This is a genomic window from Snodgrassella sp. W8132 (assembly GCF_016100865.1).
In the GTDB taxonomy this organism is placed as follows: domain Bacteria; phylum Pseudomonadota; class Gammaproteobacteria; order Burkholderiales; family Neisseriaceae; genus Snodgrassella; species Snodgrassella alvi.
In genome coordinates this window covers 1,638,484-1,685,768 of record NZ_JACFRQ010000001.1, presented here as the reverse complement: position 1 = coordinate 1,685,768, position 47,285 = coordinate 1,638,484, and the positions used below count along the sequence as shown (strand labels likewise).

The following is a 47,285-nucleotide window of genomic DNA, read 5'->3' as shown; positions in this document are numbered from 1 at the left end:
CCCATCCCGAACAGGACCGTGAAACGACCTAGCGCCGATGATAGTATGGATTGCCCATGTGAAAGTAGGACACCGCCAGACTCCCTATAGAAGAACCCGGTTGATTAGTCAGCCGGGTTTCTTACTTTAAGTACTGAGAAATACCACAGAAGAAAAACAATACCGCAGCAGCCTGATGGCTGCTGTTGCTGTATCTAGGTCAGAGAGGGGAAGGACTGCTGACGCAGTGCTTCGTAAAGGACGATAGCGGCGGCGTTGGACAGGTTCAGTGAGCGGATGTGCTCTGACTGCGGAATTCGCAGACACTGCTCTGCGCGTGCCTGTGCGAATGCTTGGGGCAGTCCGGTGGTTTCGCGACCGAAGAGAAAGTAGATTTGCTGATTGGGGTCACTGTAGTCGAACTGAGTGTAGTTGCGTGTGCCGTAGGTTTCTATCAGGTAGACTCGTGCATTAGTTTGAGTTTCAGTCATGCTGATGAATGGCCTCCTGATAGTTGTCTATTGATGACAGCCTACCATCTAGGTAAAATTAGTGCTTTATTTAATCGATATACTGGGGAAAAATAGTGACAGAATCAAGTCTTCCGCTAGTTGTGGATTTAGATGGAACATTAATTCTGACTGATTCATTACATGAAACCCTGATCAGTATGCTTAAATTATATCCGTTTAAGTTTTTCAAATTAATAAAAATATATTTCCAAGGTAAGGCAGAATTTAAAAAATTTGTCTATGAACATAGTAATTTTAATGCTGATAAAATACCTTATCGTCATGAATTAGTTAACTACATACAAAAGCAACGACAACAAGGAAGAAAAGTCATACTTGCTACTGCTGCCTATAAAGATATTGCATATAAAGTAGCGGATTTTTTGAATTGCTTTGATGATGTTATTGCTACGGATTCACAAAAAAATTTAAAAGGAATAAATAAACTTAATGCGATAGAACAGAAAATCGGACGAAAATTTATATATGCAGGGGATGATAGTGCTGATTTGCCGATTTGGAAAGAGGCTAGCGGAGCTATTGTTACAGGAAATAAAACTGATAAACTTATAAAAATAATAAAGCAAAGCGGAACGCCGGTATTAAAACAGTTCAGCAATGAAGATAAAAAAATGATGACATGGCTGAAAGCCATACGTTTACATCAATGTTTGAAAAATCTGCTTCTCTTTGTTCCACTCCTTACTTCTTTTCAGTTTTATGATTTTCAAAAATTTTTAATAGTATCTACTGCATTTATCGCTTTTTCTTTAGGTGCATCAGCAACATATATTTTAAATGATTTATGGGATCTGGAAAATGACCGTCAGCATTTGAATAAAAGACATCGACCGTTTGCTTCCGGAAATTTATCGATTGCTCAGGGTCTCAGGGTAAGTTTATTGCTTTTAACGAGTGCAGGATTAATTTCTATTTTGATATCAAGATATTTTTTTGGTATATTTTTATTATATTTATTAATAACAACATTATATAGTTTAAGGTTAAAACAGATTATATTATTAGATATAATAGTTTTATCCGTTTTATATACCGTCAGAATATTAGCAGGTGGAGTAGTTGCTAATATAGAATTAAGTTACTCTTTACTGGCATTTTCTGTCTTAATATTCTTAAGTTTGGCTACTGTAAAACGGTGTGCTGAGTTAGTTTCAAAGTCCGATGAGAATAATTCGATTGTTGGTAGAGGGTATATAAAAGCTGATTTAGATATTCTCTGGCCATTAGGTATAAGTACATATATTGGTGCCATTATTGTTTTTGGTCTTTATATTAATGCTCCGGAAACCATTGTTTATTATAGAACTCCTGCTTTATTATGGTTGGCACAATTATTGATGGTCTATCTGATTGGTAATTTATGGATGATGACTAAAAGAGGTTTAATGCACGATGACCCGATCGTATTTTTTATTCAAGATAAAAAAAGTCTGATTTTACTGGCTTTAATAATATATATCATATTGTTAGCCAGATATATTTAGTTTTCTGATTTGGAAGAGTTAGAGTGAATTTATTAACATTTATGCTTGCAGTTATCAGCGTTACACTAAATGCTCTGGCGCAAATTGCATTACGCAAAACTATGCAGACTATTGGGACATTTCCCCAAAGTGTTTCAGATTATTTTTACTTTGGATATCAGCTAATATTGAATGCATGGTTTATTACTGGTATGTGCCTTTATGCAATTAGTATTGGCTTATGGATGGCTGTATTGGGCAAAACTGAAGTGAGTCTGGCTTATCCGCTTTTATCGATTGGTTATATCATTACTGCTTTTATCGGGTATTTCTTTTTACATGAAAATGTTAATCTACTTCGTATTATAGGTTTGGTTACTATTTGTATAGGAATCATAATTATTTCCAGGAGTGCATAAATTGCGTCATATTATTACCGGGGGTAGTGGGTTCACAGGGCAGATTCTCACAAGAAAATTATTGCAGAATGGTAATGAAGTAGTTAATTTTGACATAAAAAACTATACTGATTGCACTCTGGAAAAACAAAGTCAGTTTGTTTATGGTGATATACGTTCAGCTCAGGATATAAGAAAATTAGATCTTCAACCGGATGATATTGTTTATCATTTGGCTGCACGACAGTTTGCTGATAATGTACCCAGATCAAATCGTCAGGCTTGGTTTTTTGAGGTGAATGTTGCTGGTACGCAAAATATTTTGCATGCAATGTCTGCAGCAGGTACAACCAGAATGGTATTTTTTTCTACTGATATGACCTATGGTTTAGTGAATTCATGTCCGGTATCAGAGGAGCATCCCCAAAATCCTTTGGGACCATATGGAAGCAGTAAAGTTGAAGCAGAAAAATTAATTCGAAGTTATGAAAAATTAAATGCTACTATTTTTCGTCCGAGACTGATTACCGGAGCTGGGCGTTTAGGTATATTAGGTAAATTATTCAGGTTGATATCATTAAATTTACCTGTGCCGATGATAGGAAATGGTACTAATCGTTATCAGATGGTAAGTGTTGATGATTGTGTTACTGCTGCTTTGCAGGCCTGTAAAAATAACTTTCCCAGAGAAAATTTTAATTTGGGTTCATTAAATCCTCCGACAACCAGAGAGCTGTTAGAGGCAATCATCAAACATGCTAATTCAAAATCTTTTTTAATACCGGCTCCTGCAAGATTGATTAAACCGGTACTGTCCGGACTGGATAAAATAGGTATGACATTATTATATCCTGAGCAGTATGCCATTGCTGATCAGAATACTTTGCTTGATATTACAAAAGTTAATCAGTTGCTAGACTGGTCACCTTCATGTTCAGACATTACTGCTATGTGTGCTGCATATGATAATTATATTAATACAAAGAAAACCCAATAATGAGTAATGAAAACGTAAATGTTAAAGAGGCATTGTTATTCTCAATATTTTATGCAATTTCAATAATTATTATATGTAGTCTGTTTCAGAGTGATTTTTTTTGTATTGATGATGCTTCTTATGAATTGCTTGGTTTTTTCAGACAGATTGGCCATATTTGGTCAGAAGGGAGAATACCTTTTATAGTTGACTCTATGTATATCGGTGGTAATGAGATGATTGATTTAGGTAAAGGTATATTTTTACCTCAGAATATTCTGGTTTCTCTTATCACTTCTCGTTTTCATCATATTCTGTTATCTGGCTGGATACTGGCTTTTATAAATATCGTATTGGTTTCGCTATCTTCTTTGGTTATTGCCAGATTATTCAGATTATATAAATGTTATGCTTATACACTGGCCGCATTTACAGTTATTCAGCCTGTCTTTCTTTATCAGTATCTGGGTGCCTGGTGGAATGCGGCAAACGGACAGGCTTGGGCAATGATGTCTATTGCCACATTTTTATTACTTAAAAAAAATTACTCTAAAACCAATATTATTCTGAACTTTATATCAGTTATTTTTTTGCTTTCTGCCGGCTGGCCACATGGAGTAATAGGTTATGCTGTGTATGTCGGAATAACTCTGGTTTTTGAATTTAAACAATCAGGTAAGTTGAATAAGGTTGTTTATTTGAGTATTCCGGCTATTCTAGCACTTATTTTTTCTTTCCCAATTTATTCCGAATATATTTTTTCGTATGATTTAACTAATCGTGTAAGTGGATTTGATAGTTCACTCAGAGCATTTACTCCTTCATGGTCTGCTATTACTCTAGGTTTTTTTCCTACTTTTTATGATTATATGACTTATTTCAGCTATAAGCTGGTGTTAGTACCTTTTGGTTTTTCGACTGTATTTTTGCCTATGGTATTTTTTTACCGCAATATCAAAGAACTTTGGCATCGAAATGATAATCTGAAATGTTTTTCTACATTAATTATAGTTTTTTTTCTTTTATCGCAAATGCCTGCTCAATTCGGTCCTTTGCGCTGGCCATTTCGATTTTTACCCTTTATTTCTTTTTTTATTTGTCTGGCTGTATTCTATATTTTGCAGTATGCACATGCTATCCGAGGTAAAAAGCTAATATTAAATAAAAAAATTTATATTTCTTTATATATTATCTTAGGTGGATTTTTTTTATTTTTACCAGTTTATGCTGGCTTTGATACATTAACATTGATTCTGAGTTTAGTGTTGATGCTGTTTTTACTTGAACATGATTTATTTAATTTTAAAAAAAGTATATTAGCTAATTTTAATAAAAAATATTTTTTAGTGATTTTATTTGCATCGTGTCTGGTTTTTTTTAATTCCTGGAATCTTCATCCGTTTTATGTTGTATTGCAAATTTTTTCTGTCTGGCTGCTTATATTGAGCCCGATAATTATAGAGAGAAAAAGTTCATTCAGGATGATAGGTTTAACTTTATTAATTTTATTATTGTTACTTAACGGATTGCCTACTTTGGGCGGTTATTATCTGCGTCAGACCGAATTAACTGAACGTATTCAGTTACCAGATAATGTTAATTTACAAGGTTACGTTTTGTCTCTTCCATTAAATATTTATTTAAAACAAACCCGGCAATTAAATGATATTGCTTCAGCTCAGTTCGGGTTTTATGATATTAAATCAATAAATGGTTATTCTCCTGTAGGTAGTAAAAGACTCGAGAAAATATTACCGGTTAATCAGTCTGCACATGGTATTTTTGCATCTAAACCGACATTGGAGAATATTTTACAGAGTGCAAAAGGATTCAATGTTTGTCAGGCAGTGTTGATGCGGATTAGCACTATTATCGTTAATAAGGATGATTATGCTGCTTTTAGTCATCAGTTTAAGCAGTGCGGATATAGTGAAGTTCAGTCAGCAGATAGCCGTAGTGATTTGTATGTATCGTTACCATTTACTCTGACAAAAGGGTGGGAAAATAACTCTCCCTTTGTATATCCTGATATAGCTGGTGTCAGAATTGTGAAACACGAAAATAATACAGATTGGGTTCAGATTCCAGAGCATAAAGATAATATTACGCTGATATTCCCGCGTTTATGGTGGTATGGCTATTCTGCTAAGATTGATGATCATTTATTATCTGTTACTGCAGATAGTTCCGGTTCATTGGTACAGGTTTCTGTACCGCCTGATTTTAATGGAGTGTTACGTCTGAGTTATTTTCCGGTAACTTGGCGATATTTATGGTTTTTGCCTATACTGGCAATAATAGGATTGATAACTTTATTGTTTTTTAATGTAAAAATTAAAGAATGATTAAAGCTTGAGTAAAAATATTTTAAATCACGGTTTAATTAAATATCTTTTCTAAATATAAAAATGCACTTTAAATTTCAAAAAGTGCATTTTTTGTTCTGTCATCAGACGGGTGTTTAAATTTTTTAATGTAAAAGAGACAAAACAGATTAATATCGAAAACTATTCTTTTGGGTTATATAAATAACTGGTTTTTATTATTCATATTTTGTTTTAAATATACTTAAAAAATTAATCTTATAAGACAATGTATTAAATTATTTTGTTTTGTCAATAATAATTTTGTTTGTTAAGCTATAGTCTTCTTAATTCATTAAAAATGTAAAGGTATGTTTATGAAAGAGATTCATGAGCTGATTGAAGCTGAGTTAAGTACTTTTGTTCAGCTGCGTCATGATATTCATCAACACCCTGAATTGGCTTTTGCAGAAAATCGAACCAGCGATAAAGTTGCCGGTTTGCTGGAGCAGTGGGGATATAAAGTTGAACGGGGTATTGGTGGTACTGGTCTGGTAGCGCAACTTCAAGCTGGAAATGGTGACAGACGGATTGGTATCCGGGCTGATATGGATGCATTGCCGATTACTGAAGAAAGCGGTGTTGCGCATACAAGCCAGCATACAGGCAAAATGCATGCATGTGGTCATGATGGACATACTGTAATGCTACTGGCTGCGGCTAAGGTATTAGCTGGCAGAAAATCGTTTAATGGTACATTGAATCTGATTTTTCAGCCGGCGGAGGAATATGGCAAATCTGGTAGTGGTGCTATGCGGATGATTGCTGATGGTCTGTTTGAAAAATATCCGTGTGATGCCGTATATGGTATGCATAATATGCCGGGTTATCCGCAGGGACAGTTACATTTTTATGATGGCTGGATGATGGCTTCATCTGATGTGGCCACTATTACAGTAAAAGGTGTGGGCGGGCATGGCGCAAAACCGCACAATACGCATGATCCGATTGTGGCTGCTTCTTCTATCGTAATGGCTTTACAGACAATTGTGTCACGTAATGTCAGTCCGCTGGATTCGGCTGTGGTTACAGTGGGTATGTTTCATGCCGGTGTGGCGAATAATGTAATTCCTGAACAGGCTGAACTAAAGCTGACTGTGCGTTGCTTCAAGCCTGAAGTACGTAAGCTGTTACAGCAACGTATTGTGGCCATCGCTCAGGCTCAGGCACAAAGCTTTAATGTTGTGGCTGAAGTGGATTATCAGCATGGATATGCTCCTGTATTTAATACCAGTAAAGAAACTCAGTTTGCGCGTCAGGTAGCACGTGAAGTGGTAGCGGAAGAAAATATTGTCGATCAGACTGAACCAATGGCCGGAAGTGAAGATTTTGCATTTATGCTGGAAAAATGTCCGGGAAGTTATTTGTTTATTGGTAATGGTCTGAAAGAAGTTGATGCTGCTTCCGGTTTTGATTTGCATAATCCTTATTATGATTTCAATGATAAAAATATAGCTATTGGTGCGACATACTGGGTAGCACTGGCTGAGCGCTTTTTAAAATAAATCAGATTTGAATATTTTATAAAATAATTGGAGTAACGATATGAATACAGGACAAGTAGCTATAGAGCATAATAAGCCACCGGCGAAAGCGATTGCGGCGGCGGTGGCAGGGAATGCACTGGAATTTTATGATTTTATTATTTATTCATTTTTTGCAGTGTATATTGCGCAATCATTTTTTCCCTCAACCAATAATGATAAATACACCAGTTTGCTTGCTGCAGTAGCTGTATATGGTGTCGGTTTTTTTACGCGACCGTTGGGTGGTTTACTTATTGGTGCCTATGCAGACAAGAAAGGTCGTCGGGCAGCGATGATGCTGACTGTGGCATTAATCACGCTGGGAACACTGGGGCTGGCTGTTACACCCAGCTATGAGGTGATCGGGATTGCAGCTCCTATTATTGTGGTTATTGCACGTATGGTTCAGGGGCTGGCTTTAGGTGGAGAAGTAGGTCCGGCTTCAGCAATGCTGATTGAATCTGCTCCGCCAGATAAACGTGCTTTTTATGCCAGCTGGCAAATGGCCAGTCAGGGAATTGCGGTAGTGGTTGGTGGTTTGGTTGGTTTTACTGTTTCCAGTATTCTGACTCTGGAACAGTTGAATGCATGGGGCTGGCGCATCCCTTTTCTGATAAGTCTGGTATTAATTCCGATTGCTCTGTATATTCGCCGAGCCTTACCGGAAACACTGGAAGAACCGACTCATCACAGTGGTACTCAGATGATAAAAATCATATTTTCCCGTTATAGGAACGAGGTGATACTGGGAGTTATGGTGCTGATGTCGACGGCTATTACCGCTCAGGTAGGTAATTATATGACTACTTTTGCTATCGATACGTTTAAACTTAAGCCAAATATTGCGCAAATCTGCACTACTTCGGGTGGGTTAATGATGTTTGTGTTTTCATTACTGGCAGGTATGCTGGCTGATAAATATGGTCGTAAAAGTATTATATTATGGCCACGGGTGGCTTTAATGTTGCTGATTGTGCCGATGTTTTATCTGTTGGTAAAAACTGAAAGTGTGGCGATGCTGTTGCTGGTAACAATGATGGTAACGTTGTTAACAGGGATGAGCGGCGCCAGTAGTTTAGTGGCTATTCCGGAAATGATACCGTTTAAACTACGCGCAACCGCTGTATCACTAATTTATGCTATTAGTATAACTTTGTTTGGTGGTACGGCACAATTTGTGATTACCTGGCTGATTAAGCATTTTGGTGCAGTATCGCCGGCTTATTATGTAGCAGGTACCAGTTTATTATCTGTAATAGCTATTCTGATGATGCCGGAAACACGTCATATAAATGTCAAAGATTAAATCTATCATAATGATATAAAAAATGCCGGCAAACAATGCCGGCGTTTTTTATATGCTCATTTAAATGATATTTTTCACTACTTCAACAACCTGTTCGATAGTGAAACCAAATTCCTGAAAGAGTTTCTCAGCTGGTGCGGATTCACCAAAACGATTAATACCAATAATGGCACCATTCGTACCCACGTATTTATACCATGAATCACTGACACCGGCTTCAATGGCAATACGAGGCAGATGAGCAGGTAAGACGCTGTTACGGTAGGCCTGATCCTGCTGATCAAAGATATGGGTATTAGGCATAGATACAACTGTTGTGGCAATACCTTGTTCAGCTAATTTGCTCTGAGCATTGACAGCCAGCTCCACTTCAGATCCTGTGGCAATAAGTACCGCCTGCGCAGCCTTTGTATCGGGTGCTTTCAGTACATAACCGCCACGACGGATATTGGCTAGTTGCTGCTTATCCCGTGGCATAAATGGTAACCCCTGACGGCTGAATATCAGGCAACTGGGATGACTGGTTGCAGCGGCGGCATCTGCCCACGCTATCAGTGATTCGGCGCTGTCACACGGTCGCCATACACTCATGTTAGGAATCAGACGCAGGGTGGCAATTTGTTCAACCGGCTGGTGTGTCGGGCCATCTTCTCCCAAGCCGATTGAATCGTGTGTGAATACAAATATCGGGTTGATTTTCATTAGTGCAGCCATGCGCAAAGCATTACGGGCGTATTCACTGAACATCAGGAAAGTAGCTCCGAATGGTTTGATACCACCGTGCAGGCTCAAACCATTCATAATGGCTGCCATACCAAATTCTCGCACGCCATAATGGATGTAATTGCCGCCACTGGTGGCTGTCACGGCAGTACTGCCAGACCAGTCGGTCAGGTTTGAGGGGGTAAGATCTGCAGATCCGCCTACAAATTCAGGCAGAATTTGTGCCAGAATTTCGATGCTGTTCTGACTGGCTTTGCGGGTGGCTACTTTTTCAGCTTTGCTGCATACTTCATTTAATGCATTTTGAACGTGTTCTTCAAAATTTTCCGGCAGTTTACCGTCCATACGGCGGATAAACTCAGCTGCTTCAGCAGGGTATTGTTGCTGATAACGGTTAAACAGATTTTGCCACTGCTGTTCCAGTTGAGTACCGGCTTTAAGCGCACTCCAGTCGTCATAGATTTCCTGCGGAATGGTAAATGGTTCATGTGTCCAGTTCAAGGCAGCGCGGGTAGCGGCAATTTCTTCGGCACCTAATGGTGCGCCATGGGTTTTATGGCTGCCTTCTTTGTTAGCGGCACCTTTGCCGATTCTGGTTTTACAGCAGATAATCGATGGTTTCTCGGTTTCGGCTTTTGCTGCGGTAATGGCTGCACGGATAGCAGCTTCATCATGGCCGTCTACATTGGCAACTGTGTGCCAGCCGTAAGAGGTAAAGCGTTCAGGAATGTTTTCGCTGAACCAATTGTCTACTTTGCCATCAATTGAGATGTTGTTGTCATCGTACAGAACAATGAGTTTGCCGAGTTTAAGCGTGCCGGCCAGTGAACATACTTCATGGGATATTCCTTCCATCAGACAGCCATCGCCGACAAATACGTAAGTATGGTGATCAACAATATTCAAGCCCGGTTTATTAAATCGGGCAGCCAGAATTTTCTCTGCTAGTGCCATACCAACGGCATTACCAATTCCTTGTCCTAATGGTCCGGTTGTGGTTTCTACACCATCAGTGTAGCCGTATTCCGGATGTCCCGGGGTTTTGCTGTGCAGCTGGCGAAAATTTTTCAGATCTTCAATACTGAGATTGTAACCGCTCAGATGCAGCAGACTATACAGCAGCATGGACGCGTGTCCGTTCGAAAGGATGAAACGGTCGCGGTTGTAAAACTTAGGATTAGCTGGATTGTGTTGCAGGAATTCGCGCCACACTACAGTAGCCATTTCGGCCATGCCCATTGGTGCGCCCGGATGCCCTGAGTTAGCCTGTTCAATTGCGTCCATTGCCAGGAAGCGAATAGCATTAGCGAGATGTGAAGCCATGAAGTTGCCTTTTGATGAGGGAATTGCTGGTTGCGATAGCGATGTGAGTTAATGGACTGTACTCCGCCGCAAGAGACAAAGGTTATCCAGTACGAATTATCCTGAATCTGCACAAACCTTTCAAGGTAAGACTGTTTTTTGTCTGATTCTGATGGTTTGAAACGGTTGATTAATTAAGCTGAGGTATATGCTGGAAATGATTAAAAATATCGTATTTTCAGTAAATAAAATAATGATTGCATAAATTAATCTTATATTTTATGCTATTGTCAATTCATAGGTATGATTTGATCAGGTAACTTTATCAATCAAAGGAGAATACAGAGTGCAAAAGATTGGTATGATTTTGGTACTGTTGTTTGCTATGGCTTCGGTGTGGGCTGCTGTTAATATTAATACTGCTTCTTCACAGCAGTTGCAATCATTACCGCATATTGGTGCAGTTAAAGCACAGGCAATAATTGATTATCGCAATGCACACGGTCCTTTTCGTTCTACAAAAGACATTATGCGTGTTAAAGGTATTGGTAAAGCGACTTATGAGAAATTGCAAAATGATATTAGTGTCAGCGGTGTAACGGTTAGTTCAAATATACCGGATGCAAAATACCGTCGAGCCGTACCCGCTACTGCTGTATCCAGATAATATTAGTTAAGGTTACATATAATTAATCACTGAATATATTGGCTTTAATATGATGATAAAAATTTTCGGCCTGCGGTGACAGTTTGCGTTCTTTATGCTTGATCAGATAAATGGAACGTTCCAGATTCATGTCTCTGACCTCTCTGACTACAAGATTTTTATGTTCAAATTGAAATAATGTTAATCTTGGTACTATGCCAATGCCGTAATTAGCCGCTACCAGTCCCATCATGGTGGTGAGCTGGCTAACTTCTACTACATAATTTATTCCGAATAAATCTACAATTTTATCAACAAAATGGCGAATGCTGGTGCCTTTAGTAAATCCAATCATGCCATATTCTAGTAAATCTTTTAATTCAATATCTGCTTTGCTGGCCAGTGGATGATTGATATGACATATGAGATGGAACTTATCAGAAAAAAGGAACTCAGCAGAAATTTCAGTTAAAGAGGGAGATTTTGCGGTTAATGCCAGTTCTGCATGTCCTTGTAACAGGGCTTGCAGGCACAAATCCCATTGTGTATCGAGTAATTCAACTTGGACATTGGCATGCTGATGATGAAAAATAGCCAGTAGCTGTGAAACCCATTGTACGACGATAGACGGCATAACTGCCAGTACCAGTTTTTCCTTATGATTATTGGCATGTGAGCGGATTTCTTTGGTAGTGCGCTCATAGGCAAACATAAGTTCACGTGCCAGTTTGATGAAGTGGATTCCGTCTTCATTAAGCTGAACTTTACGGGTATCCCTGTCAAACAGGCGGTAGCCGATTTCCTGTTCCAGATTGGCAATCAGGCTACTGAATGCAGGCTGAGACAAATGGATCTTCTGGGCTGCACGAGTGAAGTTATCTTCTTCTACCAGCGCCAGAAAGGCTTTTATCTGCTTAATTGATATATTCATATAGCATTATTTGCCGTATTTAAATCCATATTGCTATCTACAATAGCATATTTAGCGTCAATACATATTGAGTTTTATCAAATTTTTCATATGCTGCCGGATTTATCGAATTTGTTTATTAATCGATTTTTATTATCGATTAGACAGGGTGTGTTGTTATGGCGAGAATGCAGAGGCTTTCTTAAATATTTATTCATTTATTCTTTTTAATAATAACCCAAAAAGGGGATTCTTATGCTGGCTTTAGTAGGCATATTAACTATTGCAACTTTGCTATTTTGCATTATGAGCAAGCGGTTATCGCCGATAGTCGCTTTGATTATTATTCCTATTCTAGGGGCTGTAATCGCACTATATATCGTACCGTTGTTTCAGGGTAGTCTGGATGTAGTACCTCATTACACCGTTATACCAAAAATGGTGGTGACAGGAATATCCAAACTGGCACCTATGGCAGCGATGTTTGTGTTTGCCATTATTTTCTTCGGTGTGGTAAGTGATGCCGGGATGTTTGATCCGATTATCGCCAAGATTCTGAAGGTGGTAGGTACTAATCCTAAGAGAATTATTATTGGTACTGGTGTTCTGGCATTGATTGCGCATCTGGATGGTAATGGAGCTGTGACATTTCTGATTACAGTACCGGCCATGCTGCCTTTATATAACAAACTTGGTATTGATAAGCGAATTCTTGCCGGGATTACAGCACTGAGTGCCGGTGTAAATTTCCTGCCATGGACTGGACCGATGATTCGTGCTTCCGCAGCACTGGAGGTATCTACACATGATCTGTTTACACCACTGATTCCGGCGCAGATTTGTGGGCTGGCCTTTATGGTGTTTATGGGCTGGTACTGGGGGCGTAAAGAAGAAAAACGTTTAGGTTTGGCCGGAGCCGGTGCTGGTGCAGTAATCGGTGGTGAAAATGAAGAAACAGCAACACATTTTGCGCCAAAAGAATTAACCGAAGAAGAGCAAAAGCTGCGTCGGCCGCATTTATTCTGGGCGAATATTACTCTGGTGATTCTGGTAATTACGGGTATGGTAGCCACAAAAATATCACCAGTGGTTATTTTTATGGTGGCCTGCTGTATTGCGCTGACATTAAATTACCGCAAGCCTGCTGAACAATCTGCACGGATTAATGCTCATGCTAAGGGCGCGCTGATGATGGCATCTATTTTGTTTGCTGCCGGTGTGTTCACAGGCATTATGGGTGAATCCGGTATGCTCAAAGCTATGGCAAATTCAGCCGGTCATTTTGTACCTGACAGTTTGTCTTCTCATATTCCGTTTATTGTCAGTCTGGTAGCAATGCCGCTGAGTCTGGTATTTGACCCTGATTCCTATTATTTCGGCATTATGCCGGTGGTGGCCAATATTGGTGGTTTCCCGCCTATTCAGGTGGCTCAGGCTTCTTTACTTGGACAGATGACTACTGGTTTCCCGGTTAGTCCGCTGACTCCGGCTACCTTCCTGTTGTGCAGTCTGTCTGGCGTTGATTTGGCTGACCATCAGAAATTCTCTATTCCGATACTTTGGCTGGCTTCTATCGTGATGGCTGTAGGTGCGATGTTATTCGGAGTATTCCCGATATAAACAGGTTGTTTTTAAGTTGTTGAATGTAAAAAGGGTATGATATATGAAAAAAATCAGAATTGGTTGTGGTGCCGGATATGGCGGTGACCGGATTGAACCGGCTGTAGAGCTGGCGGAAAAAGGGGATATTCAGTATCTGGTATTTGAATGTCTGGCTGAACGCACGATTGCTATCGGTCAGCGCCAGAAAAAGCATAATCCGGAAACCGGTTTTAATGAATTACTGGCAGCGCGTATGCAGGCAGTATTACCGGCCTGTCTGGAAAAGGGAATCAAGATTGTTACTAATATGGGTTCTGCCAATCCGCGTGCAGCAGCCAAAGTAACTGCCGAAATCGCACGTTCTCTGGGCGCAAAAAATCTGAAAATTGCCATTATTGAAGGCGATGATGTTTACGAACAGGTTATGCAGCAGGATCTGCCACTGGATGAGCTGCAAAAACCGGTTTCACAATGCGGTAAGAAAATTGTTTCAGCCAATGCTTATATCGGCGCTGAACCAATGGTACAGGCGTTGGACAATGGTGCTGATATTGTTATTGCCGGCCGTGTTTCTGACCCGTCTCTGTTTCTGTCAATCATGATGCATGAGTTTAAATGGGGTGCAGAAGATTGGGAGCATCTGGGTAAGGGCACTATTCTGGGACACTTGCTTGAGTGTGCCGGCCAGATCACTGGTGGTTATTTTGCTGATCCGGATTACCGCGATGTACCTGATCTGGCACGTCTGGGCTTTCCGATTGCCGAAATCAGTGCCGATGGTGATGCAGTAATTACTAAAGTTGAAGGCTCTGGCGGCATGGTTACTCCTGATACCTGTAAGGAACAGATGCTGTATGAAATTCATCGCCCGGATGAATATAAAACACCGGATGTCACCGCAGATTTCACGCAGGTAACCTTTACACAAGTAGGTAAAGACCGTGTTGCTGTTACTGGCGGTACAGGTCGTGCCCGTCCTGAGACGCTGAAGGTATCTGTAGGTTATGAAGATGGTTTTATTGGTGAAGGTGAGATGAGCTATGCCGGTCCGGGAGCGGTAGAACGCGGTCGTCTGGCACTGGCCATCGTAAAAGAGCGGTTTGAAATTGCACATGTAGAACCACAAGAGGTGCGTTTTGATCTGATTGGTATCGATTCTCTGCACGGTGCAACTTTGTCACAGAACAGCCAGCCGTATGAAGTTCGTGTGCGTGTAGCCGGACGTTTCGCAACTAAAGCTGCGGCAGCAGTTGTGGGTAATGAAGTTGAAGCTTTATATACCAATGGTCCGGCCGGCGGTGGCGGTGCTATGAAATCTGTAAAAGAAATTGTGGCTATGGATTCAACATTTATTCCCCGTAATCTGGTGACAACCAGTATTGACTATCTGGAGGTTTGATAATGAAGTTACGTGAAATTGCACACTCTCGTACTGGTGATAAAGGTAATACTTCAAATATTTCGGTAATTGCTTATCGACCTGAAGATTATGAACGTATTAAAGCAGCAGTGACTGCGGAAAAGGTTAAAGCGTTTTTTGCAGACATCGTGACTGGTGATGTTGTGCGCTATGAATTACCGAATATTGGTGCACTGAATTTTGTTATGTATGGTGCTTTGGGTGGCGGTGTTACCCGTACGCTGGCACATGATATGCATGGTAAAGGTTTGAGTGCAGCAATTCTGGATATGGACATTGAGTAATTAATCACTTGCCGGCGGTGCTTTTCAGGGTATCGCCGGCAAATCAAATATTGTCATAGATCTATAACAAAATCAGTTGTTATGTATTTGTCCGGTCTTTGGTTTATCTCAGGTTAGAAGAGTATGAAAACAAAACAGCTCAGTTTAGCGGATGTAAAAAATCATCTGTGGGATGGAATGACCATTATGTTTGGCGGTTTTATGGGAATCGGTACGCCCGCCAGACTGGTACAGGCTATTCTGGATTCAGGGGTTAAGGATTTAACTATTATTGGAAATGATACTGCGTTTGTAGAAACCGGTGTCGGCCCGCTGATTACGAATAATCGTGTCAAAAAAGTTATTACTTCGCATATCGGTACTAATCCGGAAACCGGTAAGAAAATGATTGCCGGTGAGATTGAAGTTGAACTGGTACCGCAAGGTACGCTGGCAGAGCGGATTCGTGCTGCCGGCGCAGGTTTGGGTGGTGTGCTGACACCTACCGGATTGGGAACAATTGTCGAAGAAGGCAAACAGAAAATCGCGGTAAACGGACAGGAATACCTGCTTGAATTGCCTTTACAGGCTGATCTGGCCATTGTGGAAGCAAAAACGACAGATAAGCTGGGTAATCTGGTGTATGAACTGTCTGCTCAGAATTTTAATCCGCTGGTTGCTCTGGCTGCGAAAAAGGTAATTGTTGAAGCAGGCAATGTGGTTGAAGTGGGTGAAATTTCACCTGATGCGGCGACTACACCGGCAGCGCTGGTTGATTATATTGTTTATCCGGAATAAAGGAAGAGTCACCATGAATGCAAAAGAATTAATTGCACGCAGAATTGCATTGGAATTCAATGATGGGGATGTGGTGAATCTGGGTATTGGTCTGCCAACTCAGGTAGCCAATTATGTACCGGAAGATATTCATATTACTTTGCAGTCTGAAAATGGTTTTCTCGGTCTGGCTGCACTGGACCCTGAAAAAGCCAATCCTAATCTGGTGAATGCAGGTGGTCAGCCATGTGGTATTGCTGCCGGCGGTTGTACTTTTGACAGTGCATTTTCATTTGCACTGATTCGCGGCGGTCATGTTGATGCTTGTGTACTGGGTGGTCTAGAAGTCGATCAGCAGGCAAATCTGGCAAACTGGATGGTGCCGGGCAAAATGGTACCGGGCATGGGTGGTGCAATGGATCTGGTAACCGGTTCGCGCCGGGTTATTATTGGTATGGAGCATTGTACTAAAAATGGTGAATCCAAAATTCTGAAAGAATGTACTTTACCGCTAACAGCAAAAAACAAAGTTAATCTGATTGTTACTGAATTGGCTGTGTTTGGTTTTAAAGACGGACAACTGGTTTTACTGGAACATGCACCAGGCGTTGATCTGGAAACAATTAAGGCTAAAACTCAGGCTGAATTTACTGTGGCTGAAGATTTCCGTGAAATGGCAATCAGCCAGCGTGGTTTATAGGCTGGTAACAGTCAGATTTAGGAGTTAAATATGGAAAATGCAGTTATTGTCAGTGCAGCGCGTACACCTGTAGGCAGCTTTAATGGTTCCCTAGCCAGTGTAGGCACAGTAGATTTGGGTAAGCTGGTTATTGCTGAAACTTTAAGCCGTGCCGGTGTTGAAAGCGGACTGGTTGATGAAGTAGTGATGGGTAATGTGCTGCAGGCCGGGCTGGGACAGAATCCGGCACGACAGGCAGCCCTGGCAGCCGGATTGGCTGATAGTGTACCGGCGTATACTGTTAATAAAGTATGCGGTTCGGGATTAAAAACGGTAGCACTGGCCGCTCAGTCTATTGCCGCACAGAATGCAGAGGTAGTAATAGCCGGCGGTATGGAAAATATGACGCGGGCACCATATCTGCTGGATAGCCGTGCACGCTGGGGCTATCGTATGGGTAATCAGCAGGTGATTGATACTATGGTACACGACGGGCTGACCTGTGCTACCAATCATTATCATATGGGGATTACTGCTGAAAATATTGCACAGAAATATCAGATCAGCCGGCAGGAACAGGATGAGCTGGCTTTACGTTCTCAGCAGCTGGCTGCGCAGGCGGTTGCAGCCGGTGTATTTGATGCAGAAATTGTGCCCGTAACAATTAAGTCACGTAAAGGTGATACTGTATTTGCGCGTGATGAATATCCGCGGGCAGAGGCAACTGCTGAAGCACTGGCTAAATTGAAAACGGCATTCAGTGCCGATGGAACGGTGACTGCCGGCAACTCATCAGGAATTAATGATGGTGCTGCTGCTGTGTTGGTGATGGCGGAAAGCAAAGCAAAAGAACTCGGATTACAGCCTCTGGCACGTATTCGCAGTTATGCCAGTGCTGGTGTAAGCCCTGCACTGATGGGGCTGGGACCTGTACCCGCGACACAGAAAGCTTTGCAGAAGGCAGGTCTGGCACTGACAGATATTGATTTGGTTGAGGCAAATGAAGCTTTTGCTGCACAATTCCTCGGAGTAGGTCGCGAATTGCATTTTGATATGGATAAGACCAATATCCATGGTGGTGCGATTGCGATTGGTCATCCGATTGGAGCCAGTGGTACACGCATTCTGGTAAGTCTGTTATATGGTATGCAGGCAAAAGATGTTCAGTTCGGGCTGGCTACGCTGTGTATCGGTGGCGGTCAGGGTATTGCAATGATTGTTGAGCGTATGTAATACAGTTTAATTTCACTGAATATCCAATTGAAAACAGACTATATATTAAACATATATAGTCTGTTTTTGCTTGAACGAAGAAAGCGCCGTTAAGGCGCTTATAAGTTATCGGATCAATCATTAAAACATCGTATTATTATTTTCTGCCTGCTCTGGTACATTTTGAATCACATCCCAATGCTCAACTATTTTTCCATCTTTAACTCGGAATATATCAACTACTGCTTTACCAAGATCATTTTTATTGATTTTAGAATGGACATGTAACCATACAATATCGCCCTCCACAGATGAACGAATTATGATGGCACTTGATTGCGGATTTTGTTTAAAGAAATCTTCGAAATAATTAATCGCAGGTGTTCTACCATTAGCGACATAAGGATTATGTTGTTTATAATCTTCAGCCAGTGTTTTTGTTGCCTCAGCAAGTTGATGTTTATTAAAAAAGTTATTATAAAAATTGATAACTAGTGTACGATTTTCTTCTTCTTGAGCGATATTTCTTTGCTTTAGATCTTTTGCTGCGACAACACCTGTGAAACTCAACAAACAAATACCAATTAAAAAGCTTTTTTTAATTACATTCATACCAACTCCAATTCCTATTTTTATTTAGATAAACTCTATCTATAATGCGTTATTAATCTATAATGCATACCGCTTGAATGGTCGCAATTAAACTAAATAAAACAATATAGCTATTTATTCGGATAAGAACTGTTGGATAGACTAATCCGGCCGCGATTATTTCTGCTGCTCTGCTATCATTTGCTGAATATCAGCCTCGGTCAGGTTATGTGTCTGATTGGCGAAAGAATAGCATTCCGGTTTGTTATCAATATAAACCTGAAGATTGAAATCCAGGGCGTCAGGCTGGTTAAGTGTCCATGCGGCTATGTAGTATTGGTCGCTATTTTTTAAGTGATAATACAGATGAGTACCGCATTCTGAGCAAAATCCGCGTTCCGCCCATTCTGATGAATTGTAATTTTTGATGAATTCTGTATTTTCAAACTGAATCTTACCATTATGCATAATTGTCATCAGCGGACCTGCACTCCATTTACGGCAGGTACTGCAATGGCAGGCACTCAGTGAGTGGTTATCTGTTTCCAGAGAAAATTTAACTTTGCCGCAAAGACATGAACCTGATTGTTTGCTCATAAACTACCCCTTTATGCAGATTGAATTATCAATATTACTTGCCAGTATTGTATTCAGATTGCAGCTATGTAAAGCGCAATGATACAGATAACGCCCACTCCCCAGATACATGAACGGGCAAAAGATTTATCTTTAATGTAACAATAAAAATAACCAAGGCGACTGAGAATAAACAATACGCTCCAAAAGTTAATGGTGAACTGGGCAGCGTTATCAGTTGCATGGGCAATAATGACCGCAGCAGCGAAAGGTGCAAATATTTCATAACCATTTTGCTGTGCAGCATTAGCACGTGCAGCTTTACCCTGTACTTTAGCCATGAATTCACGGGGCTGATGATTATCATCAGCTTTAAAACCACCATTTTTTTTAGCATAAGATGCTGCAATCCATGGCAGAAGCATGGCTATTAAAACACACCAGTAAGCAAGAGTCATAATGTTGTACCTCGGTAGTATGTGTGTACTGCAATTAAATAAATTATGTGATGAGGCTGGTTAAGTACGGGCAGTTTTATCCTGTCTGTGACTTTACCCTATGGGTAAATTATAAGATAATTCAAAGTTTTTCAAGCTTTTTGTGATTTATAACTATTTTATCTATTTGTGATGCGCTGATGTTGTCATTCTTTGGGAGGTACGGAGTGATATAACAAATTTATCAGCGTTTTTTATTGCGGGAACTCAACCATGTTGTTTAAAAAGTTAGCTGATCAGGATGTGTCTGGCAAGACCGTTGTGATTCGAGTAGACATGAATGTGCCTATTAAAGATGGTGTTATTGTTGATGATACGCGTATTCGTGCTTCTTTAGCTTCGATTCGTTTTTGTTTGCAGCAGGGTGCAGCTGTTGTGGTGCTGACACATCTGGGACGACCGAAAGCCGGCGCTCCAAAACCGGAAGATAGTGTTGCTCCGGTGGCGCAGCGATTAGGAGAATTATTAGGTCAGAATGTCAGTGTGGCAGAAGACTGGCGTGAACACAAACCACAGTTGCAGGCCGGACATGTAATCATGCTGCCTAATGTTCGTCTGAATATCGGCGAGAAGGAAAATGACCAAGCTCTGGCTGCAGCTTATGCTGCGCTTGGTGATATCTATGTTAATGATGCTTTTGGTACTGCACATCGTGCAGAAGCATCTACAGCCGCAGTGGCAGAATTTGCACCGCTGGCCTGTGCCGGTATGCTGCTGACAGCTGAACTGGAAGCGTTAACTCATGCAGTACAGAATCCGCAGGCTCCGGTAGTGGCTATTGTGGGCGGAAGTAAAGTATCAACTAAACTGACGATTCTGGAAAGTCTGGCCGATAAGGTGGATCATTTAATTGTAGGTGGCGGAATTGCCAATACATTTTTACTGGCAAAGGGACTGCCTGTAGGGCAATCGCTGGCTGAAGCTGATCTGGTTGATAGTGCACGGCAGATTATGGCTAAGATAGCTGCTAAGGGCGGTGATATTCCTTTGCCTGTTGATGTGGTGGTAGCCAAACGTTTTGCTGCTGATGCAGCAGCTGAAATTAAAAACGTAGCCGATGTGGCCGAAGACGATATGATTCTGGATATTGGTCCGCAATCAGCACAGAGACTGGCTGAGATGATGAAAGAGGCAAAAACGATTGTCTGGAATGGTCCTGTAGGTGTATTCGAATTTGCTGCATTTGCTCATGGTACTAAGGTGCTGGCAAAGGCAATTGCCGATAGTAATGCTTATTCAATTGCCGGTGGCGGTGATACGCTGGCTGCAATTGCTCAGTTTGGTATTACTGATGATATCAGTTATATCAGTACCGGTGGCGGGGCATTTCTGGAGTTTCTGGAAGGTAAGACTTTACCGGCCGTTGCCGCGCTGACTGCACGAGCCTGATTGCTAATTTTATTTATCGGCATCGTTACGGATGCTTTTTTAGGCGAAATTGCTTAATACCGCAATTTCGCTTTTTTCATGTCTGTTGTTTTTATGATGATTCAATGACATAAAAAGTTACCTCCTTTCCGGCAGAAACATATTTTGTTGTATGTGAATAAAACTCGGATTGTGCTGAGATAAGTACATTATTCGGACATCCATCCTGTATTAAAAAACCGAATGTTAATTTTTTGACAATGGATTATTTAAAAGTTAATAATTTAATTTCTTCGTAAACTTTAATATATTTATGTTTATTTAAGGTATTTTTTTTGTATTTGTTAATTTATAAATAACTAATTTTAAATAATTTAAAAGTATTGCTGCCTGATAAGTAAAGCTTTATGTACTTTGCATGTTGGTTGGCAATATTTATTCACACATTCAGGTTAGGAGTAGTTGATGTCTGGTTCTTCAGGAAGTTGCTGGCGTAATCTGCCACGCTGGCTGCTTGTATTGATATTGCTGGCTGGCGGTCTGGCGCTAGGCTATGGTGGAATTAAGCTATTGATACTGGGTGGTTCGGGCTATTATTTACTGGCTGGTATTGCTTATCTGGTACTTGCGATAATGGTTGGTTTGCGTAAGTCTTATACTGCCTTGTTTTCGCTGGCAGTGTTTGTGGCAACGCTAATCTGGGCATTAACAGATGCAACGGAGTTAACTTATTGGGCTCTGATGCCGCGTCTGGTTATACCTGCACTGTTTCTTATGATGACTTTGTGGTCGGGCAGTGGCTATCAGGGTGTTTCAGCTTCCGGCCGCCGTTTTTATAATTTTAGCGGTGTTGTTATATTTCTGGCTTTACTGGCCACGCTGATTGCGTCGTTTTATCCGCATGGTCAGATTCGTAATCAGGTTAATATCAGTGAGAATGCTGATGCGGCACATGAAAATGCTCAAAATCCGTCTGACTGGGCATTTTTTGGCAGAAATCAGCGCGGTACCCGCTTTGCGCCGTATACCCAGATAAATCCGGATAATGTGCGTAATCTGCAGGTAGCATGGACATTTCATACTGGTCGCCGTACTTCCGGTAAAGCAATCGGTGTAGACGAAAATACACCATTGCAGATTGGTGACAAGCTGTATTCATGCACACCGGAAAATTTGGTATCTGCAATTGATGCGGATACTGGTAAGCTAATCTGGCGCTTTGATCCTAAAGCACGTACTGCGGAGCATGTAACCTGCCGCGGGGTAGGCTATTATGATATGGATAAGGATGATAGCCTGACCAATGCTGAAAAAGCCGCTTATACTCAGTCTTTATGCCGGCGCAGAATTGTTGTATCTACAGTGGATGCACGTCTGTTTACCCTGGATGCAGATAAAGGGACGTTATGTCCGGGTTTTGGTGACAATGGTTATGTGAATCTCAAGGCTTATATGGGGCCGACTGAAAACAGTAAGCGCTATCATCCGACTTCTCTGCCGGTAATGATGGGACATTTAACTGTTGTAGGCGGCTGGGTTCGCGATATTGTTCATGGTGAACCATCTGGTGCGGTACGGGCATTTGATGTACGTGACGGTAAGCTGGTGTGGACATGGGATATTGGTAAACCTGAGGGGCTGGCTAAGCCTGGTCAGAATTACACACTTGAAACACCTAATGTCTGGACTATTCCTACTTATGATAAAGAACTGAATCTGGTTTATTTACCAACCGGCAATGGACCGCCGGATTACTGGGGTGGTGACCGCAATCATATTAAGGAAAAATTCGGGGCAGCAGTGGTTGCTCTGGATGCCAGCACCGGTAAATTACGCTGGGTACGTCAGCTGGTTCACCATGATGTATGGGATTATGATTTGCCTTCTCAACCTGTACTGTATGATGTTACCAATGATAAAGGCCAGAAAATTCCTGCTCTGATTCAAACTACTAAAACCGGGCAGATTTTTGTAATTGACCGGCGAAACGGTGAATTTGTCACTAAAGTTGTGGAAAGCCCTGTACCTACAGCTCCGGCAGCCGAAGGTGAACATTTGTCTGCTACGCAGCCTGATTCTGTAGGTATGCCCAATATTGGTAATGAGCCTCTGACTGAACGCAGTATGTGGGGTATCACACCGTTTGACCAGTTATATTGCCGTATTCTGTTTAAGAATTCTGTATACAAAGGCCGGTTTACGCCACCGGGTGCACAGCCGTATATTGAATGGCCAAGTCTGCTTGGCGGCATGAACTGGGGTGGTATCTCAATTGATGAATCACGGAATCTGATGTTTGTGAACGATATGCGCATGGCACTGCGTATGCAGTTGGTTACCCGTGAGGAGGCAAAACAGTTCAAGGTTTCTACTGATGAAGTACCGGGATTTATGGGTACGATTCGGCCGCAGGTTGCCGGTATTTATGGCGGTGTGAAAATCGACATTCTGCAATCTCCGCTCGGTGTACCATGTCAGCAGCCGCCATTTGGTACGCTGAGTGCCATTGATTTGAACACCAAGCGGCTAGTATGGCAGGTGCCAATGGGCACAGTTCAGGATACCGGACCTCTGAATATTAAGACAAAACAGCCAATGCCGATTGGTATGCCTACGCTGGGCGGTCCGACAGCCACTGCCTCCGGTCTGGTATTTTTTGCCGGTACGCAGGATTATTATCTGCGTGCAATAGATGCCAAAACCGGTAAGGAAGTTTGGAAAGCACGCCTGCCAGTGGGTTCGGTTGCTGCTCCGCTGATTTATGTCTCTCCGAAAACCGGTAAGGAGTATGTGGTTATTTCAGCCGGTGGTACCAGCCATTCAAATGATGTTGGTGACTATGTAATTGCTTATGCGTTGCCGGATAAAAAGTAAATCTGACCGGCACTAAAAAACAGCACCTGGGACGGGTGCTGTTTTTTAAAGAATTAATAAAATTGTTTACTAATTAATTTCAATTATATTCATGATTTTACATACTACTATGAAATACTGTTTGTTAAATATGAATGTATTCTCAATTCAAATAACAAGGAGTTGTGTTATGAAAACTTTTATCCGTGTAGTAACGCTTGCTGCTTTGTCTTCAATGAGTATGGGTGCTTTTGCTGCTGCTGGAACAGAACAGCCGCCGACAGCAGTAGTCACTGAAACGGAAACAGTGGTTGTGCATGAGCAGAAACCGGTTTTGGGTCCGGTAAATCCACATTCAATTTTGCCTCAGTTGAATTTAAGTAATCAGCAAAGGGCACTGGTACAGAAAATTGATCATCAGTATGCCAGCCAGCGTCCGCTTATGAGCAATGAAAATCGTCAGATTCTGGCTAATTTGCAACAGGAGCGTAAAAATCTGGTATTAAATAAGCAATTTGATGATGTTAAAGCTAAAAATATGATTGCACAGGAACAGCGTCTTTGGGCTGAACAGCAACAGGCACGTGCTGATTATGATTTTTTACAGTTAAAACGCGAACATGATATCTATCAGATTCTGACTCCGAAACAGCAACAGCAATATTGGCGTTTGCGTCAGCAACAGAAGTTGCTGCACTCCAAAGCGCGATAATTTATTGTTACTGTAGTTCGGTTTTGTGATTTAAAACCCCGCATTGCGGGGTTTTTATTTTTCTTTGGTAAGAAATATTTATCAGAATTTAATCTGTGCCCGTGCCCACAGTGTGCGTCCTAGCTCGTTAACTCGGTATTGTTGTACGGAATAGGTATCAAAATCATAAGCAGATTTATTTACTGCTTCGGCATAGGTTTTGTTAAAGACATTGTCGATTCCGATTTGTACCAGCATATTTTTACCGGGTTTCCAGCCGGCATTTAATGCCAGTGTCCCAAAGCCGCTGCTCTGACCTAAGTCCATGCCAACAATGTTGCCCTGATTTTTGGCATAGCGGTGCTGACTAGTAACAACACGCCACAAGGCACCGGCGCTGAAATGCTCGTTTTCCCAGTTGAGGTAAGTACGCCATTCCAGTGGCGGGGTTTGTGCCAGTGGTCGTTTATCACTGCGGTTACTGGCATAGGTATAGGCGAGGCTGCCGCCAAGATTCCAGTGTGGTGCGAACTGCCAGTTGGTTCTGGCTTCGAAGCCATAGCGGCGCGCATCTATCTGACGGGCTGAATTTTTGCTGTTAATGCTTTCAATCAGAATAAAATCATTGATTTGTCCTGCAAAAATATCAATTGAACTGCTGATGCTGTTACCTTGATAACTTAAACCGGCATCGATTTCATGGTTGGTTTCTTTACGCAATTTTTCGCCGTTGGCTTTACTGCGTTCCCAGTAATCAGGAGCACGCTCGGCAATACCATAGCCGAGATAGCTGGTTAGTTTATTGTTGTGGTGTTCCAGACGGATAAAACCGGCATTCAGTCCCTGATGCTGGCGCAAATACTTTGAGGCAATGGCATTTTTCTGCGGGTTAAACAGGGTACTGGTCCAGTCATGACGAAAACCGCCAAAGAGGCTGTTATTATCATCTATATTCCATTCACTCTGAATATAGGCACCGTGACGTTTATAAGTCTGGTTCCAGATAAAGGGCAGTTTGTAATAATTTTCTGCCTGCTGTTTATTGGTACTCATTACCATAGGTCGGGTGCTGACTTCATCATTCTGCCAGTCTGCACCGATTTCACTGTGTGTATTTCCCAGCTCTATCTGTGCTGACAATTTAGCTGATTTTATTTCACGCGAAGGATTCATTACTGAATACATGCGGCGTACCGGCATGGTGGTATGCATACCATTCATATTGGGCATATCCGATGCCATTTTGCTCATACCGGAAACCATTTTCATCGGTGCAGGAGTACGCAGACTGAAATTATCCATCACATGGTCGATTTTACTGCGGCCATATTCAAACTGTAGCTGACTCAGCCAGTTGGTGATATTTTGCTGGCGCAATTTCATTGACCAGCCATGACGGTCGAACTGGGTACCATCCATACTGCGGTCGGCATAGCGGGCATGGCCGGTGCTGTGTTCATATTGTACAGCCAGCAGGGTGTCAGTAAATGGGGTAAGAGCTGCCTGAGCCATCTGATTATTGCGTTTGAATGCAGAATGAATGGTGTCTCCATTACCGTCTTTGTAATCTTTAGACTCATTGTGACTGGCATTGAGCCGAAGCCAGCCGTACTGATTACCCAGTGTACCGTCGATATAAGCATCACTGCGCCCGAATGATCCTTTTGTAAAGGCACTGTCTAATTTGGCAGTGGGCTGAGATAGTGGTTTTTCATCACGGATAAAACGTACAGAACCGCTAATCATTCCCGGCCCCTGATTAACCGCTTGTGGTCCCTTGGTAATAATGACTCTGTCGTAGCTGGCCGGAAACAGATAGGAGGTGGGCGGGTCCATACGTCCGGGACAGCTGCCCAGTACAAACTGGTCGTCAGCACTGATCAGCAGGCGCGAACCGCCCAGACCGCGTAGCAGGGGATCACCGGAGCTACCGCCTTTACGCGTGACACTCATTCCTGCAACTGATTTAAGTAAATCAGCACCGTCCTGTGCCGGTAAAGGCTGAAGGGCTGTTTTGGGGTTGATTACTTCAACTCCCGAGGTACTTTGTTTGGAAGCGACCACCACTACCGGACTTAATTCTGCTGTATGCGGTTCTGTATTTTCTGATTGTGGCTGGGCACGAACTGTAGAAATAAGACAGGACAGGGCTAAAAAGAAAAGAGATTTGTCACGATAATGCATGGGAGTGCCTGAATGGCTGAAATAATTTAATTTATTATATCTTAAAAAATATAAATGAATCTTTGAATAAATTTAATTTTTTAACTCAATGTAATTTTATGTATGTTCAGGCGGCTATCCATTGAGATGCAATATAAATAAGCAGACCGATGCAACCGCCAACAAGCGTGCCATTGATACGAATGAACTGTAAATCACGCCCGACACTCAATTCGAGTTTATCAACCATTTGTTTACTGTCCCAGCTTTTGACTTTATCGGCAATGAACTGACTGACGCGATTTTTATACTGGCGAGTGATGAGTTTTGCACACAATGTAATTCGGGTATCCAGACGCTGCATAAATCGCGGGTTTTGCATGGCTTGCTGCTGTATATGGGTAGATAACCGGCCAAGCTGCTGCTGCCACCATGAATTACTCTGGCTGGTGTCGTGTTCACTCCATGCCACAAAACTATCCCATAAATCCATTATGCTTTGTTGCAATGCTGTAGAGCGCAGCAGTTGCTGCCGTCCGGCCGCAAGCCATCTGTGCCAGCTCCGGCTGCGACGTAATTTGCGTTCGGTAACGAGAAACTGTTTTCGGCAGGCGCGCCAGAAAGAGTGCTTTGGGTTCGCCAATACCGCATCTATATAGGAGTCTGCCCAATCGAGTGCTTTGCCGGCGACCCAGTCATCAATACGTGCAGTCAGTGTCGTTTTCAGCGAAGCCTTAAATTTATCCCAAGTACTGGGATCGCTTTTTTCAATTTTACTTACCCAAGATAACAGACTTTTTTCAAGTTGTGCCCGTGTCTGTTCGTTTTGCAGCCATTGGCGTATTTGTTGCAGTAAAGATCGTATCAGCAGTGTATCAATACCTTGTTTATGGATTAAATGAAGAAAGTTTGCCAGTGTTTTGCCCAGACGGGCACCGCTGTACTGGGTGTTTAGCAGCTGACTGCAAAATCCGGCTACTTCACGGGCACTGGCGGTATTTAACAGCAGCGGAATCTGGCTGGTCAGAACAGGCAGCCATTTTTGCTGATTTTGCGGAGCACATAGCCATTGCAGGGTTCTTCTGGCCGGATGCATACGATAGATGCGTCCGGCAATTGCTTTATCCTGTAAAAAATTATTTTCAATAAAATGTCCGAATTCATTGGCAATTCTTTCCTGTTTCTGAGGCAGAATTGCGGTATGAGGAATAGGCAGACCAAGGGGATGGCGAAACAGGGCAGTAACTGCGAACCAGTCTGCCAGTGCACCTACCATGGCGGCTTCGGTAAATGCTTTAAGATAGACCAGAGCCGGATATTGTTTTTGCAGCAGGCAGCTTAAAACAAATAAAACACAGGCAATAATCAGCAAACTGGTAGCCAGTATTCGCATGCGTCGCAGACGCTGGCGCTGTATCAGACTGGTAATAGTGGCTGTGTTCATAATATCGGTGTGTTTCAGATATCCGAATAAAATTTTTCAGTATATAAGCTTACTGGTTAATTGGTCTTGTTGCCGGTGTGATTTCCTGAATTTACTCAACTGAATAAAAGTATCAATCTTAATAAGGGAGAAATAGCCGGTAGTTAAAGGTTGGTATCGTTAGCTGGATTTGATTGTATAATAAATTTTTTACTCGAACCCTATATTAAATAATACATATTATTTAATATTCCATGAATATTTCATTGATATAACATTGTGCTTTTTAGCTGGTATAAATCATTACTGGAAACTGATTATTCGGGTAATGGTTTTTGGAATGCTTTTACCGACAAAATAATGAGTACGCCAATATAATTTAAAATTATATAGAGCGAATAGTTAATCAGCCATATATTTTCGAATTGCTCTTCGGCTATTGCGCCAGATAATTCGCCTGTTAGTGGATATAAAATAGTGAGTGCCAGTAAATAATAGACCGAGCTGTAAGTTAAATAATTGAATAAATCAGACCATGCAACTTGATTTTTTGGGGTAACACTATCTTTGATAGCGAGAGCAAAGGCCAGTAATATATCAATCCAGTAAAGTATAAAGCACAGAAACATTACTACAGAGAGGATATTAAGTATGTCACCTTCAAAGTAAGGAATCATTAATCCTCTGCCAATTAAGCTGTTACTGCAAGTCAGCACAAATAAATAAACTGCTGCAAAAATGAGCAACTTTTTAATACTGAATTTACCCGTACTGGCTTTTTGGTCAGTGTTAGTTTTTTTGATGGCTAATGAATTATCGGAAGCAGAAACTGTTCTACGACGTTTAAATGATAAAACCTGACAGATAAGTTTAAATATTAAAATAATAAAAGCACCAATGCTGTTAACAAAGGTATAAATAAAAACAAGGAAATTATTGAAATAAATGAAAACTTGATATGTGATTGATTGTAAATAAATAAAGAAAACACAAATCAGAAAATTACTGATTGAATAACACAATAGTGTAACGGTTGATGGTGTCTTATTCGGACTGTGTTTATCATTAAAGTATGCAGAAAAAATCTGTTTTATTGTTAACCCGAATATCCATATTAATAAAAGACCAAAGAGATATAAGCAGCCATAAATTAAGAGAAATTCAATGTCAGTGTTAAAATAGGGATACCAGAAAGGTGGTCGCAAAAGCGTCCCGAAAAGATAAAGGATAGTTAAATAAATTAACGAAAGCTTCAGGGAGTTTTGTGGGTTAAAAAATTCAATAAATCGATTTTTTTTCAATTTATTCAGCCCCTAGCGATAATCTTAATTTGATTACCTATAATCTCATTAATCCGAATTTTTGTATTAATTGTATTTTTAACAATATGTATCAGACTATCTCAGTAAACTGCAACCTCAAGCCGTTACTTGTGGTTTACGGCGTTTATGTTGCCACCACTTGAATCCGTAACCGGCAATGACCGGAATCAGCGCATAAATAATCAGAGCTGTCCAGCTGCCGTACCAGTGTACCAGTGTGGAGGTACTGTTATCATTGTTAAGAATAATCTCGGTAGATGAGTAACAAATAGCGCGCCACCAGCACATAACCAGAAGCCCCAGAAAAACCGGCCAGATTTTGCATGTACGCCCGCGCTGCCATAACAGGAAAAATACCAGCGCCCATATCAATGTCAGGGTAGTAACTAATAAACCCGTATCAGTTGGCAGATGCAGATAGCGACAGATAATAAAGGTGATAACGACCCATATGCCGGCAAGTATGGCCATGATAAATTCTTCGGGCTTGTTGAGCATGTTGTTGCTTCCTTAGCGAAAAATACGGCTGGAATGGTTAATATACCGCAGCTGCTATACTTTGTCATGTTCTACTAGCCATGGTCTGAGACTGGCTGTGTCTATATCCCATTTCCATATGCCATTCTGGTTGTGCGGATTAAGTCCGCGCAGGAAGAGATAACGTACGCTGATACTGGGCGGAAGCTGCCGGCGACTGTGCAGAAATCGTGCACAGGCAATGCTGTAAATGAGTGCCTGAAGGTAGTAATGATGTCTGGCAATAGCCTCGTCCATGTTTTCCCGAGTATAGTCTGACAGACGATTTCCCAAATGGTTGGATTTGTAATCAATAACATATACCTGACCATGCCGGTCTTCGCCTAGAAGATCGATAGCCCCGTTGATAAATCCGTTTACCGTAGCAAAATCCAGCTCCTGTGCTGCCTGAACACAACATTGCGGTAATCCGGATGTGTGGGTAAACCACTGTTGTAAATCTGCGATACTGAAATCGGCAACCCGCAGCATGAAATTCATTTCAGCCACTCGTTGTGCTTTAGGTATGTTTGCAATAATGGTTTGTGGTGACAGCTGGCATTGGCGTACGGTATCAGTAAGCGTCTGCATGGTGGTGCTGTGCCGGCTGTCGAAACCATAACGCGCCAGACAGTCGAGAATATGCTCCTGTTCCGTTGCAGTAGCCGGCAGGCTGAATTCGGTCTGTTCCAGTATGGCATGCAGACAAAGTCCGGCGTTGATACCGCGCTCGAATGCGAGCACAGGTGTTTCCGCTTCTGTATCGGGGCTCAGCGGCTGAATCTGTACTTCAGCCTGATCCAGCGCAGGTGCTATTTTTTCTTCTTCCGGAGCAGATTCGCGGTGACTGTAATCATGCCGGCTCAGACTGGTGAAGCTGGTATAGCGTATGGATTGAAAAGTCCTTACTGTCGGTGTTAGTGCACGATAAGGTTGTTCGGGTTTTTTACTGATATCAATACAGGCAGGGTCTACATTACCTTCACACCATTGAAACAGCTCAGGGTTGCCGGCAGCCAGACATTGATGCCATGCAGCACGTAAAGTACTGGGCAGATTGGGCTTATGGGTTTCCTGCCAGAATTGGCGTGATTCTTTCAGGGTATTGTCCGGCTGTCCGTCCAGTAGCCATGCCATGGGGTTACTGGCGGTATTGTTGCAGGCGGCAGTGTACAGTATCAGTTGTTCGCGTGCCCGGGTAAAGGCTACATAATACAGACGCAAACGTTCGGCCATACTTTCGCATTCCAGCTCATCCCGGTCGCTGTCACTGAGCAAACTATTGGCAATCAATTCCACTTTATCCTGCTGATGCAGACGTTGCCAGTGTTCCTGATTATTAATGGTCTCTTTACCATCCCATGCAAACGGACAGAATACCACCGGATATTCCAGCCCTTTGGAAGCATGCATGGTCACAATTTTAACCAGTGCTTCATCACTTTCCAGTCGCAGCAGACTGCTTTCACCTGCTGACCGTTCGTTGCTGATGGCACTGGTCAGCCAGTTCAGCAGGGCGTTGGCCGTCGGCAGGGTTTGTTCAGCAGCAGCCAGTAATTCGGCCAGTTGCCACAGATTGGTCAGGCTGCGCTCATTGCGCTGTGTAAGCAATCTGATTTCCATGCCGGTCTGGCCGGCAAACCACTGTATGGCAGGATAAATACCATACTGCTGCCATTGTTCGCGGGTTTGCAGTGCCAGCTGTATCCATTCGCTCAGTGTATTTTCATTCCGGTTCAGTTCTGCCAGCTGTGCTGCTGTCCAGCCGAACAATACACCGCCAAGGATAAAGCGTAATGTTTCAGTGCGCTGCGGTTGCAGCCAGAAACGTAACAGAGCCTCGACAGCCTGTGCCTCAGTGCTGGAAAAAACTGAATGGTTTCCAAGAGAGACGCTCATGATGCCGCAGCGTTTCAATGCGCCGGCAATCATGCGGCCTTCATTATGTGAATGCACCAATACGGCAATATCGCCAGCCTGTAACGGACGGTTACTCAGTAGCAGTTCTCCGCGCATACCCTGATTAATCATGCCGGCAATTTCATAGGCACAATATTCGGCCGCACGTGTCCGCAGACTGTCTTTATTCGGGATAATTTCCGCTCCCTTATCGCTGACATCTATTTTTTCATGCAGCCAGCGCACCACTACCGCCGGTATAACAGTATTGTCGTGACTGTAATGCAGACGGTTATTTTCTGCCTGTGCCTGAACCTGAGGATAGCTGATACCCTCAAGAATAAAAGGCAGCTTTTTGCCGCTGAACAGGAGGCCAATGGCCTGTACCAGTGCCTGATGGCTGCGGTAATTAGTAGTTAGGGTATAGCGCTGCTGTGGCGGGGTATCGGCAGCGGCACGCAGATAGGCGTGAATATCAGCACCACGGAAACGGTAAATAGCCTGTTTCGGGTCACCCACCATAATAAGCGGGCGGTTTTGTTCGGCAAACGCGGTTTTGAAAATTCGGTACTGCAACGGATCAGTATCCTGACATTCGTCTACTAGTGCAATCTGCCATGTTTGCGCCAGTGCTGCGGCCAGTGTTTCAGACATGGGATTATCCGCAGACAGTGCCAGACCCAGATCTGCCAGTAAATCGTCAAAGCTGCGCTGGTGGCTGTTGCGCCGGTGCTGATTCAGACACTGGCGCACGTAGTTAAAACAGTCCAGCTGTAATTGCAGTGATATGCTGTCTTCTGCAATCAGCATGGCAGCAACAGCTTCTGCCAGTTCGACCAGTGGGGCAATGTTAGCTATCAGCTCATTATTGAGTGTTTGATTTTTTTTGGTGTTTTCCTGTAGCTGGGATGAAGCCAGTTTGGCACATTTTTCCAGTACAGAAGAAGAAAAAGAATGGCAGTTTACTTCGCTTTCCATTACCTGCTGCAGGTCGGTGAAAAGCTGCTGATAACTTTTCTGGCGGTAAATATTGCCATTTAGTTGCTGATGTAACTGCCAGAATGAATCCTGAATAAGGCTGAAATGTGTACATACGCTCTGCCATGCCTGTTGCCAGCAGTTATTTATGCCGGCTATATCCGCAACCGGCGGCTGGCGTACCTGTAAATCTACCATGCCGCAGTGCCGTCCCATTTCCTGCATAAGCCGGGCAGGGGTAAGTTTGTAAGTGACAGCCAGCGTGGCCATACTGCTGTTATTGCTTACTTGCTGCCGCCAGAAGTCTTCGGCAAACCGGCACAGCATTTCCGGATCAGTTTCAATAGTTTCCGTATCAAATGGGGTCTGGCATAAAAAGGCATAATCAGTGAGTACGCGCTGGCAGAATCCGTGAATGGTGTAAACGGCTGCACGGTCAAACTGGGTAATGGCTGCCTGCAGACGTAGAATCAGGCTGGCATCATCATCCTGACTGCGGGCACAGTCAATCAGCTGTTGCAGTATCGGGTCATTCTGTTCCGCAGGCAGATTATTTTGTAACAGAGTCAGAGCCTGATTAAGGCGGGTACGCAGACGGGTTTTCAGCTCCGCTGTAGCTGCTTTGGTAAAAGTGACCACCAGAATAGCGTCAACCGGCATGCGTTCCAGTAACACCAGCCGTGCAAACAGGGCGGCAATGTTAAAGGTTTTCCCGGTACCGGCAGAAGCTTCAATCAGGCTGCTGCCGTTTAAGGGCATGGTAATCGGATTTAATGCTTGGCTCATTATAATTTATCAGCGGTTTCCAACGCTGCTGTCATGGGCAGCAGTAATTCTTCAATCAGTTGCCAGAACAGAGGGGTGTCAATCGGCAGTTCTTCATCGCGGCCAAATACCTGAGCTACTTCAGGATAGTCGGCCTGCGGTTTTCCGTTATGGCTGTCTGCATAGACTTTAAACGCGGTACTGCGTTCTTCGGCACCATATTCAGGTGCACGGTTTTTCTTTTGCCGGTTACGATACCACTTAAGGGCAGTGGTAAGGCTGGTTTTCGGAAAAAAGGGCAGTGGCCGGCTTTGTCCTAGCCGGTAATACTCAAGCCATAAAGCCAGTTGTGCTTGCGCATCAATCAGGCTCATTGCTGCCAGCATGCGCGGTTTGGCCGGATAAAGCTCATATGTGTCCTGTGCACCTTCGCTTTCAGTAGCGCAGAGGAGTAAATGGCGCAGATATAACTCAATATTATCCGGTGCTGTCGGGGCGTGATTCCGTTCAATCAGCTGCCCGCACTGATGTAAACGGCTGATGTTGCCACTTAGCTGTAACTGTTCGTGTTCAAAAATAAAGGCAATATCGGCGACAGCGGGACTGAACAGTATGCTGCTGTCCAGAGCCAGTGTCTGATTGCGTAAAACCTGGCTGACAATCACGCCCAGCTCGCCTTCAGGCACCAGTCCGCTTACTGCCAGTGCTGCATCTACCTCAGCAAAATCCAGATGCTGCCGGCGTGCACGGGTATAGGCAGTATAAATCGATGCACTGTTTTCAATTGCAAACGGTTCTGCTGCACTGATTGGTGTTTCCTGATAGGGTGCCTGCCATTGTAACTGCTGCTGAAGCCAGTGACGTACCGGATTACGCCAGAACCGGATAAAGGATTCAATATCAACTTCCTGATTTTGTTTTTCCGGTTCAGTTATTTTTGCATAAAATGGCGCAGGCTTATCTGTATTCTGATTCAGTGCCGTGGCGTAATCACTGCGGCAGCTGACTAAATCGCCGTTAAAATAGCGATAGGAAAAGGGTTGTAATGGGTGTCTGATGATATGCTGCTGATTAAATACCAGCGGATTACAGCCGGTCATGGCGGCCAGAACATCGGTCAGCTCATAAAGCAGAGCAGAGGGGGCCAGTTCTTCGTTTTTACGAATATCTTTACCGATATACGACAAATACAGTTTTTCGCGCGCACTTAAAATAGATTCAAGAAACAGATAACGGTCATCGTTGCGACGGGCACGATCGCCACGGCGCGGGTGCTGTGCAATCAGGTCGAAAGCAGCAGATTTTGTAGTACGGGGAAATTCGCCGTCATTCAGACCGAGCAGACAGATACAGCGAAAGGGCAGGCTGCGCATCGGTACCATACTGCAAAAGGTAATCCCGCCGCGCAGAAATCCGGCCTGACGGGTAGTGGATAAATAATTCTGCAAATGCTCGATTGCAATGGCCGGTTCAATAGTCAGATTAAATTGTGCCAGTGCTGCCTGCGCCTGCCATTCAGCCAGACTGGTTTCCAGTTGCTGCATGGCATGTCCGGACAGAGAATCAGTATCGGCTAAATCCCGCAGAAGTTGTCGTGTACGCGCAATCCATTCGGGAATGGTAGCTGCTTTTTGCCAGCAGCTATGATGTTTAATCAGACAATCTATTAACTGTTGTGCGCGTGCCAGAATTTCAGTCTGGCCGATATCACCGAACCACGGAAGTTGTTGCTGCCACAGTGCCGTATATTTATTTTCCGGCAGCAGCCAGCCGAGTACCGTACGTTCACGCGCCTGCTGCCAGGTAAAGTGCTTACCCTGTCCGCCATATTCATGACGCATATCTGCATCCACACCCCAGCGTACCCCTTGTTCGCTCCAGACACGGTGAATCAGTTCTGCGTCGCTGTCGTTTAAATCAAAACGTGCGCGCAGAGCAGATTCATCCAGCAAAGGTAGCACAGTTTCTATATCAAACCGGCTCTGCATCAGTTGCAGCAGTTTTTCGAATAATTGCAGTAGGGGTTCATGCAGGCTGATTTTAACGTCGGCAATATTGTAAGGCAGAGCAGGCGTGTTGCCCTGCGTTTGTCCGAATACTGCGTGGATAAAAGGCAGATAAGGCCCAATATGAGGGGTAAGTACCGCAATATCCTGCGGCTGCCAGTGCGGATGTGCGGCCAGATCCTGAATCAGCTGCTCTTTGAGAATTTGCAGTTCACGCAGGCAGGAATGCGCCGCCACAATCTGAATGGAATTATCATATTCCTGCAGCCGGTAGGGTGGTTCAGACTGTTTCGGATGCTGCAAGCACTGAATATCGTTTTGCAGACGGTGTAACAGAGTATCTGCCACTTCATCACACTGAGCATAGACAGAAGGCATATACACTACTTCACCCAGATCATTGAGTGCATCAAAAAAATCCCGCCCCTGTTTGCCCAGACTGGCCAGTAAAGGATGACCAACCACACTCAGGTCTGTTTCCTGACTATTGAGCAGCATATCTGCTGAGAGCACATTGCCCCAGTACTCAGCACACGGGTTTACCGCAAATATATGCACATCAGTATATTGTGCTATTACCTGTAGTGCATGCAGATAAACCGGTGCCAGTGTGGCAATACCGAATACGAATATCCGCTCAGGTAAATGTTCAGAATCAAGTTTGCTCAGAAATTTCTGCATTAAGCCGGCGCGGTGTGGTAAATCTGATTCATTGTTCAGCCAGCGCCATAGCTCTGCCTGCCATTGCTCATCTTCACCCAGATTCGCAGATTTATTTTCCTGCCAATTATTTATCCAATCATTGCGATAGATTAAATATTGGTCAAACATATCAGCAAGTTTTCCAGCTAGATGGTAAGGTGCCTGAGTACTGCTATCAAGATAAGAATGTAGTGCGGTAGCAGTTTGGCATAATTGGGGTTGTCTGAACGCCGGGCTATGAAACAATCCCAGTAAGCGCCAGCGCAATACTTCTGACTGAAACGGGTTAAGCGCTGGTGTTTGCGGTAATACCTGATGGGTTAATTGCCAGATGTAGCTGGCCGGCAGACTGAAATGCAGATTGGCGGCAATACCGTGCTCCTGAGCCAGATAGTGATTCAGATAGCGGCGCATACCCTGACTCTGTACCACGATTTCTGTTGCAGCCCATGCTGACTGTGGTGAGGTATGCTGATATACGCTGGCAAATAAAGCAGCTAAATCAGATAATTGATTGGATTGATAAACATACAGCATAACAGCATCCGGCACCAGTTAAGGTTGTTATTATAGCTGTACCGGAGCTGCCTGAGCGATTAGTCAAAATGATTTTGTGCCTTTAGCTGTTTTTATTGCGTTGACATAAAAGTATATTTACAGAATTTAAACTAAAAAATTTTAATAAAAATTAGTTAATACTGGTCAAAAGCTGGAAAAAATTGGAAAATAGGTAATTAAATACTCTGCCATATTAAAATACTGGCAATATAAAGAAGGATATCACAGTGAGATTTGATGGCGTCATTGGTGAGTTAGCGGCAACTAAAGGTGTCATGGCGTGTGCTGTCGTGGATTATGAAAGCGGAATGTTTATAGACGGGGTTAGTCCGTCAGGTATGGATCTTGACATTCTGTCCGCCGGCAATACCGAAATTGTACGTTCAGAAATAAAAGCTATTGAGCGCCTTTATGGTCAGGACAACAATGAAGATGCTATAGACGATATTCTTATCAGCCTGCATAAACAATATTATTTATTACGGCCGATGAAGAATGTTCAAGGTGTGTTTATGTTTATGGTACTCGACCGCAAAACAGCCAATCTGGCACTGGCACGGCGCGCTTTGAAAGTGGCTGATCGTCATTATCAGGATTGAAACACACTCAAACAGAAAAAGTATGCACTGTTAATTCTCTGTGCAACAGCCTCTTTGCAAGCAAAGAGGCTGTGAATTTATTGTGCTTTCTGTACTTGTTTGTCATACCAGCTTAACAATTCTGATGCCGGTACATAGCCAATCAGTGGCTGGCTGCGATAGCCGTTTCTGTGTACAACAAATAATCCCGGAGGTCCGTACAGACCATAGCGTTGCATCATTCTGCGTTGTGCCGGCGTATTATTGGTTACATCAATCTGCAAAAAACGCTTTTCTTCAATTACCCGTCTGACTGAAGCTTTACTTAAAGTAAATGCGGTCATTTCCTTGCAGGATATACACCAGTCTGCATAAAAATCTACCAGTACCGGCTTATTCGGATCTTCATCAAACAACTCTTGCATAGCCTGACGCAATTGTTCCGGCTTATCGAAATAACGACCAAAATGCTGACCGTTTGGCGGTGTTAAAGTAAGAAAACGATGTAAAGGCGTCACACAGTTCATTATGCTGGCAGAAACAAAACCAATCCCGCAAGCCAGAAACAGTATACCGATAATCGCATTAAACCAGCGCTGACGTGCTGATGAATGATACCACTGCCAGCCTAAATAGATTGCCGGTATCAGCATCAGCAAAGTATAAATAGTGACTACCAGATAGTAATTCAGAAACGGAGTGGCAATATAGGTAGCGGCACCCAGCAGCATCAGACCGAACAGATATTTGACACCAATCATCCACTTACCGGCACGGGGCAGAATATGCACACCGAATACAGAAATCAGAATCAGCGGAATGCCCGTACCCAGCGCCATAACATACAGAGCCATGCCGCCCAGAGCAGCATCCCCGCTCTGCGCAATATAACCCAGTGCAAAAGCCAGAGGTGGTGCGACACAGGGACCGACAATCAGCGCTGACAATGCCCCCATTATCAGCACAGAGAGCAAATGTCCGCCATGAAAGCGGCCGCTGACCCGCTGAAAAAACGTCTGCCAGCGTGCCGGCAACTGAATACTGTATAAATCAAACATTGATAAAGCCAGTATCACCAGTATGGCTGCGGCAGCCAGCACTACCGCAGGCTGTTGCAGCCATCCGGTCAGAAACGCACCGGTACGGGCAGTAACAATACCAACAATAGTATAGGTAAAAGCGAGCCCCTGTACATAAACAAATGATAGGATAAATGCCCGCAATTTAGTGGTTTTCCGGCGGGTACCCATGACGATGGCTGATACTATCGGCAGCAGCGGATACATGCATGCTGTCAGACTCAATCCCATACCGGCAATAAAAAATGTCATTAAATTGGTAATCAGTGTTGCGCGGGAAAGCTGAAACAGACTGTCCCCGCCTGAGCTGCCTGACCACTCTGGTGGCGGAGCTTTAACCGGAGGATCAGTAAAAGTATCCGGCGGGACTGGCTGAATATGCGTTGATTGTGGCGTAATACGATATTTGCCGGTACGGCTGATGGTAAATGTATTTTCTACCGGCGGATAACAGATTCCTGCATCTGCACAGCCCTGATAAGATAAAGTTAACTGATACGGAACAGTCTGTGCATCTGATCTATAGTGCCAGACTGCGTCTGCATAATTATAGTAAACCTGCTGGGTGCCAAAAAACTCATCGTGCTTTTGCTGTCCCTGCCGGATAAATTGTCCTTCACCAAAGATATCTGCCGGTTCAGTAGTAATCTGAATTTTATTCCGGTACAGGTAATAGCCGTCGGCAATAACAAAATGTACACGAATATCCTGATTATGAACAATCAGTTCCGGTACAAAAGCCTGTTCCGGCGGTAATAATTTTTTATTGTCCGCAGCCAGCACTGCACTATTCAGCCCCAGCAGCAATACCAGCAGCATAAACATCAGTTTTAACAGGGAAGTCATACAGACACGAGAACGGGTAGGATTGTGATACATAAAAAATGGTCACTGTAACCAGTGTAATTTCAACCTGAACAATCAACAAAGAAAATGACTACCGGCAGAACCGAAGGGTAGTCATTATCTCCCCTTAAGTGCTTTCTGATTTCGTTTACCAGATAAAGCTAAGTCTGCAAACAATCAGTTTACGGGTATTGTATCAGTGCATAGGCAGAATGGTTATGAATAGATTCAAAATTTTCACTTTCTACAGTAAAAGACTGAATACGTGTATCAGTTTTTAGCGCGGTAGCAACATCACGAACCATATCTTCAACAAATTTGGGGTTATCATAAGCATATTCAGTAACATACTTTTCATCCGGCCGTTTCAGCAAACCGTATAACTGACATGAACCCTGTTGTTCTACCAGATCAATAATTTCTTCAACAGCAATTGATTCAGTGCATACCAGCGTAACAGTGACATGTGAACGCTGATTATGCGCCCCGTAAGCAGAAATTTCCTTACTGCACGGACACAGGCTGGTAACCGGAATAATAACCTGTAATGTTTGCTGATAAATACCAGCCTGAATTTCGCCACTGAGTACCACTTCATAATCCAGCAGGCTGGAAATACCGCTTACCGGAGCCTGCTTTTGCCGGAAAAAAGGAAAGCGCATACTGATTTTACCTGCTGTTGCCTGAAGTTTTTCTAACATGGCGGTAGTCAGCTGCCGCAGTACAGCAAAATCAATACTTTCATGCTGTGTCTGCATTAACTCAATAAAGCGTGACATATGTGTGCCTTTCTGTTCGGCCGGCAGTGACACAGTCATGGTTAAATCAGCAACAGTATGTTGTTTACCTGCAGCACAAATAATACTCAGCGGCAGGCGTAAGCCTTTCACACCAACCTGATTGATTGGCATATTGCGTTTATCAACACTGCTTTGCACGTCGGCAATAGTGTCCATTCTGATAATTTTCCTTGCAAAACAAATCTGAATCCAGCCGGCGCAGTATAGTTAAACCACAGAAAACGCCGGCATATAAGGCGTAAAATTATACTGTATGCCTTAATTCCGAGCAAATCAGTCGGGATTAGTGTAAAAGAAACAGCATGCTGCCTGATAACCAGAGTGCGTGCTAAACTAGCAGCCTCAGTACTAATGCCGTTACCCGTATAAACAGCTGTCTGAACAGCAAAACCAGTAATCAAACGGAGAAAATATGAAATTTGCCACACAGACCATCCATTCCAGTTATCAGCCGGAAGAACATAACCGTGCCCTAATGCCGCCTATTTATCAGAACAGCATGTTCGCCATGAATGAAATCGGCGAAAATATTCCGTTCCGTTATGCGCGTATTTCCAATCCGACACGGCAAGTACTTGAAGACACAGTCGCCGAGCTGGAAAATGGCTGTGCCGGTTTTGCCTATGGCAGTGGTATGGCCGGAATCGATGCTGTGTGGCGTACTTTTCTGCGGCCGGGTGATACCATTGTTGCGGTAGCCGATATTTATGGCGGAGCTTATGATTTATTAACCGAAGTATATGCCCAGTGGGGTGTTAACGTTATTTTTGCCGATCTTACCAATCCGGATAATCTGGACCGGATACTGGCACAGACCAAAGTAAAAATGGTATGGCTGGAAACCCCGAGTAATCCGCTGCTGCGTCTGGTAGACATCGCCGAACTGTCTGCTAAAGCCAAAGCTGCCGGTGCCATTGTCGGTATGGATAATACTTTTGCGACACCCTACGTACAGAATCCGCTGAATCTGGGTGTGGATATCGTCTTTCATTCCGCAACCAAATACCTGTGCGGACATTCAGATGTGCTGATGGGTATTGTTGTGGTAAAAGATCCTGCACATGCAAAATTATTACGTGCCTTAAGTATTAATACCGGCGGCGTGGCCGGTCCGATGGACTGTGCACTGGTATTACGCGGTATCAAAACACTGGTTGTACGTATGGACCGGCATTTATCCAATGCGGCTGAGCTGGCCAGACGCTTGCAGCAGCACCCTGCGGTAGAAAAAGTATTTTATCCGGGTCTGGCGGAACATGAACACCATGATATCGCCTGTAAACAGATGCAGCATGGTTTTGGCGGAGTGGTCTCCATTTATTTACGTCAGAACAGTCGCGAAGCAGCCAATAGTGTGATAAAAAATCTGCGCATGATTCGGATGGCGGCCAGCCTTGGCGGCGTCGAAAGCCTGATTAATCACAGTGCCAGCCAGTCGCATAGCGGCATGAGTAAAGAAGTTAAAGAATCACTGGGCATCCGTGAAGGCCTGCTGCGTATTTCAGCCGGTATCGAAGATATTGAAGATATCTGGGATGATATCAATCATGCACTCAATACCTTGATTTAACCTGTGTAAGTGAAAAATCCGTGCACAATTATTATGAAGTATTAAATGTTGCTCAAGGGGCATCCGACGAAGTCATTCGTGCGGCCTATCGGGCTTTGTCACAAAAATACCATCCTGACCGCAATCCGCATAATCCGCAGGCACATCAGCGTATGGCTGAGATTAATAAAGCATATGCAGTATTGTCTGATCCGGAGCAGCGCCATCATCATGATGTGTGGATTGCGCGGCAAAGCCTGCAGGCAAGGTTGTCACCGGCATTGCTGGCGCGCCGGCAGACACCATTTGCGCCTCCGGTTTTATTGCCTAACCATCAGGATAAAGTTGTCGACCTGCACGAACGCGGTCACGGCTGGTTATGGATTGTGGGGATTGCCGTACTGATTGCTATGGGCGGAGTGTGGTGGAGGCTGGCATATCCGCCGGCTAATAACGTTAATGAGCAGAGCAGCATGCCAGTTACCGCGGCACCCAATGGACAGCTTTTCCCGCTTAAAGCTGCTTATGTATCCGGCTATCCGGTTTTGCGTGAGCGCGGCAATAACAATATTGTCGTACATGCCACCTCCTTGCAATCGCCGGTATTTGCCCAATTATACGAATTGCACGCCGGTAAATTTACAGCTATACGCACCTTTTATATTCCGGCGGGCGAAACCTTTACCCTGCATAAAATCGGTGATGGCAGTTTCAGCCTGCAATACCAGCGTATTAATGATGGAAAATGGGCAGTAAGTGATGGTATTGAAATCAGTCATACCGAAGCCAGCCGAAAATATCAGGATATCGATATCAGACTGTAATCATACTGTCACCGCTCAGGCGGTGGTACACACACAGGAATAACTGCATGCAGGCTGCCGCAGAAGCCAAATTTACTGAAGAAACCGTACTCTGGGTTAAACAGCATACCCCTAAACTGCTGACTTTTGCCATCACACGGCCTGAAGCCTATCGCTTCAGTGCCGGTCAGTTTTCGCGTCTGGGCTTTCGTGACGGCGCAGGTTTTATCTGGCGCGCCTATTCTGTTGTATCTGCCGAATATGCAGATACACTCGAATACTTTGTAGTATTGATTGAAGGCGGACCGATGAGCGCCCGGCTGGCACAATTGCAGGCAGGCGATTCTATACTGCTGGATAAAACCGCTTTTGGCTTTTTTCTGCCGGGGCGATTTACTGATGGCGAGCAGCTGATCATGCTCAGTACCGGCAGCGGCATTGCGCCGTTTCTGTCTATGCTGCAACAGCCTGCTGTCTGGGAACGTTTCCGGCATATCGGGCTGGTACATTCTGTTTCACATGCCAATGAACTGATTTTCAGCCAGCATATAAACGAGTTAATCCATCACCCTCTGATTGGCGAATATACAGATCAACTGACTTACCAGCCGGTGGTTACCCGTGAACCGACTGCCGGAGCACTCGGTCAGCGTTTGCCGCAATTATTGCAGAATGGTACGCTGGCAGAAGGTCTGGGTTTGAGTTTCATCCCTGAACAAACCCGTTTTATGCTGTGTGGTAATCCGGCTATGGTTACCGATACTTTTCAGACCTTACTGGATATGGGCTATAGCATGCACCGTAACAGAGTACCGGGACAGATTATTATGGAGAACGGCTTTTAATCACCGGATAAAATCAGCTTCTGATATAACAAGTGTAAACTTAGCTATAACTTTCAAATCAAACCAAATATTCTGATGTCACCGGCAAATTAAGTTAGTATGGCAGTATGAACCTGAATCAATTCGGCAAAAAAAACGCCCAGCTTAATCAATTATTGCAGCAATCCGCACACTGGCAGCGTCTGAGTAACTGCCTGAAACAGGAGTTGCCGGCAAGTATGCGAACTCAGTTTAATGTCGCCTGTGTACGCACCGGCTGTCTGGTGGTGATTGCGCAAAATAGTATGGCTGCTTCGCGTTTACGTATGGTGTTGCCGGCATTATTGCCGCAACTGCGGCAGATTGATGATTCAATTGAAACTGTAAAGGTTAAAGTTCAGCCGGCAGAATCAAAACCGGAAGCAGTAAAGCATGCCAGTTTAAGCCCTGTGGCGCGCGATACGCTGGCACGTTCGGCAGAAGCTTTAACACATCATCCGGAACTGGCAGCAGCACTGCGCCGTTTAAGTGAAAAAAACAATTGAGCTATTTCAGTCTGTGTATTTGTCTGATGCTTTAAGCAATGAGAAATCAATTTAATCAGTATGACAAAATTAAATAAATATAAATAATATTTATTCTGTCCTGATTGTGAATCGTTATTCTTATACTGGTGTGCAATCAACTATTTTTAAAATAAAATTCAGTTGCCGGAACAGTAATAATCGGTATTACATATAAATTTTTTCATCTTCACATAGCAGCGTTAAAGACATGAACAGCTTCTATAGTGTCAGACAGTGCTTGGAAAAAAGGGTTTTACCATTATATTAAGCACCATAAACAGCAATCAGTAACTTCTGAACAGCTTCAGATTGCACATAATTGACACAGGCATGCAAACAGCCGCACTGCAGCGTAGGCGCTTGTGTTAAAATCTCCTATTTCAAGCTTACTATTTATTGCGCCAGCAGGTGCCGGACTGTTGATTTATGTTGAAAAACTTAGCTAAAAAAATTCTCGGAAGCCGCAACGACCGGCTTTTGAAACAATATCGTAAAGAAGTATCCAGAATCAATGCGCTCGAACCACAACTTCAAGCTTTAAGCGATACTGAACTACAGGCTAAAACTACTGAATTCAAACAACGTCTGGCTGATGGGGAAAAACTCGATAGCCTGCTGGTAGAAGCTTTTGCCGTATGCCGTGAAGCCAGTAAGCGTGTACTCGGTATGCGGCATTTTGATGTGCAGCTTATCGGCGGTATGGTACTGCATTATGGCAAAATTGCCGAAATGCGTACCGGTGAAGGGAAAACTCTGGTTGCCACGACAGCCGTCTATCTGAATGCTCTGACCGGTAAAGGCGTACATGTAGTTACCGTGAATGATTATCTGGCTGCACGTGATGCCGGAATCATGCGTCCGCTGTATGAATTTCTGGGCATGTCTGTCGGCATCATTATCAGCAACATGGATCATGCCGATAAAAAAGCCGCTTATCTGGCTGATATTACCTACGGTACCAACAATGAATACGGCTTCGATTATTTACGCGACAACATGGTAAGTGATCAAAGCGAAAAAGTGCAGCGTGAGCTCTCATTTGCGGTAGTTGATGAAGTAGACTCTATTCTGATTGACGAAGCCCGTACACCGTTGATTATTTCCGGTCAGGCTGACGATAACGTCACCCTTTATCAGGTAATGAATCAGATTCCGCCACAGCTGATTGCCCAGAAAAGCGAAGACGGTGAGGGCGATTACTGGGTAGACGAAAAAGCACGGCAGGTAGTGCTCAGTGATCAGGGGCATGAGCATGCCGAGCAGATTCTCACCAAAATGGGTTTGCTGCAGGAAGGGGATTCCCTGTATTCCACTACCAATATCATGCTGATGCATCATCTGATGGCTGCGCTGCGGGCTTATACACTCTACCAGCGCGACCAGCATTATGTGGTACAGGATGGCGAAGTAATTATTGTTGACGAATTTACCGGCCGCCTGATGGCCGGACGGCGCTGGTCTGATGGTCTGCATCAGGCTGTTGAAGCCAAAGAAGGCGTGGAAATCAACAAAGAAAACCAGACACTGGCTTCCATTACTTTCCAGAATTTCTTCCGTCTGTATGACAAACTGGCCGGCATGACCGGTACTGCCGACACGGAAGCCTTCGAATTTCAGAATATTTACGGTCTGGAAACCGTTATCATCCCGCCAAACCGCCCGATGATACGTAAAGATCTGAACGACCAGATATATCGTTCTATCGAAGAAAAATACGAAGCTGTGGTTGCCGATATCAAAGAGCGCCATGCCAAAGGTCAGCCAATCCTTGTTGGTACCACCAGTATTGAAAATTCCGAACTGGTATCCGCCTTACTGGATAAAGAGCACCTCAGGCACAATGTTCTCAACGCCAAAGAACATGCGCGTGAAGCGGATATTATTGCTCAGGCAGGCCGCCCCGGCATGATTACCGTAGCCACCAATATGGCCGGTCGTGGTACGGATATTGTGCTCGGCGGCAATATCAAACCGCAAATAGATGACATTAATGCCGACGACAGCCTCACCGAAGAAGCGAAAAAGAGCGAAATCGACAAATTACAGCAGCAATGGCAGATTGACCACGATGCCGTGATTGCAGCTGGCGGTTTACACATTATCGGTACCGAACGCCATGAAAGCCGCCGTATTGATAATCAGCTGCGCGGCCGTGCCGGTCGTCAGGGTGATGCCGGTTCCAGCCGCTTTTACCTGTCGTTTGAAGATCCGCTGTTGCGCCTGTTTGCACTTGACCGTGCAACAGCCATTCTTAACCGTCTGGCTCCTGAACGCGGCGTAGCCATAGAAGCCGGAATGCTCAATCGCCAGATTGAAGGAGCACAGCGCAAAGTCGAAAACCGTAACTTCGACATGCGCAAACAAGTACTTGAATACGACGATGTAGCCAACGACCAGCGTAAGGTTATTTATCATCAGCGTGCCGATATTCTGGCCAGCAACGATATTGACGGTCTGATGCAGGAAATACGCCATGATGCAATTGTTGATACTGTAGACAGCTTTATTCCGCCGGATAGCATGGAGGAGCAGTGGGATATTTCCGGTCTGGAAAACAAACTGGCTGCTGATTACAACATTGAAGTTTCCATCAATGACTGGCTTAAAGAAGACAACAGCCTCGACAACGAAAGCATTTCTGAACGTCTGCTGGATATAGTAGAAAAAGATTATGCTCATAAAGTCGAACTGGTTGGCATCGACACCATGCGCAAATTTGAACGCGACATTATGCTGCAAATCATTGACAGCCGCTGGCGTGAACATCTGGCCGATATGGATTACCTGCGTCAGGGTATTCATCTGCGCGGTTATGCCCAGAAAAATCCGAAACAGGAATACAAACGCGAAGCATTTGAAATGTTTCAGGCCATGTGGAGCAATATTCGCCATACCGTTGCTTCATTGCTGATTTCAGTGCGTTTTCAACCGGCCTCTGAAGAAGAGCAGCAAGAAGTATTCGCTGCTGATAATGTAGCAGAAGATGAAGATTTCAGCCCCGAAGCTCTGGAAGCACGCGGTATTGTTATTCGTCGTAACGATCCGTGCCCGTGTGGCAGCGGTTTGAAATACAAACTGTGCCATGGCCGTCTGTAACTGCGGATAAACCAGCTTAACATCAACAGGTTGCTATATTTATGGCAACCTGTTGATATATTTACTGCTGTTTAGATAAAACTGCCTGAAACAGAGTACTTTTATTAAAGTGAATACTCTAAAACCCATTGAACAGCACATCAAATTGTCTTAAAATT

The 47,285-nt window shown here is 43.6% G+C and carries 36 protein-coding genes; 22 read left to right on the top strand and 14 right to left on the bottom strand.

The window, feature by feature from the left end:
- Positions 1 to 194: 194 nt before the first annotated feature.
- Positions 195 to 470 carry a tRNA (cytidine(34)-2'-O)-methyltransferase gene (locus H3U82_RS07625; protein WP_084552777.1) on the bottom strand — a complete coding sequence of 92 codons (276 nt, stop codon included), beginning with the start codon at positions 468 to 470 and terminating at the stop codon, positions 195 to 197.
- A gap of 95 nt (positions 471 to 565) precedes the next feature.
- On the opposite strand from H3U82_RS07625, the gene H3U82_RS07620 reads away from it, so the two are divergent.
- The 6 genes from H3U82_RS07620 (at position 566) to H3U82_RS07595 (ending at position 8,544) form a co-directional block, all read left to right on the top strand.
- Positions 566 to 1,996: a UbiA family prenyltransferase gene (locus H3U82_RS07620; protein WP_198209930.1), complete on the top strand. Its 1,431-nt coding sequence runs from the start codon at positions 566 to 568 to the stop codon at positions 1,994 to 1,996.
- Positions 1,997 to 2,019: 23 nt separating this feature from the next.
- Complete coding sequence (locus H3U82_RS10935) at positions 2,020 to 2,394, top strand: EamA family transporter (RefSeq protein ID WP_084554900.1); 375 nt, start codon at positions 2,020 to 2,022, stop codon at positions 2,392 to 2,394.
- A 1-nt stretch (position 2,395) separates the two neighbouring features.
- On the top strand, positions 2,396 to 3,370 hold the full coding sequence (locus H3U82_RS07610; protein WP_198209928.1) for an NAD(P)-dependent oxidoreductase: 975 nt from the start codon (positions 2,396 to 2,398) through the stop codon (positions 3,368 to 3,370).
- Positions 3,370 to 5,694 (top strand): hypothetical protein, encoded by a 2,325-nt coding sequence (locus H3U82_RS07605; RefSeq protein WP_198209926.1) that lies wholly within the window; start codon positions 3,370 to 3,372, stop codon positions 5,692 to 5,694. The genes H3U82_RS07610 and H3U82_RS07605 overlap by 1 nt, the downstream gene beginning before the upstream one ends.
- A gap of 335 nt (positions 5,695 to 6,029) precedes the next feature.
- Positions 6,030 to 7,217 (top strand): M20 aminoacylase family protein, encoded by a 1,188-nt coding sequence (locus H3U82_RS07600; RefSeq protein WP_198209924.1) that lies wholly within the window; start codon positions 6,030 to 6,032, stop codon positions 7,215 to 7,217.
- A gap of 40 nt (positions 7,218 to 7,257) precedes the next feature.
- Positions 7,258 to 8,544 (top strand): MFS transporter, encoded by a 1,287-nt coding sequence (locus tag H3U82_RS07595; protein ID WP_025329968.1) that lies wholly within the window; start codon positions 7,258 to 7,260, stop codon positions 8,542 to 8,544.
- 60 nt (positions 8,545 to 8,604) lie between these two features.
- Here the strand turns inward: H3U82_RS07595 and tkt are convergent, their stop codons facing one another.
- Positions 8,605 to 10,590, bottom strand: coding sequence for a transketolase (gene tkt, locus H3U82_RS07590; RefSeq protein WP_198209922.1), 1,986 nt, complete (start codon positions 10,588 to 10,590; stop codon positions 8,605 to 8,607).
- Between the two features lie 325 nt (positions 10,591 to 10,915).
- On the opposite strand from tkt, the gene H3U82_RS07585 reads away from it, so the two are divergent.
- A complete protein-coding gene (locus tag H3U82_RS07585; RefSeq protein ID WP_244895671.1) occupies positions 10,916 to 11,236 on the top strand; it encodes a ComEA family DNA-binding protein in 321 nt (106 codons plus the stop codon).
- Between the two features lie 22 nt (positions 11,237 to 11,258).
- Here H3U82_RS07585 and H3U82_RS07580 read toward each other — a convergent pair whose 3' ends face one another.
- Entirely contained in the window at positions 11,259 to 12,146 is an 888-nt protein-coding gene (locus H3U82_RS07580) for a LysR family transcriptional regulator (RefSeq protein WP_198209920.1), read from the bottom strand.
- A 234-nt stretch (positions 12,147 to 12,380) separates the two neighbouring features.
- On the opposite strand from H3U82_RS07580, the gene H3U82_RS07575 reads away from it, so the two are divergent.
- The 6 genes from H3U82_RS07575 to H3U82_RS07550 all read left to right on the top strand — a co-directional run bounded on the left by H3U82_RS07575 (position 12,381) and on the right by H3U82_RS07550 (position 18,099).
- The gene (locus H3U82_RS07575) at positions 12,381 to 13,745 is read left to right on the top strand and encodes a CitMHS family transporter (RefSeq protein WP_025329972.1); all 1,365 of its coding nucleotides are present in this window, start codon (positions 12,381 to 12,383) and stop codon (positions 13,743 to 13,745) included.
- A 43-nt stretch (positions 13,746 to 13,788) separates the two neighbouring features.
- Positions 13,789 to 15,126 (top strand): acyclic terpene utilization AtuA family protein, encoded by a 1,338-nt coding sequence (locus tag H3U82_RS07570; protein ID WP_198209918.1) that lies wholly within the window; start codon positions 13,789 to 13,791, stop codon positions 15,124 to 15,126.
- A 2-nt stretch (positions 15,127 to 15,128) separates the two neighbouring features.
- Positions 15,129 to 15,431, top strand: a complete 303-nt coding sequence (locus H3U82_RS07565) for a hypothetical protein (RefSeq protein ID WP_025329974.1) — start codon at positions 15,129 to 15,131, stop codon at positions 15,429 to 15,431.
- 123 nt (positions 15,432 to 15,554) lie between these two features.
- Positions 15,555 to 16,208, top strand: a complete 654-nt coding sequence (gene atoD / locus H3U82_RS07560; protein ID WP_084564632.1) for an acetate CoA-transferase subunit alpha — start codon at positions 15,555 to 15,557, stop codon at positions 16,206 to 16,208.
- Between the two features lie 13 nt (positions 16,209 to 16,221).
- The gene (locus H3U82_RS07555; protein WP_037392084.1) at positions 16,222 to 16,887 is read left to right on the top strand and encodes a 3-oxoacid CoA-transferase subunit B; all 666 of its coding nucleotides are present in this window, start codon (positions 16,222 to 16,224) and stop codon (positions 16,885 to 16,887) included.
- A gap of 30 nt (positions 16,888 to 16,917) precedes the next feature.
- Positions 16,918 to 18,099, top strand: coding sequence for an acetyl-CoA C-acetyltransferase (locus tag H3U82_RS07550; RefSeq protein WP_198209916.1), 1,182 nt, complete (start codon positions 16,918 to 16,920; stop codon positions 18,097 to 18,099).
- 120 nt (positions 18,100 to 18,219) lie between these two features.
- Here the strand turns inward: H3U82_RS07550 and H3U82_RS07545 are convergent, their stop codons facing one another.
- The 3 genes from H3U82_RS07545 to H3U82_RS07535 form a co-directional block, all read right to left on the bottom strand.
- The gene (locus tag H3U82_RS07545) at positions 18,220 to 18,690 is read right to left on the bottom strand and encodes an ester cyclase (RefSeq protein ID WP_198209914.1); all 471 of its coding nucleotides are present in this window, start codon (positions 18,688 to 18,690) and stop codon (positions 18,220 to 18,222) included.
- 156 nt (positions 18,691 to 18,846) lie between these two features.
- A complete protein-coding gene (locus H3U82_RS07540; RefSeq protein WP_037391632.1) occupies positions 18,847 to 19,266 on the bottom strand; it encodes a GFA family protein in 420 nt (139 codons plus the stop codon).
- 53 nt (positions 19,267 to 19,319) lie between these two features.
- Positions 19,320 to 19,703 (bottom strand): MAPEG family protein, encoded by a 384-nt coding sequence (locus tag H3U82_RS07535; protein WP_084552789.1) that lies wholly within the window; start codon positions 19,701 to 19,703, stop codon positions 19,320 to 19,322.
- A gap of 252 nt (positions 19,704 to 19,955) precedes the next feature.
- Here H3U82_RS07535 and H3U82_RS07530 point away from each other — a divergent pair, with 252 nt between their 5' ends.
- From H3U82_RS07530 to H3U82_RS07520, 3 genes are all read left to right on the top strand, one after another.
- Positions 19,956 to 21,131, top strand: a complete 1,176-nt coding sequence (locus H3U82_RS07530; protein ID WP_198209912.1) for a phosphoglycerate kinase — start codon at positions 19,956 to 19,958, stop codon at positions 21,129 to 21,131.
- Between the two features lie 444 nt (positions 21,132 to 21,575).
- The gene (locus tag H3U82_RS07525) at positions 21,576 to 23,984 is read left to right on the top strand and encodes a membrane-bound PQQ-dependent dehydrogenase, glucose/quinate/shikimate family (RefSeq protein ID WP_198209910.1); all 2,409 of its coding nucleotides are present in this window, start codon (positions 21,576 to 21,578) and stop codon (positions 23,982 to 23,984) included.
- A gap of 169 nt (positions 23,985 to 24,153) precedes the next feature.
- Positions 24,154 to 24,675 carry a Spy/CpxP family protein refolding chaperone gene (locus H3U82_RS07520; RefSeq protein WP_025329983.1) on the top strand — a complete coding sequence of 174 codons (522 nt, stop codon included), beginning with the start codon at positions 24,154 to 24,156 and terminating at the stop codon, positions 24,673 to 24,675.
- A gap of 81 nt (positions 24,676 to 24,756) precedes the next feature.
- On the opposite strand, the gene H3U82_RS07515 is transcribed toward H3U82_RS07520, so the two are convergent.
- The 6 genes from H3U82_RS07515 to recC form a co-directional block, all read right to left on the bottom strand.
- Complete coding sequence (locus H3U82_RS07515; RefSeq protein WP_198209908.1) at positions 24,757 to 26,838, bottom strand: TonB-dependent copper receptor; 2,082 nt, start codon at positions 26,836 to 26,838, stop codon at positions 24,757 to 24,759.
- Positions 26,839 to 26,944: 106 nt separating this feature from the next.
- Positions 26,945 to 28,261, bottom strand: coding sequence for a DUF445 domain-containing protein (locus tag H3U82_RS07510; RefSeq protein WP_174829769.1), 1,317 nt, complete (start codon positions 28,259 to 28,261; stop codon positions 26,945 to 26,947).
- 296 nt (positions 28,262 to 28,557) lie between these two features.
- The gene (locus H3U82_RS07505; protein WP_144340627.1) at positions 28,558 to 29,541 is read right to left on the bottom strand and encodes a hypothetical protein; all 984 of its coding nucleotides are present in this window, start codon (positions 29,539 to 29,541) and stop codon (positions 28,558 to 28,560) included.
- Positions 29,542 to 29,658: 117 nt separating this feature from the next.
- A complete protein-coding gene (locus H3U82_RS07500) occupies positions 29,659 to 30,060 on the bottom strand; it encodes a hypothetical protein (protein WP_025329987.1) in 402 nt (133 codons plus the stop codon).
- A gap of 54 nt (positions 30,061 to 30,114) precedes the next feature.
- A complete protein-coding gene (recB, locus tag H3U82_RS07495; protein WP_198209906.1) occupies positions 30,115 to 33,741 on the bottom strand; it encodes an exodeoxyribonuclease V subunit beta in 3,627 nt (1,208 codons plus the stop codon).
- Entirely contained in the window at positions 33,741 to 36,965 is a 3,225-nt protein-coding gene (gene recC, locus H3U82_RS07490; protein ID WP_198209904.1) for an exodeoxyribonuclease V subunit gamma, read from the bottom strand. The genes recB and recC overlap by 1 nt, the downstream gene beginning before the upstream one ends.
- A gap of 248 nt (positions 36,966 to 37,213) precedes the next feature.
- Between recC and H3U82_RS07485 the strand changes: the two genes are divergently transcribed.
- Positions 37,214 to 37,585, top strand: a complete 372-nt coding sequence (locus H3U82_RS07485; protein ID WP_078474622.1) for a hypothetical protein — start codon at positions 37,214 to 37,216, stop codon at positions 37,583 to 37,585.
- Positions 37,586 to 37,662: 77 nt separating this feature from the next.
- On the opposite strand, the gene dsbD is transcribed toward H3U82_RS07485, so the two are convergent.
- Both dsbD and folE2 read right to left on the bottom strand, forming a co-directional pair.
- Complete coding sequence (gene dsbD / locus H3U82_RS07480) at positions 37,663 to 39,522, bottom strand: protein-disulfide reductase DsbD (protein ID WP_232336123.1); 1,860 nt, start codon at positions 39,520 to 39,522, stop codon at positions 37,663 to 37,665.
- A gap of 149 nt (positions 39,523 to 39,671) precedes the next feature.
- Complete coding sequence (folE2, locus tag H3U82_RS07475) at positions 39,672 to 40,445, bottom strand: GTP cyclohydrolase FolE2 (RefSeq protein WP_198209902.1); 774 nt, start codon at positions 40,443 to 40,445, stop codon at positions 39,672 to 39,674.
- Between the two features lie 256 nt (positions 40,446 to 40,701).
- Between folE2 and H3U82_RS07470 the strand changes: the two genes are divergently transcribed.
- The 5 genes from H3U82_RS07470 (at position 40,702) to secA (ending at position 47,127) form a co-directional block, all read left to right on the top strand.
- Positions 40,702 to 41,859: a PLP-dependent aspartate aminotransferase family protein gene (locus H3U82_RS07470; RefSeq protein ID WP_025329993.1), complete on the top strand. Its 1,158-nt coding sequence runs from the start codon at positions 40,702 to 40,704 to the stop codon at positions 41,857 to 41,859.
- A gap of 20 nt (positions 41,860 to 41,879) precedes the next feature.
- Positions 41,880 to 42,662 carry a J domain-containing protein gene (locus H3U82_RS07465; RefSeq protein WP_084547743.1) on the top strand — a complete coding sequence of 261 codons (783 nt, stop codon included), beginning with the start codon at positions 41,880 to 41,882 and terminating at the stop codon, positions 42,660 to 42,662.
- 47 nt (positions 42,663 to 42,709) lie between these two features.
- Positions 42,710 to 43,486, top strand: coding sequence for a ferredoxin--NADP reductase (locus tag H3U82_RS07460; RefSeq protein ID WP_198209900.1), 777 nt, complete (start codon positions 42,710 to 42,712; stop codon positions 43,484 to 43,486).
- Between the two features lie 107 nt (positions 43,487 to 43,593).
- A complete protein-coding gene (locus H3U82_RS07455) occupies positions 43,594 to 44,010 on the top strand; it encodes a DciA family protein (protein WP_198209898.1) in 417 nt (138 codons plus the stop codon).
- 447 nt (positions 44,011 to 44,457) lie between these two features.
- Complete coding sequence (gene secA, locus H3U82_RS07450; protein ID WP_198209896.1) at positions 44,458 to 47,127, top strand: preprotein translocase subunit SecA; 2,670 nt, start codon at positions 44,458 to 44,460, stop codon at positions 47,125 to 47,127.
- Positions 47,128 to 47,285 lie beyond the last annotated feature (158 nt).

What these genes read in the sequence shown, in the direction of transcription:
- H3U82_RS07625 (WP_084552777.1), bottom strand. Translation starts at nt 470, where the DNA reads ATGACTGAAACTCAAACTAATGCACGAGTCTACCTGATAGAAACCTAC.
- H3U82_RS07605 (WP_198209926.1), top strand. Translation starts at nt 3,370, where the DNA reads ATGAGTAATGAAAACGTAAATGTTAAAGAGGCATTGTTATTCTCAATA.
- H3U82_RS07600 (WP_198209924.1), top strand. Translation starts at nt 6,030, where the DNA reads ATGAAAGAGATTCATGAGCTGATTGAAGCTGAGTTAAGTACTTTTGTT.
- H3U82_RS07595 (WP_025329968.1), top strand. Translation starts at nt 7,258, where the DNA reads ATGAATACAGGACAAGTAGCTATAGAGCATAATAAGCCACCGGCGAAA.
- tkt (WP_198209922.1), bottom strand. Translation starts at nt 10,590, where the DNA reads ATGGCTTCACATCTCGCTAATGCTATTCGCTTCCTGGCAATGGACGCA.
- H3U82_RS07580 (WP_198209920.1), bottom strand. Translation starts at nt 12,146, where the DNA reads ATGAATATATCAATTAAGCAGATAAAAGCCTTTCTGGCGCTGGTAGAA.
- H3U82_RS07575 (WP_025329972.1), top strand. Translation starts at nt 12,381, where the DNA reads ATGCTGGCTTTAGTAGGCATATTAACTATTGCAACTTTGCTATTTTGC.
- H3U82_RS07570 (WP_198209918.1), top strand. Translation starts at nt 13,789, where the DNA reads ATGAAAAAAATCAGAATTGGTTGTGGTGCCGGATATGGCGGTGACCGG.
- H3U82_RS07565 (WP_025329974.1), top strand. Translation starts at nt 15,129, where the DNA reads ATGAAGTTACGTGAAATTGCACACTCTCGTACTGGTGATAAAGGTAAT.
- atoD (WP_084564632.1), top strand. Translation starts at nt 15,555, where the DNA reads ATGAAAACAAAACAGCTCAGTTTAGCGGATGTAAAAAATCATCTGTGG.
- H3U82_RS07555 (WP_037392084.1), top strand. Translation starts at nt 16,222, where the DNA reads ATGAATGCAAAAGAATTAATTGCACGCAGAATTGCATTGGAATTCAAT.
- H3U82_RS07550 (WP_198209916.1), top strand. Translation starts at nt 16,918, where the DNA reads ATGGAAAATGCAGTTATTGTCAGTGCAGCGCGTACACCTGTAGGCAGC.
- H3U82_RS07545 (WP_198209914.1), bottom strand. Translation starts at nt 18,690, where the DNA reads ATGAATGTAATTAAAAAAAGCTTTTTAATTGGTATTTGTTTGTTGAGT.
- H3U82_RS07540 (WP_037391632.1), bottom strand. Translation starts at nt 19,266, where the DNA reads ATGAGCAAACAATCAGGTTCATGTCTTTGCGGCAAAGTTAAATTTTCT.
- H3U82_RS07535 (WP_084552789.1), bottom strand. Translation starts at nt 19,703, where the DNA reads ATGACTCTTGCTTACTGGTGTGTTTTAATAGCCATGCTTCTGCCATGG.
- H3U82_RS07530 (WP_198209912.1), top strand. Translation starts at nt 19,956, where the DNA reads ATGTTGTTTAAAAAGTTAGCTGATCAGGATGTGTCTGGCAAGACCGTT.
- H3U82_RS07525 (WP_198209910.1), top strand. Translation starts at nt 21,576, where the DNA reads ATGTCTGGTTCTTCAGGAAGTTGCTGGCGTAATCTGCCACGCTGGCTG.
- H3U82_RS07520 (WP_025329983.1), top strand. Translation starts at nt 24,154, where the DNA reads ATGAAAACTTTTATCCGTGTAGTAACGCTTGCTGCTTTGTCTTCAATG.
- H3U82_RS07515 (WP_198209908.1), bottom strand. Translation starts at nt 26,838, where the DNA reads ATGCATTATCGTGACAAATCTCTTTTCTTTTTAGCCCTGTCCTGTCTT.
- H3U82_RS07510 (WP_174829769.1), bottom strand. Translation starts at nt 28,261, where the DNA reads ATGAACACAGCCACTATTACCAGTCTGATACAGCGCCAGCGTCTGCGA.
- H3U82_RS07500 (WP_025329987.1), bottom strand. Translation starts at nt 30,060, where the DNA reads ATGCTCAACAAGCCCGAAGAATTTATCATGGCCATACTTGCCGGCATA.
- recB (WP_198209906.1), bottom strand. Translation starts at nt 33,741, where the DNA reads ATGAGCCAAGCATTAAATCCGATTACCATGCCCTTAAACGGCAGCAGC.
- recC (WP_198209904.1), bottom strand. Translation starts at nt 36,965, where the DNA reads ATGCTGTATGTTTATCAATCCAATCAATTATCTGATTTAGCTGCTTTA.
- dsbD (WP_232336123.1), bottom strand. Translation starts at nt 39,522, where the DNA reads ATGTATCACAATCCTACCCGTTCTCGTGTCTGTATGACTTCCCTGTTA.
- folE2 (WP_198209902.1), bottom strand. Translation starts at nt 40,445, where the DNA reads ATGGACACTATTGCCGACGTGCAAAGCAGTGTTGATAAACGCAATATG.
- H3U82_RS07470 (WP_025329993.1), top strand. Translation starts at nt 40,702, where the DNA reads ATGAAATTTGCCACACAGACCATCCATTCCAGTTATCAGCCGGAAGAA.
- H3U82_RS07460 (WP_198209900.1), top strand. Translation starts at nt 42,710, where the DNA reads ATGCAGGCTGCCGCAGAAGCCAAATTTACTGAAGAAACCGTACTCTGG.
- H3U82_RS07455 (WP_198209898.1), top strand. Translation starts at nt 43,594, where the DNA reads ATGAACCTGAATCAATTCGGCAAAAAAAACGCCCAGCTTAATCAATTA.
- secA (WP_198209896.1), top strand. Translation starts at nt 44,458, where the DNA reads ATGTTGAAAAACTTAGCTAAAAAAATTCTCGGAAGCCGCAACGACCGG.